The organism is Aeromonas sp. Y318-3 (assembly GCF_027706185.1).
GTDB classification, from domain to species: Bacteria; Pseudomonadota; Gammaproteobacteria; order Enterobacterales; family Aeromonadaceae; genus Aeromonas; species Aeromonas veronii.
On sequence record NZ_JAPDCN010000001.1, the window covers coordinates 1 to 54,197 of the forward strand.

Here is a 54,197-nt window from a genome sequence, read left to right on the forward strand (position 1 = left end):
GCGGGAATAGCTCAGTTGGTAGAGCACGACCTTGCCAAGGTCGGGGTCGCGAGTTCGAGTCTCGTTTCCCGCTCCAATCTCTCTTCAAATTCAGTATCTTTCCCCCCAAGCTCACGAATTCAGTTTCTCCATACAATCGCAGCCACATTCAGTTGGTAGAGCATGATCCGCGCTTGCCAAGGCTGGGGTCGCGAGTTCGAGTCTCGTTTCCCGCTCCAATCTCTCTTCGAAGTTTTCATAATCCCTTTGAATTGCCCTTCACATCGCGCTGCGATGCTTTGTCGTATCTGGCGTTTACTCAGCGTGTCTCTGCCACCTCCTGCAAACAGGAAGGGGATGTGGGCTCATGGTGCGGATTGTACGAGGCAAGCGGTTGTGACAGGTGGTGGGAGGCGAGAATTGCGGGCAAAAAAGAGGAGGGGCCTTGGCTCCTCCTGCATGATTCACTGGCGCGGGCTTAGACCAGAGTAACGTTCTCAGCCTGAGGGCCTTTTTTGCCCTGGGTCACAGTGAACTGGACTTTTTGACCTTCAGCCAGGGTTTTGAAACCGGTGCTCTGGATGGAGGAGAAGTGAACGAATACGTCCGGACCCTGGGATTGTTCAATAAAGCCAAAACCCTTGGTTTCGTTGAACCATTTTACCTGGCCGGTGCGAATGTCAGACATGTGCTAAATCCTATCAATAACAAAATGAAACTAAGCCCGTGCTGGGCTGCATTTGCCTTGCAAGCAGGGGTTGGCTCATGACTGACCACGTCTCTTTGTCCCAGTAGCACGCAGAACAATCCCTGTCTAAAGCACAAACGATTGTACGTTAGCGCCGATCCTTGTCAATTTGACCCCTTTCGTTTTTTGAACAAGCTAAAAATATTGTGAAGTCAGTAGCTTATTTGAAAATATTTGACTGAAAAAAACGGGAAGCCAGCGCCTCCCGTTTTTGTTATTCCTTGAGGGCGAACCCTTCGCCCTGCCGGTCGTAGCGGTAAACCGCCTGACCGTAGGAGCGGATCTCCACCCGCTGGATGCGGCGGGTGTCGTCCACCAGGATGAAGATAGAGCGGCCCGATTGCAGGCGGGTCAGGGGGCGATCCGGCCCCTCGATGGCGATCAGGCGGCTCAGCTCGGCACCCGGCAACTCGAATTTACGCCAGATGGAGTAGAGGGTCTCACCCGCCTGCACATCGTGTTGCAGCCAGGTGCCGTTAACCTTCTCTTCGACCGGCTTGGCTGCCGCGGGCGCACTGCCTGCCGCGCCATTACCGACAGTTAGAGCTTGAGCAGGTACGGCCAGCGGCACTTCCAGCGAGCCCGAAGGGGCTGCCTTGGGGGCGGATGGTGCTGGCTCCCAGGCCAGTACCAGCAACCAGAGCGGGATCAGGATCAGCAGACCTATGGTGTTTTTGCGGGGCAGCGGGCTGGACAGCTTGAATTTGCCTGCTTTGGCATCCTGGCGGCGTTGGCCGAGGTTGCTCATCCCTTGGCCAAAACGTTGGCGCAGGGACAGGGTCGCGGCATTGATGCGATGGAGCAGGGATCCTTGTGATTCGTCTTGGCGACGCTGCTGGGCTCGTCTGTTATGGCCTCGTGGGCGACGGTCCGGGGTGGGCACGGCATTTACCTCTCACTACATTGCCTGCCATCAGGCAAATTCGTCGCCTATGGTAAACGGACTCGCCCCCGAGGGGGAGAGTCCTGATGCGGAAAATTATCAGCTGAGACGAAATTGACCCAATAATTGCTGCAATTTGTCGGCCGCCTGACGCAATGCCTGACTGGCTTTGGCCGTTTCGGTCGCATCCTGAGCAATGTCGTTGGCCAGTGCGTTGGTTTTTGACAGGTTGCCGGAGACGGTTTCTGAGACCGAGCTCTGCTCTTCGGCGGCGGAGGCGATCTGATAGGTCATGTCGTTGATGGTGGAGATGGCCTGGTAGATGCTGCCGAGCGCCTCTTCCGCCAGATCCGCCTCGCCCACCGCCTGATGGGTCAGCTGCTGGCTCTGGGTGATGGCGTTGACTGCATTGGTGGAGCTGAGGCGGATCTTCTCGATCAGCTCCTGGGTGTTCTGCACCGCTTGCTGGGTATTGCCCGCCAGTTTGCGCACCTCGTCGGCGACTACCGCAAAGCCGCGGCCCTGTTCGCCAGCCCGGGCTGCCTCGATGGCGGCGTTGAGGGCCAGCAGGTTGGTTTGATCTGCAATACCCTGAATGACGGTGAGGATGCTGGTGATCTGGGCGCTGTCGTGAGCCAGCCCTTCCACCACATCGGCCCCTTTACCGGCTTCTGCCGCGACCTTGTGCATCGACTGGATCACCTGCTGGAAGCGCTCCTTGCCCTGATCCGCCGCGCTTTGCGCCTGTTTGGCCGAGTCGGCTGTATTGTTGGCGTGGGTGGCGACCTCCTGACTGACGTAGGACATCTCCTGTACCGCGGTCAGCATCTGCTCCATCTCCGCCTGATGATGCTGCAGATTGTTGTCGGTCTGACCGGCAATGCGATCGGTGTCACCGGCGTAGCGGTTCACCTCGCTGGCAGTCTTGAGCACATCCCCGAGCAACCCTTGCAGCTTGTCGATAAAGCGGTTGATCCCCTTGGCGAGATCCCCCAGCTCATCCACCGAGCGGGTTGCGAGACGTTTGGTGAGATCCCCTTCACCATCGGCGATGTCATCCACCAGGCTGACCATCTGACGGATGGGGCCGGTGATGCTGCGGGCAATCACCAGCATGGTGGCCAGCGCCAGTACCAGTACGATAACGGCGCCCACCAATTGCTTGGTCACCGCGGCCCGGTTCATCTCATTGAGCTGGCTCTCCAGCTGATCGGCCCCCGCCAGTACCACCTTGTAGGGCAGGGTGACGATGATGGCCCAGTTGCGGCTCATTCCCGGCACCATGATGGGGACGGAAATGCGGAATGACTCGTCCAGCTCCTGACGCTGCACTTCCGGTTTCAGGTACTGCTGCCACTGGTTGCCCAGCACCTTACTTGCGCTGCTACCGAGCAGGCTGGCATCGCCGCTGGTGCCGGTGATGACACCGGCGGCGCTGACGATCAGGGTTTCGCCCTTGCCGTCATAGATGTTGCTGTTGAGGCTCTTGGCCTGACGGCTGATGGAGTCCACCGCCAGATCCAGCGCGGCGATCCCCTTGAACTGACCATTCACCATGATGGGGGTGGTGATGGTGCTGACCAGCACCTGCTGACCGTTGATATCCACCTTGAAGGGATCGATGAGGCAAGAGCGTCCTTCCCGTTTCGGGCAGGCGTAGTAGTCGTTGGCGGGATTGCCGAATTCGTCCGGGTCGGTTTTTTCGATGGAGAGCAGCAGATCGGTACCGATTTGATCCTTGTCGCGATAGAAGTAGGGCACGAAGCGCCCCTTGCTGTCGCTACCGAGCGCGGTCTGACCGGCAAAGCTGGCATCCTGACCGTCGAAACCGTTGGGCTCGAAGCCGGCGAAGGCGCCATAAAGCTGGGGCTCCAACGCCAGTTGTGCCTTGAGCAGGTCGGTGGCCTGCTGGCGATCCAGCGGCAGTTTGCCTTGCTGTTGCAGGGCGAGGGTGCTGGCCATCTGCTGGGTGTAGGAGAGCCCTTTTTGCAGCAGTTGGGTGATGGTGGCCGCCTCGGCGCGGGCATTGGCGCTGACCTTCTGCCATGCCTCCTGCTGCAGCGCTTCACGGCTGGAGCTGATGGTGAGTTGTTGGGTCTGTTGGCCGGAGTATTGGTTGAGCAGGATCAGGATGACCAGGGCTGCGGTCATGGCGATCCCGGCCATCACTAGAATGCGATTCTGGATAGAACGGAACTGCATCGTCTCTTCCTTGTTCGTGAGAAGTGTGGTGAGCGTTATTTGGGTATCGACCGGAGGAGGCAGCTCTCCAGCATTGTGCATAGCAAATCGGAAACGGGGCTTCTGTTTTGCGATCCTCTTCAAATATCGGGCTACAGATGCAAATGGCGACAGATTTAATCCCCTACTTTAGCCCGCAATGGCGTCATGGTTTTCCCATCCGTGATTGTCGGTGCTAAAATGCGACGGTTTTTTCTAACGAATTGGCCCAAGGCCCTCTACACAAGGCTTAAAGATGAAAGTCAAAACCCGTTTTGCTCCCAGCCCGACCGGCTTTTTGCATGTCGGCGGTGCCCGTACCGCACTCTATTCCTGGTTGTTTGCAAAGAACCAGGGCGGTGAGTTCGTGCTGCGTATTGAGGATACCGACCTGGAACGTTCCACTCAGGAGGCGATCGACGCCATCATTGAGGGCATGGAATGGCTGGAGCTGAACTGGGATGAGGGCCCCTACTACCAGACCAAGCGCTTCGATCGCTACAACGGTCTGATCGACGAGATGCTGGCCGATGGCCGCGCCTACAAGTGCTACTGCTCCAAAGAGCGTCTGGAAGCGCTGCGTGAAGGCCAGATGGCCAACGGCGAGAAGCCCCGTTATGACGGCAAGTGCCGCGACCACGCCCACGATCACCCTGCCGATGCGCCGCACGTGATCCGCTTCCGCAACCCGACCGAAGGTTCCGTGGTGTTCGATGACCACGTCCGTGGCCGCATCGAGTTCGCCAACACCGAGCTAGACGATCTGATCATCCGCCGTACCGACGGCGCGCCGACCTACAACTTCTGCGTAGTGGTCGATGACTGGGATATGGAGATCACCCACGTGGTGCGTGGCGAAGACCACATCAACAACACCCCGCGCCAGATCAACATCTACAAGGCGCTGAACGCGCCGGTACCGGAGTTTGCCCACGTCTCCATGATCCTGGGTGACGACGGCGCCAAGCTCTCCAAGCGCCACGGTGCCGTTTCTGTGATGCAGTACCGCGACGACGGCTACCTGCCGGAAGCGCTGCTGAACTATCTGGTACGTCTGGGCTGGTCCCACGGCGATCAGGAGATCTTCACCCTGGACGAGATGATCAAGCTGTTCAGCCTGGATGCCATCTCCAAGTCCGCCTCTGCCTTCAACACCGACAAGCTGCTGTGGCTGAACAACCACTACATGCGCAACCTGGATCCGACCTATGTGGCCAAGCATCTGGCATGGCACATGGAATACCAGAAGATCGACACCAGCAATGGCCCGGCGCTGGCCGACGTGGTCACCTTGCTGGCCGAGCGCTGCAATACCCTGGTTGAGATGGCTGCCCAGAGTCGCTATCTGTTCGAAGATTTTGAGGCGATCGACGAAGCGGCTGCCAAGAAGCATCTGCGCGGCGTGGCTGCCGAGCCGCTGGCTCTGGCCAAGACCAAGTTGGCTGCACTGGATAGCTGGACCACCGAAGCGCTGCACGAGCTGATTGAAGCGACCGCTGCCGAGCTGGGTCAGGGCATGGGCAAGGTTGGTATGCCGCTGCGTGTGGCCGTCACCGGTCTGGGCCAATCCCCTGCCATCGACGCCGTGATGGCACTGGTCGGCAAAGAGCGCGTACTGGCGCGTATCGACCGCGCACTGGCTTACATCGAAGCCCGCATGGCTGCCGAGTAAGCCTGACGTTGCCGGTCGTCATCACCGCTCTGGGTAAATATCCCCTGCCATCGACGCCGTGATGGCGCTGGTCGGTAAAGAGCGTGTACTGGCGCGTATTGACCGCGCACTGGCTTACATCGAAGCCCGCATGGCTGCCGAGTAAGTGCTGCCGATATGGCAGGCGAGGGGATAATTCCGCTCTGCCACATACTGAATAGCAAAAATCCGAAACCACAGGTTTCGGATTTTTTTATGGCCAGCGCACAGGCCGAAAAACTTTGGATAAAAAAATGCCAGTCAGCTGACTGGCATTTTTATTGGGACAGAGTGCCGCTTAGTGGCTGTCGACCCAGACGAACTTGAGCACGAACAGCAGGGCCACCACCAGCACGCAGGGGTTGATTTCGCGCCAGCGGCCGGTACCTGCCTTCATCACGCAGTAGGAGATAAAGCCCACGGCGATCCCCTCGGTGATGGAGAAGCTGAACGGCATCATCACTGCGGTCATAAAGGCCGGTACCGCTTCGGTCAGATCTTCCCACTTCACCCGGGTCAGCTCGGAGCACATCAGCACGCCCACATAGATAAGGGCGCCAGCGGCGGCATAGGCCGGCACCATGGCGGCGACCGGAGAGAAGAAGATCGCCAGCAGGAACAGCAGGCCGACCACGATGGCGGTCAGACCGGTACGGCCGCCGACGGCGACGCCGGAGCTGCTCTCGATAAAGGCGGTAACCGAGGAGGTGCCCATGAAAGCTCCGCCGACGGAGCTGACGCTATCCACCATCAGCGCCTGTTTCATGCGCGGGAAGTGGCCCTTGTCATCGGCCAGCTTGGCGCGGTTGGTGACGCCGATCAGGGTGCCGGAGGAGTCGAACAGGTTGACCAGCATAAAGGAGAAGATGATCCCGGCGAGGCTGATATCGAGCGATCCCATCAGATCCAGCTGGCCGAACACCGGCTCGATGCTGGGGGGCATGGAGACAAAGCCCTTGAAGGTGACATCGCCAAACAGCCAGCCCAGACCCGTGGTGACCACGATGGCGATCAGCACGGCGGAGTGGACGCCGCGAGCGGAGAAGATGCAGATCAGGAAGAAACCGAGCAGACCCAGCAGGCAGGGCAGGGAGGTGAGATTGCCTACGGTCACCATAGTCGCGGGGCTGGCCACGACGATCCCGGCGTTGTGCAGGCCGAGCAGGGCGATCAGCAGACCGATACCGGCGGTGATGCCGACCCGCAGGGTGAGCGGAATGTTGCCGATCAGCCAATAACGCACCCGCAGCAGGGTGAGGATCAACAGACCCATGGCGCCCCAGAAGATGGTGCCCATGCCCACTTGCCAGGAGTAACCCATGCCGGCGACGACCACGAAGGCGAAGAAGGCGTTAAGTCCCATGGCGGGGGCCAGGGCGATCGGCAGGTTGGCCAACAGGCCCATCAGGATGCTGCCGATACCGGCGATGAGGCAGGTGGTGACGAACACGGCCTGGGTGTCCATGCCCGCCGCAGAGAGGATCTGCGGGTTGACGAACACGATGTAGACCATGGTCAGGAAGGTGGTGATACCGGCAATCACTTCGGTGCGGGCGGTAGTGCCATGGCCTTGCAGGGCAAACAGGCGCTCAAGCAATCCTTGCCCGGCGGCCTGATTGGCAGCTTGGTGTTGTTGATTCATGTTGGATTCCAATAGGTGACGTGAAATAAGCAGCAGGGGAACGGGCTATCCCATCCATGCGGGGTAAATTGCCCTGTTTCTGGCGGTTAAGTAACCAGACTCGTCCTGATACCGTGACAGCGCGCACATTTTTACACAGGCGGCGCCGTTTACAAACCCCGGATCTGCGAAGCAGATCAATGAATAGAGTAAAAATTCAAACGTTTGCTTTTTGAGCATGAAAAAAGGTTCTCAGCAGAGAACCTTTTATCGAAAATTGGGGGCTTACAGGGTTTTGAAGTAGCGCTCGACCAGCTGGGCCAGTACCGAGTCGAGCCGGTCTTGCACTTCACCCAGTTCACGGCCGAAGCGGCGCAGAAACAGGCTTGCCTGCTCTTCGGTCAGCTTGCGCCCCTCGATAAAGAACTCCTGCTCCGGTAGTTGCTTGTCGTAGCGGGGGATCAGCACCCAGCTCACCAGTTCGGGCTCCACGGCGGCAAAAATCTTGGCGGCAGCGGCACAGAAGGTCTCTATGTGCTCCTTGCCATCCGGCCCGAGGCAACCCGGTTCAACCCGGATCTGGATGGTGAGTTTTTTCTCTATGGGGGTCGTCATCGTGCTACATCCATGCAAAGGCATCCGTCTAGGATTGTAAGTCAAAAGGCAAGAGAAAGGGGAGCCGAAGCTCCCCTCAACACGCAGTCAGCCTTACTTGGCGATACGCTTGTACTTGGCGCGATGGGGCTGGATGGCCTCGGCGCCGTAGGTCTTCTTCTTCCACTCTTCGTATTCGGTAAAGTTACCTTCGAAGAACTCGATCTTGCCCTCATCCTGATAGTCGAGGATGTGAGTGGCGATACGGTCGAGGAACCAGCGGTCGTGGGAGATGACCATGGCACAACCCGGGAACTCCAGCAGGGCGTTCTCGAGGGCGCGCAGGGTTTCGATATCCAGATCGTTGGTCGGTTCATCCAGCAGCAGCACGTTGCCGCCGGTCTGCAGCAGCTTGGCCAGATGCAGACGACCACGTTCACCACCGGAGAGCTCGCCAACCCGCTTCTGCTGGTCGGAACCCTTGAAGTTGAAGCGGCCGATATAGGCGCGGCTCGGGAACTCGTAGTTGCCGATGCGCAGGATATCCTGACCGTCAGCGACCTCTTCGAATACCGTCTTCTTGTCATCCATGCTGTCGCGGAACTGATCGACAGAGGCCAGCACCACGGTTTCACCCAGGGTAATGGCGCCGGAATCCGGCTGCTCCTGACCCGACATCATGCGGAACAGGGTCGACTTACCGGCACCGTTCGGGCCGATGATGCCGACGATGGCACCCTTCGGAATGGCAAACGACAGATCGTCGATCAGCACCCGATCACCATAGGATTTGCGCAGGTTGGCCACTTCCACCACCTTGTCGCCGAGGCGGGGTCCGGGCGGAATGAACAGCTCGTTGGTCTCGTTGCGCTTCTGGTAGTCGTTGGTGTTGAGCTCTTCGAAGCGAGCCATACGGGCCTTGGACTTGGCCTGACGCCCTTTCGGGTTTTGACGAACCCACTCCAGCTCTTTCTCGATGGACTTGCGACGGGCCGCTTCGGAACTTGCTTCCTGCGCCAGACGTGCGTCCTTCTGCTCCAGCCAGGAGGAGTAGTTGCCTTCCCACGGGATACCTTCGCCGCGGTCCAGCTCCAGGATCCAGCCTGCCACGTTGTCGAGGAAGTAACGGTCGTGGGTGATGGCCACTACAGTGCCTTCGTAGTCGTGCAGGAAGCGCTCCAGCCAGGCCACGGATTCCGCATCCAGGTGGTTGGTCGGTTCGTCCAGCAGCAGCATGTCCGGCTTTTCCAGCAGCAGACGGCAGAGTGCCACACGGCGGCGCTCACCACCGGAGAGGTGCTTGATCTTGGCATCCCAGGCCGGCAGGCGCAGGGCATCGGCCGCACGCTCCAGCTGGTTTTCCATGTTGTGACCACCCTGAGCCTGGATGATCGCTTCCAGCTCGCCCTGTTCGCGGGCCAGCTTGTCAAAATCCGCATCCGGATCGGCGTAAGCGGCATAGACCTCGTCGAGACGGGCCATGGCGCGCTTCACGTCGCCAACCGCCTCTTCGACCGCTTCGCGCACGGTCTGCTCCGGATCCAGTTTCGGCTCCTGCGGCAGGTAGCCGATCTTGATGCCGGGTTGCGGGCGGGCTTCCCCTTCGATCTCGGTATCGATGCCCGCCATGATGCGCAGCAGGGTGGATTTACCGGCACCGTTGAGACCCAGTACGCCGATCTTGGCGCCCGGGAAGAAGCTCAAGGAGATGTTCTTGAGAATATGACGCTTGGGCGGCACTACCTTGCCGACCCGGTTCATGGTGTAAATAAATTGAGCCATTGGCTAATTCTCTTTAATTTACAGGTTGTTATTGTGTTGCTGTGAAATCTTGGGGCTGTATTGGGGCCAAATCAGAAAAGCTGGCCCCAAGCCTGCCCCAAACCCTGTCCGCTTCGTCGCGGTCTTGCTCGGGGATCCATTTGCCATAGACTGTTCGCACCATGGTGCTGTCCTCGTGCCCCAGGTATGACGCAACCCATTCAGGGTTGGCGCCCGCGGTTAGCATCCAGCAAGCAAATGTATGGCGCATATGGTATTGGGTTCGGCGGCGAATGCCAGCCCTCTTTATCAACCTGTCCCATTTGTCGCCCAAGGTGAAGGCTGTGTAGCAGATACTGAGCCCGGGCGTCTTGCTGGTGACGTCTGGACTAAATACAAACGTGACCTTCTCGTCGACCTGCCGGCGGTCCCTCAACGTCTTCTTGATGTAATGGGACTGGCGCATGGCTGTCATTGGCCGCATGCGCTTCAGCGCCTCGATTGCAGGGGGCAGGAGTACAATGGTTCGCTCATGTCCGGTCTTCGGTACCTTGAAGTTGCGGGCCTGGGTGATGTTGCGGCGGATTTGGAGCTCCCCGCGCTCCAGGTCAACATCCTCCCATGCTAGGGAGCAGAGCTCCCCAGTACGCATGCCTGTCCAGCATGCGAGCTGGATCCACATCGCATCCATATCGTGCCGAGCTGCTTCCTGCAGGCGCCGGAACTCATCTTGATCAAAAGGGTCTGGTTTATCCCGGATCACTTCCACCTTGGTCAGCACTGAAGAAAGGTCCTGGTGGGTGTAGCCGTTCTGCTTGGCGAAGTTGAACAGCCCAGCGGCGACCATCATGTAGTAGTTGACCGATCTCGGAGCCAAGGGCTTGCTGGTTCTGTTCCGCGGCTCGGTCATCAGGTACCGGCGCCATTGTTGCAGGTCTTCGGTCCGGAAGGTGCTGACGATCCGGGTGTGGTCCAGGTCGGCGGCCATCATCCCCAGAATGGAGCGATAGCGACCACGGGCGTTATCGCCGATGTCCACATCCTTGATCTTCAGGTAGTGCTCCACTAGGTCACCTAGCGAAATGTCACGGCTTGCAGTCGTGCCAGCGAACCGGTGGGCATTCTTGCTGTCTGGGAAGTGCTTGGCGTAGTCGAACACCCCGATGGCAATCTCGTGCAGGATGGCCTCCCGTTTTCGGGAGGCATGCTTGATGTTGGCTTTGGTGGCCGGCATGTTGAGCGTTTCCCGGCATCGCTTGCCGTGGAAGCGGAAGTCGATGCGAAGGCTCTTGCCGTGTAGTTCGACACCTGGTGTTACCGCAACGATGTCGATCAGTTCTTGGTTCCGGTCAGCCAATCCTCATATCTCCGCCAGTGATAGACATACTTCCCATCCGGGGCCAACTTGTAGTGGACCCCCTCTATAAGCTGGCCCTTCTTCCGCTTCTCGCTGATGGCCTTCTCAGTGTACCCGAACATCTCCCCCAAAACTCGAGGCAGAACCCAACTGGGGCGTTCCATCACAACCACTTTCTGATGCATATTCATGTCTCCTTTACGCCTCACTGCGAGAAGAGCGGCCCCATGGGGCCACTGTCTTTCGTTGGCCTAGAACGGCAGATCGTCGTCATAATCGATGGGTGGTTCGGTGTAGGCCGGCGACTGCGCCGGTTGTTGGGTTGGCCTTGGCTGACCGCTTGCTCCCTGCTGTTTCCCTCCTCCATTCCCTCCCAACATCTGCATCACACCGGTGAAGCTGTCGACCAGCACCTCGGTGGTGTAGCGTTCCTGTCCGCTCTGATCCTGCCATTTGCGAGTCCGCAGTTTTCCCTCCACGTAGACCTGGGAGCCCTTCTTCAGGTGCTTCCCTGCCACCTCAGCCAGCATTCCCATGAACACGACACGATGCCACTCGGTGCGCTCCTTGGCCTCGCCGGTCTGCTTGTCACGCCATGTTTCTGAGGTAGCCAGGGTGATGCTGGTGACAGCTTTCCCGCCGGGTATGTAGCGCACTTCCGGATCCTGGCCCAGGTTGCCGATCAGGATGACTTTGTTGATGCCTTTCATTCATTACCCCGCGACACTTGTCCTTCTGCCAGCTGCATCTGTTCGGCATCCCGGATACAGTCATGAAGTGAGTGATGGGGGACGAACCAGTCTGGCTTTTGCCACTCATCCAGATACCCCTTGCTGCCACCAGATAGCGCATCGATGTAGGTCCGTACATCCCGCACCTGGTTGTATTTCCATGGAACCGGCAGGCTGAAGTCCTCGAACAGGGAGACCAGAATCGGCGGATCAAAGTCGGTGCCGCGGGCAAAGGGCTGTGCTCCCTTCATGAAATCGGAGAGCAGGATCAGCGCCTCCCGCACCGGGGTATTGCTGCCGTTGATGATACCGTCACGGGCCTCTTTACCCTGCTTGTTCCACCAAGCCACCGTCCCCGGGTCAACGGTGCGACCCGCCAGCAACTGCTCGGTCACATTCAGCTTGAGGTGCAGGACGTTCTCGCCCTCGGTGGAGAGGCGGCCATTGTCGATGGTGATCCCCACCTCGGCATCGTGCTTGTTGAAGCGGACGGCAGAGAGAGTGAGCACCACCGCCTTCTTGTCCATGGCCAGGGTTTCGGTATCGAATACCACGGTGTCGCCCTGATACCGCTCGGCTTTATCGTTCATGTCGTGATTTCCTCTGGACGGTCAGCTGTTCGTGATGGTTGCAAGCAGGGCATGGATTGCGTTGATTGATACCGCCTTGTCCGCATCAGGAGCAGGAAGGGATCGCATAACCCCCTCCATCTGGCGCAACTCGGCCTCGGTGTTAACACCGATCAAGCCAGCCAGCGCCGAGCGCAGCAAGGCAATGTCAGCCTCGGCCTTTCGCAGCGGATGCGCCTTGCACACTTTGATGTGATCGGTCAGGACTTGGCTGCCATGTGCCGGGGTATCCTGCGGATATTCGTGGCCACAATACACACAGGTGAGAATTCTTTCGTTCATGTCGTGTTTTCCTCTAACCATTCTGTTCGCTTGATGCGACCGCCCAGCGATAGCCGCCGTGGGTCGCCTGGGAGTTATTCAGGCAGCGGGTGATGCCGACTCGAATAAAACCGCCAACACGCTCGGCATCGGTGATGCTGGCGAACCTGACGGTTTGCTCTTTATCGTTGGTGCCGATCACCGGGGTCTTGTGCCACCGCGGTGGCTGAACCTGGTCAACATAGAGACGGCGAGCATGCCGTCCCTTGCCGTTGTCGTCGGTAATGCGGCCATGCTCTACCCGGGTGGTGAAGCGTGGCTCACGCTGGATCTGGCTGATCAGTACGCTGGCCTTGATCGCGGTGATAGAGAAGGCCGTCGCCACCTCTCCACACAGGGCGCCCTCTTCCCTGGCGTGAATCCATTCGGCCACGTCTTGGACGATGCTCATGCCATCACCTCATTCACTCGGGTAATGGCGTTGATCATCACGCTCTTTTGCGTGACGGGGCTGAGGGTCGGCTCGTTATGCAGGGCGTTCAGTAAGGCGATGACGGCCTCCTGGCGGTGCAGGTCGAGCATGGTGAAGGCTTCTGTGAAGTTGTATCCCTCAACCTGCTTCAGAGTGGAGACAGCCTTACGCAGCAGCACCTTGGTTTCCTCGTCCAAAGTGGTGTATTCGTCCATGAGCTGCTCGTCGCTGACCGAGATGGCGATCGCTACCTCCCGGGCGGTGTAGTGCTCCTTGGCGCCGTAGAGCACGGTCAGCACGGCGACAAAGCACGACCACTCGGCGCCGCCCAAATTGAGCTCGTTGTTCTGGTAGTCGAAGGCCCATTCCTCGAGCAGCTTGGTGCTGGCTTCCTCGGTTGGGTGGTGGGCATCCAGCAGCTCGAGCTGCCGCTCTGCATGGCTTGGCTCTGGGCTGGTGGCTTCGGCACTCTGCGCCAACAGCTCGGCGGCCTTGGCGGTAGCCAGTTCCAGAAGATCGCCTGGGGCCGTCAGGTTGTCGATGATCCAGGCGGCCAGCTCGGCGGTCCTGGCCGGGGTCAGGATGTTCGCATCGTCGATCTGGTAGATAACCCCCTTCACTGCTGGGTGGCGTTGCCAGTGGGGCAGGGCGGGGGAACGACTCTCTTCTGCGACAAAGCCCTGATGGATAGGCTTGCCGGCCAGCAGGTTGGCGACGGCCAGATCGAGCCGATAGAAGATCTCGGAGAGTGGATAAGGTTCGTCCAGCCAGCCTTGCACATAACCCCTGACCGTATCCTGTTGCTCTTCGCCGAGATCAACGCACTCAATCTGCTTGGCCATGATGCTGCTGGCATCGGCATAGCCCAGTTCGGCAGCCGCAGCGGCGCTGGCCTCGTTATCGTCGGCTGCTGGTGGCTCCCCAGCGGCCGGTTCTGTTTCGGCGGGTTGCTCCTGGGTGACCACGGGGGCCAGCCTGGGGGCAGCGCTTCGGATAACGTGATCGGCGGCCAGGGTGAGCTCTACCGCTTGGCGGTGGATCATGTCGAGGATGATGCTGCCGGTGGTGATGAGGTCGTCACGGCGCAGGCGTGCCTCGGGGCGGCGCTCGCCCTGCCAACCGGCGTCGAAGATCACCACGGCTGAGGCAAAGCCGCTAGAGCTGGGTTTGTCCTTTTTGGGGTCGCGGGGCACGTACCAGCTCGGCACCTCAAAGCCGATACGGCCGCTGATGAACTGGATGAAGTCGGCATCTTCTGGCCACCAGGTTTCGCTGGTGGCGGCCTTGATGAGCAACATGATCTTGGCGCCCAGCGCCCGTTGCTCGCGGCAGTAGTTGAGGATGGCCTCCATCCCGGTGATGGGGTTCCCCTCGCTATCCGTGCAGGGGCGCGAGTAGGGCGGGTTGGCGTAGGCTGCGCCCCCCAGCCGGCGCAGGTCGGCGGCCAGATCCTGAGTGAGGGCGTTGTCTTCGGCGTCGTAGTAGTTGGGCACCAGGTGGTTGCAGTCGTCGGCGAACATGTCGAGCACCACCGGCCCCAGGGTGGGGGCGAACTGGTGGAACAGGCCCCAGGCCAGCGCCTTGGGGGTCTGCCATTGGTCGCCAATCTGCTTGAGCTCGTGGTCAGGCTGGGCCTGCAGTTCGGCCAGCGCTTGGGCGTAGTGGTTCATGCTACCTCCCGCTCTGTGGGTTTCATGAACACGAGCCAGTGTGTGAGCCCATGGCGGCCACTTGGGTGACCGAACAAGGGCTTGACGTCAGTGAGCGCCAATACCTCCCCAACTTTCACCTGAGTCTCATTCCACTTAAAGACAAGCACTCCGTCAGGAGCCAGGACGCGGAAGCATTCAGAGAAGCCACGACGCAGGTCATCACGCCAGTCAGGACCGAGCTTGCCGTATTTGGCTGCGAGCCAGCTATTCGGTCCTGCTCGTTCCAGATGTGGTGGGTCGAATGCAATCAGTTTGAATGCGCCATCTGGGTAAGGCAGCGCCCGAAAGTCCATTTGCACATCAGGTTCTATGCGAAGCGTTCTCGTACCGTTCTGGTTGCCGTGGGAACGGTCCGTGACGGAAATCACCTCGCGGCGCAGATCGCCAAAAACCACGTCAGGGTGCTGACGATCAAACCACATCATTCGGCTGCCACAACATGGGTCCAAAACACGTTTCTCGAGATGCAAGGTGGTGTGGCTCATGCTGCGGTCTCCGGGCTGGTGGGGTACCAGGCAAAGCCGTCTTCGGCTTGGCGGATGACCTTGCCGCACTTCATGGCGAGGTGGAACTCGGCAGTGGCGCCCTGGCTATCGCGCCAGCCGGGCAGCATGATCACCTCGTCGGCGATCTTGACCATTTCGATGCAGATGCCCATGTATTGCTGCTGGGTGAGGCCGTCCGGCAGGATTGCCGGGTTGAGTACGACGTGGCCTTTTTGCTGTTGATTGAGAGCTTCGTCGTTGAAGGCAGGGCGGTTGTATTCCGGCAGGCCAGACATTGGCCCTGCGATGTAGACGATTTTGCGTTGTTGGTTCGACATGGTTCATCCCGTTTACTGGTGTAACTGGGATAAAGATATGCGCTATACGCAAATGCGTCAAGCGCATATTTGCGAATGTAAAAAAGCCCACCTTGCTGGTGGGCTTAGCTGATCATTGGCTAACTGCAAAGCACCATCATGATTGAGCCCAGTGCGGCATCTGAGCCAGAAAATAACGCGGACGACCGTTACCAACTTGCGTTTTGGTGACGTCGATCTGCACGGCTTGGTGCAAATGGCTATTGATGGCGTCCACGTCTTGCACCCGTGGGGAGACTTTGCCACGGACAATCTGCCCATCGCCGACGAGTCTGAATTCAAAGCTGCGGCTGTTTGGCAACACGCCGACGAATTCGCCCTGTAACTGTTCCACGCTTTCGTGCAGGTTGTCTGCTTCCAGTCGCGCCAGACTACGGCTGACCTGCCCCACATCGGTAAAGCGGACACCCTGACCACCATATTGCAATGCACAGACAGCACCATTGTCTGCCAGCACTCTCAAGAAGTTACGCACCTTATCCAACGCACGCGGATCGGTCTCCGAGGCAATATCTGCAAGAGCATCGTCATCGCCCAAGGTGCTTTGCAGCAATGCCTGTGTACGCTCCAGCGCGATGGCTACTGGACTCGCATTCTCTAGCCCTAGCACCAGTTGCTCTGCGCTATGCTCTTCCAGTTCAAACCCGAATGAACCCACGGCGGTACTAGTGATCAGCAACTGGTTCTGATCCCGGTTGGGTATGCGGCCCATGGCTGCCAAGGGGGTGGTGAGCGAGGCGGCTATGGATGCTACCGCATCGGTAAAGCTGCTCACGGCCTTCATGCCAAAGTCGGCGAAGATACCATGGCTGCGGATCACGGGGACGCCGTCAAACGTCAGTTTGGCGCGGGCAAGCACTCGTTCATCTGCGGGCAGTGCCGCGAGCTGTGCCTCGACTGTGTGCAAGCGGGCTTCTTGACTCATTCGGGTCAGGCGTGCCGTGGTCGGCGTGTCAGCCAGCATCCGTTGCAGGAAAGTGCGCTCAGCCAGCAGGTGCTGGCGATCTTCGTTGTTCATGGCTGCACCTCCGGAGTATTGAGTTGGTTTAGTCTGGCACGAGCATCCGCATCGTAGGCGGGGTTCAGGTCGATTTGCAAATACCCTTTCCAAGCCTGATTGCGACGGTGTGACCACATGCTGTACCAGTATGCGCTTTGCTGGACGATGGCTTCGAGCGGCAAGAAATTGAGTTCGACGATATAACTATCCACCAGAAAGCTGGCCTTCGCGGTATCGTGATCCAGTATCTCAAGTTGTGCATCAGACGGGGCAAAGTCATCAGGGGTATGCAAGAAGGTCACCACGTCGATGTCTCTTGGTGGACGGCGCTCCAGGGTTTCCACCTGTTCTGTGAAGCTGCCATCCAGCCACTGAAAACCGTTGACCAGTCCCATGCCATGCAAGGCTGCGCGATAGTCCAGAAAGCCCAGCAGCACCTGGCGGCGCTCGGGCGATGTGGCAAAACGCATGATGACGTCCAGTAGCGCAACGTTATAAGGAGAGCGCTCGGGACTGATTGGGTTAGCCTGATTAATGGGGGGTAATAGGCCCACGGTGTTCCATTCAGGAATGGAAACAATTGTCATGCCATAACTCCTTACTCTACCCCGGCATATGCGGGTAGAAATACGATGTTGGTGATCTTCCAGCCAAACAACCCCTGCCTGCGAAGGATCCAGTCCTCTATATTGACACCGTCGTATTCGACATTGATCACAAATTTATCAAGGGACTCGTAGGACAGTGATGCATCAGCGAATGCCTTTCGGTTTGAAGAGGTAGCGTTACCCGAGCTTTGAATTGAACTCTGCCTAGGCTCCAGAGCAGGTTTTTCGCTGGATATCAATTCAACTATCCGAGCCGGTGTCACGTAGGCATCGACCATCTGTTCCACCATCCTACCGCCAAGCGCTGCACCTGCTTTTGCAAATGGGTTATTTTTCATTTCTTCATTTTCGGCCATATCTTTTTCCAGCATGGCAGTTATCTGGCCTTTGTAGCTCTGGCGGAGGCTAGGAAAATCAATATATTCAGACAGTGTGGTCGCGTCATTATTCTCTGCGGCAGATTTAATTTGATAAACGGTTATATAGGGTGCTGCGAACATGTATGCGGCAAAGAGCCCTGCTGCGACCCCAAGTGCTAATTTACCTTTGCTCATAATTTTTTGCCTCACTACCGCCGTTTTCTGCGCCTGCGGTGTTCCACCATGGTGCCGATGATCTGGATATGCTGGCGATCGGAGCGCATGGTGGGGTAGTCGTCATTGAGAGGTGCCAGCTCGAAAATCTCCTGGCCATCTTCGCCGTAACCCCGGGGGCGGTACTTCTTGAAGGTGGCTTCTTCTTCGCCGTTCTTGGCAACCACGAAGTCACCAGGGTGAAGCGGTTCGTCCGGGTCGATCAGTACCAGATCCCCCTCGGTGAATTCCGGCTCCATGGAGTTACCCCGGATCACGATGGCAAAGGCACGGTCACCAAGATCGAGATCGGTGGTGATATAGGCCATGTTGCCGTCGCACTCGCGGATCTCGTTGGGAGCTGTCCATACCCCTGCCTGCACATAGCTGATCACCGGTATCCGGTGGATGTCAGGCTGGGCCATTTCCATGTTTTGGTGGGGAGAAGCGGGCGAGTCATCAGAAAAAAGCTCTGAAACAGGCACGCTCAGTGCGTCCGCGATCTTGGATAGTAACTGTGGACTGAAGCCCTGCAGGTCACGTTCCAATCGAGAAATATTGCCAACATCACTGTCCACCTGAGTGGCCAGTTCGTTGATCGTCATTTTGCGCGCTTTACGCAGCGCTCTGATCTTTGCTCCAACTTTCATTTGTCCATGATGGCAATTTATATGCGGTGTGCGCAAAGCGTGACACGCATATGTTTCTGTGCTTGAATATGCGTGTAGCGCATATAAGGGGGCGTTCATGCTTACACCTCTTCGAAAGCTGCGAGAGCAGCAGAAGGTAACGATCAATCAGCTGAGTCAGGCGGTAGGGATTGACGTTGGAAACCTGAGCCGCATTGAGCGGGGCCTTCAAAAGGCATCGTTAGAGCGAGCCCAACGGATTGCTGATTTTTTCTCTCAAGAAATCAGCGTTATGGAAATCATCTACCCAGAGCATCGCCAGTGATTGCCGCTCGGCCTGCTCTACGGAAACCATCATGACAGAAGCCAAAAAAACAACCACGAGAGTCAAGCGGGATTACTCCCACGCATCTGACCCTATTGACGCCGCTTATCAGCTGAGCCGCCGGTACAACATCACCGATCTGGCCCGCCTGATGGGCTCCAAGCGCCCGACCACCCTGAACAACAAGTTCAATCCTGCTTGCGAAGACCACCACCTGACCCTGTCCGAGGCGATGGCGGTGACCGAGCTGACCGGTGACAACGCCATCCTGCAGGCCTGGGCGCTGTCCCGCGGCCATACGTTGGTGGCCCTGCCGGATAGCACGGTGACCGAAGAGGAGCTGGCCGACCAGGTGATGCTGGTGGGTGAGGTGGTTGCGGCAGTGTTTGGTGAGTTGCGTGAGGCAAGGCAAGACGGGGTGATTGACCCCATTGAGCGGAAGGCTATCACGGCGGCAGTGCACCGGGCCATCAAGGAGCTGCTGAGCCTGGAAGAGTCGGTAGCCAGTCAGGTGCGCCCGTTCCCGGGGCCACATGCACAAGGAGAGAAGTGATGAAGGAAGCACAAAAAAAGTGGGCCGGCGCTGCGGTAACAGCCCGACCCGAGGTCCATTTTCGCGGAGAAAAGAACGTGGAGAAGCGTACCCAACAATCGCCGAGGGCGCAAGGCAGTCGCCGCTCGTGCATCCCGCCCATGTTGCCGAAGCTGGTGGTGGGCACCCGGGGGGCCTTTCTGGTCTACAGCGGGTTGCGCATCCCGGCCACGGCCGAGCAGGTGCAACGCCACCTGGCCTGTTTGCAGCAACACCTGCAGGAGGTGGCTCATGCATCCTGAGCTGTTTATCGAGCGCAACGTGGCGCAGCTCCTGACGGCGGGGGGATACACCCCGGATGTGGTGCACACCGCAACCCAGGCGGCCCTGCGGCATTTTCGCACCACGCCGTGCTTTGCCAAGGGGCAGGCCTTTGCCAAGTGTCTGGCGGAGGGAAAGAAGATGGCCAAGTTGCTGCAACGCAAGCTGCGCCAGCAGGAGAAGGACGCCAAGAAGGCGGCCAAACCGACGCGAGTGAAGAAGGTGAGCCATGGGTGAGGTAGTCAGACTGGCGGCCCCGGTGGCCGCCCCTGTTTCGCGAGGATGCAATGTGGCCGACAACCGTCGCAGTGGGTTTGTCCTGCTGTACAAGAGCCTGAAGGAGGTGCCGTTTTACCGCGATCCGGTGCGCAAGGCGCTGTGGCTGCACCTGCTGCTGGAGGCGGCGCACGAGCGCTGCGAGGTGAGCTTCAACGGCAATCGCCTGTTGATCCAGCGTGGCCAGGTCGTAGGCTCTGCCCGTTCCCTTGGGGAGGCCTGTGGCATCTCCGAAGACAGTGCCCGCCGATCCCTGGATGCTTTCGAGCAGGAGGGGATGATCAGCCGCTCCAGCAAGCAGGGTACCCGTGGTTATACCCTGGTCACCCTGCTCAATTACGACCCTTACCAGCGCGGAGTTTCAGAACACATTGGCGCGGAGTTTCGCGCGGAGTTGCAACCCGCATCAAAGCAGGGGACGGAGGGGGTATCGCAATCTGATGGCGCGGAGTTAGGCGCGGAGTATCACGCCGAAGATCTAAACAAGATAAACAATAAAACAAACAAAGATCTTAAAGACTCTTCGTCGCAACTCGCTGACGCGACTTTCGACCAACAGGGGGAGGGAACTGCCATCGAGGGGGTTGCCGATCCCGAACCCAAGGCCCGGGTGATTCCCGAGGCTGCCATCCAAACCCCGAGCGGCAAGGCGTGGGGAACCGGTGATGACCTGATGACCGCGCAGTGGATGTTCCGGCGGGTGCAGTTGATCACCCCGACCGCCATTGAGCCGAACTGGGCGCAGTGGGCTAACGTGATCCGGCTGATGCGCGAGCTGGACCAGCGCAGCCACCGCGATATCTGCGAGCTGTATGACTGGGTGAGCCGGGATGCGTTCTGGTGTGCCAACGTGCTGTCGCCGCAGAAGCTGCGCCAGAAGTGGGACCAGCTGCAGGCCAAGCGCGGTAATCCATCTGGCGGCCACCAGCGCCGCCTGTCCAATCTGGCGCAAGCCCAACAGCAGGCCCAGGCCCTGCGAGCCGCGGGGGTCGATTATGACGACAACACTCCCCTCTAACGTGACCAGCCTGCCCGTGAATCAGGCCACTTTGCAGGTGAGCACCGGCATGTCGATGTTCCTGGCCGACGAGCTGCTGCCGTTGATGGCCGGATGCTGGCCCGCCAGTGCCAGCCAGTTGGATGCCAATGCTCGCGGCGTGGCCATGGCCTGGGGTGTTCAACTGCGCGGGTTCACCGCCCAGCAGATCCGCGAGGCGGTGTTGGAACTGGCCGATGACGCCGGTCGTCAGTTCGCCCCACGCCCGGCCGAGGTCAAGGCCACCATCCTGCAGCGCAATCCGGTACCGAAGTCTGCCCCTGTGGGCCGCCAGGTCTCTTTGCGAGCCTGCGAGATGCAGGTGGAGGCCCGTGTCTATGTGCGTGATCGCGAGGTGACCGATGAGGCGGTGCAGGCCGAGCTGCAGCAACTGTTGACTGAGCTGCACAACCAGGGAGTGACGATTACGGGGAGGGTTGCCTGATGAACAGCTATTTCAACGGGGACGCCGAGCGCGATGTGCGTGAGGCACAGTTCTGCCGGGTCGCCATCTATTCGCCGGTGCGGGGCTGGGTGGGGGAGCGGGTACAGTTGGAGGTGTCGAACTCAGCGAAGACCCTGGGCCAGACCGATGCCGCCACTGGCGCCGGGCATTACCTGGTGATGGGGGGGCGCGGAGCAAGCGCAGGCGGAAGCGGCGCGGATCCGGGGCAGTGCGGTGGCGCTGGTGAGGGTAGGGGCATGATGCACTACTACGCCCAGCACACCCCGACCCGGAATCTGGATGCTCCGCTGCTGGGCATCGAGGAGCTGGAGAAGACCAGGCAGGCCGGGCTTTGTATCACGTTCGGCATGTTCATTTGGCATGAAGGCGGTTTTGACGAGTGGACCAGGGAAGTCGGCCTGGTCGTCGGTATGGCCCTGCGCAAGGCGAGTCGCCGGCCCAGGGAAGGGAGGGAGATGGGATGAACAAATTGATGGTGGTGCTGGTGACCTATGCCCTGATGGCACTGGTGTTTGTGGGAGTGGCCCTGGCGGTGGCCAGCAGCATGAGCAAGGGGGCGGTGTGATGGAGCTGATGACTCGGGGTTCTGCCCTGTTGACGATGACCAGCGTGGAGCTCGCGGAGCTGACGGGCAAGGAGCACAAGAATGTGCTGGCCGATATTCGCCGGATGCTGGTGGAAATTCAATCGGCTGAAAAGTCAGCCGAGTACCGGGACAGCCTTGGCCGTGCCCAGCCCTGCTTGTTGCTGGATAAGGAGGAGACCCTTTGTCTGGTGGCCGGTTACAGCGCCCAGTTGCGGATCCGGATTATTCGCCGCTGGCAGGAGCTGGAGCAGCAAGCCCACCAGCCCGCGATGATGATCCCCCAGACCCTGCCGGAGGCACTGCGCCTTGCTGCCGAGCTGGCCGAGCAGAAGATGGCGCTGGAACAGAAGGTGGCGATGGATGCCCCGGCGGTGGAGTTCGCCAAGCAGATCGCCAGTGTGGAGAAGGGGATCACCTTGTCGGCGTTCGCCAAGACGGTGGGCCTTGGCCCCAATACCCTGTTCACCCTGCTGAGGGAACGCAAGATCTTGATGAGTTGCCGCGGGGAGCGCTGGAACCTGCCGATGCAGGAGTATGTGGACCGCGGGCTGTTCGCGACCCGGGAGAGCTCGTTTGACAGCAACGGCGAGCGGCGCATCAGCTTCACCCCCCTGATCACCGGCAAGGGCCAGCAGTGGCTGGTGGAGCGACTGATCCGTGACGGCATCCTGCGTGGGGTGGCGGCATGAGTCACAACCTGGCCCTGTTGCCATCGGCTGAACGGCAGCGCATCGAGTTGATCAAGCAGGCGCACCTGCTGGTGTGGCGCCGTCGCCGCAACGAGATCGGGCGTGAGGTCGTGGTGGCCGCCATTGATGAGGTGGATGAAGAGCACCGTGAGTGGTTTCGCCAACAGTTGAACGCGATCAGGGGGCAAGCGTGAGCGCAGGTAACGCCGTGTTTGTCGAAGCGCTGGGGCTGGCCCTGGTGCCGCTGGGTGACAGCCTGCCAGCGGTGAGGCGCCAATTGGCTGGCAAGCCGGTGCGCTTGGTGCGCGATCAGGGATCCGACCTGCTGGCCCAGTTCCCTGAGCTGGTGTCGGCCCTGGCCTGCGCTGCGGTGGTCGATGCTGCCGGCGGGGAGCTGCTGACCGCCAATGCCACGGCTTGCGTGATAGCCGATGGCTGCATCGGGGAAACCGTCACCGCAGAAGTGGAGGGGGTGCATCTGCCTTTGTGCTGGCATCACGACAACGAGCACCGCAATGGACAGTTACCGATCCGCCTCGCTGATGTGGCCGGATGGCTGGCGCAGCTTGTGCTGCAGCGGGTTGCTGGCTGGTGTGGGGTGGCCGCTGCTGACCTGACTGCCCGGGATCTGTGCTGGTGGGCGACCGTCTATAAGGTGCTGCCTTCATTGCCGGATCCGCTGCTGCGCTCTGCCTGTCGCCTGGCACCCATCGAACCGGATCGGAAGTGGTCGCCCCGTGGTAACCGGGAGACCGATGCTCGCTATCGTGATCATCGCCTTGAGGTGGCAGAGCGCGATCCGCTGGCTGATCTGCGGGCTCGCATCAATGCCAAACCAGCTATTCGTCAGATCGACCCAGAACCCGCGGCCCTCCACCTGGGCAGGCCCAAGCGCCAGCGCTGGGAGTGTGCAGCCTACCTGGCCTTTGTCCGGCAGTTGCCCTGTGTGGTGACTGGCCAGCGCGAGGGCATCGAGGCGCACCATGTCGTAGGTCACGGTATGAGCGTGATGGGCAGCAAGGCGCATGATCTGATGGTGTTCCCACTCGCCCACCAGCCACACATGGAGTTGCACCGGATCGGGTGGAAGGCCTGGGAGGCCCAGCACGGTTCGCAGTTGGAGCACGTGATCAACACATTGGAGCTGGCATGCTCCCTGGGAGTGTTCAATGCCAAAAGCTGATTCATGGACAGTGACCCTGCCATGGCCCCCTTCAACCAACCGGATCTGGCGCAATGTGGCCGTGAGCGGCAAGCCCAGAACCTTGCTGAGCCAGGAGGGGAGGGTTTATCGCAAGGCCGCGGCCGATGCCTGCCTGGCTGCCAAGTTAGCCGGCAAGCAGATTCCCGACCGGCTGGCCCTGCGGCTATTGGTGCAGGCCCCTGACCGGCGAGCCCGGGATCTGGATAACACGGTGAAGGCGGTGCAAGACGCCCTGACCCACGCCGGGGTGTGGCTGGACGATAGCCAGATCGACCGGTTGCTGGTGGAGCGCGGGCCGGTAGTGAAAGGGGGAATGGTGTCGGTAACGGTGGAGGTGATGAGTGCGCTTTGAATATGCAATTACCGTAGGGGATCCGCGTTCTGTGATGCTGCAGGCCTATCAGGCCCAGTCAACGGGGCGTTCTCATCTGACAAAGAGTGATGTGATGACGGCATTGGGAATGGTTCAGAAGCACAATGGTGCCGGCATGGCGCTGGTGATGGCGCGTTACTGCAAAGACCTAGGGGATGCCAAGAAGGCCCTGCTAGCTGTGCAAGCCGAGTGCACCAAGATTGCCCCCCGCTATGTGGGGGCCAACAAGGAACGTGGCCATGGCATGGCCTTGCGCCGGGTGGCCGAGCTGGCCCTGGAACACTACTGCCGCACTGCTGACACTCCTGGGGCTTCCTGTCACCCGCAGTTCTGCCGGGGGCGGGGAGTGATCCGCGACCTGGAACTGAGCCGCCTGCACGGCAAGGCGATTGATAAGGTGTGCCCACGCTGTGGTGGTACCGGGCTACGCCCCATCCCGGGTACTCAGATCAGACGCGCCATTGAACCGTTGGCTGGTGGACTGACCCGTGGGCAATGGGAGCTGGGCTGGTATCCGCTCTATCTGGCCGTGCTGGATTGGTGCCACCAGCAGGAGTCAGCGGCGCAGACGCGCTATTGGTATACGACGCGGTAAGTCACTTGCCCCTAGAACCCCGCTTCGGCGGGGTTGTTGCTTGTGCAGGTGAGGGTGGCTTGACGGCCACCTGCAATTTTGTGTAGGCTGATTGCCAACGATGGAAGACTGCACCCGAAAGGTTGCGGTTTTTTTTGTTTCTTGCTCTCAAACCTCGGCTTAGCCGGGGTTTTTTCGTTTCTGGGGTGGATTCATGAATCAAGGCCATGAGCAGATCGCTACCACTGTGGTCGGTGAAACTGCGAAATCTGCCCCTCCTGTAGCGGTGGTGAGTATGTCGTGGGCTGGTGTCTCTTTGAATGACTGGGTGCTGATCGCGACGCTTGTATGGCTTTCGGTTCAGATCGGCTGGTTTATCTGGTCGAACATCATCAAGCCACGCGCCAAGCAGGTGGGGTAGGCATGACAAAAGTACGAATTGCCATAGCGGCGCTCACTCTCAGTGCTGCCGGCTTTGTGGGGATCCTGAATCGGGAGGGGTTTGAGCCGATGGCTTACCCCGACCCCGTACACGGTACCAAGCTCCCCACTATCGGCTTTGGGAGCACCGAAGGGGTCAAGATGGGTGACACCATCACGCCCGTCGCCGCGGTGAACAGGAGCCTTCGGGAGGTGCGGGTGTTCGAGAATGCCCTCAAGGCCTGCATCAAGGTGCCACTCCACCAGTATGAGTTCGACGCCTATGTCGAGCTCTCCCACAACATCGGTCCCGGCGCCTTCTGCCGATCCACCATCGTGAAGCGCCTGAACGCTGGCGACAACCCCGGGGCCTGCGAGGCGATCCTGCTATTCAAGCGTTCCGGCAACCAGGACTGCTCGGTACCGGGGAACCGGGTATGCCCCGGGCTCTGGAAAGACCGGCTGCGCCTCAATGCGAAGTGCAAGGGGGTGTGATGGGAGTGACTCAGCAGAGCAAGGTGCTGCCGTTCCTGGCCGGTGCCTTGGTGATAGCCGCCCTGGCCGGCGGCGGTGTGGCGCTCTATCGCTCCGGTCATGCTGCTGGGGAGGAGGGGGAGCGCAAGACCTGGCAGGCAAAGTGGAATGAAGAGGCTGCCCGCCTTGCCACAGCCAGAACTAAGGCTGAGCTGAAGGCTCGGGAGGAAGAGCAGCGCCGGCAGGCTGAAATTGATGAGGTGAGAGACCATGCACAAGAAGAAATCGCCCAAGCGCAGGCTGATGCCGCTGCTGCTGACCTTGAGTCTGGCCGGCTGCGCGAGCAAGCCCGCCGCCTGGCAGCCCGAGCAAGTCAGTGCGCCAGCAATCCCGGGGCTGCCCAAGGAGGCCCGGCAGCCGGACATCCTGCCATGGTGCTCGCCGACCTGCTCAGCCGGGCTGACGAGAGAGCGGGTGAGCTGGCAGCAGCGTATGACCGAGCTCGAGCGTCAGGACTAGCCTGTGAAAGAGCCTATCTCTCATTGACTCAACCCCGTTAACCCAACTATTGGCCGCAATGTCTATTTTGATGTGCGCTCGGTTGTGGATTACCGATGTGCGTGAGTGCATCAAGCAATGAGTAATGCCATGTTAACCGGTGCCATCCTGTTGCTTTCGTTTTGCCTTAACGTTTATGCGCTGCTCCAACTGCGTAAAGCAGGGAGGGCGCTGAAAGAGAGCAATGCCGCTCTCCTCGCATTCACGCGCCATCTGCAATCAGAGTCTGACCGCAAGGTTGTTATTCAGCAGATAACTGGTGATGCAATCCCTTGGCCTCCCAAAAGGAATACGCATTGATTTACCTTGCCGCCCAATGCTAGCGCCATGCAGCGATGCCAATAGCAGCAGCGGGCGGCCCTTATTGTGGAGTGACCATGCCGCTAAGACGGATGAAGCCATGCCGCCATCCCGGCGGTTGCAGTGCTCTGACCAATGACAAGTCCGGCTTGTGCGAGGCTCACCGCGTTTCTGGGTGGGAGCGATATCAGGCTGGGTTGTCCAGGCATCAGCGCGGGTATGGTTCGGCATGGGATAAGCTGCGGGAAACTATCTTGCAGCGTGATGGATACCTTTGCCTTACCTGCTTGGGCGAGGGGATATACACCCCCGCGAACATTGTTGACCATGTGGTGCCAAAGGCGCACGGCGGCACGGATGACCCGAGCAACTTGGCGTCCATTTGTACCGCTCACCACAAGGTTAAGACCGCGAACGAGCGGCTGAACCGGCGGTGAACTGGCGTGAAACTGAACGCCAACCCAGAAAACAGCCCTCCCCAGGCACCCTTTCGGCGAGATCCTCAAGAGATCCAAAAAGGCCGCCGAGATCCAGTCGCGGCGCGGGTCAGGCGGGGAGGGGGTGGTCAAATCCCTACCGTCTCAAGCCCCTTAGTACCGCCGCCTAGAGTTTTTTACGCGAGCGAGAAATAAGGAAAATTTCCTGAAATGGGGGCCTCTTGGTGTGACTAACGTGACATTCGTCATCGCTGTCACGGTTTAATGATTGGAGTATTAAACATGACAAGAGCCGCTGGGGGTGGCCGCAAGTCTGGCGGCGATCTGCCTGCTGCGCCATCCAATCAAGTCATCAAGCGGGCGCCGCCTGCTCCCCCTGAGTTGCATTATGCCGAGGCGCGTTTGCTTTGGCGTAGCACGGTCAAGATTCTGATCGGTCGCCAGCAGCTTACCGAAGATCACCTGCCGCTGGTGCTGGCTTACTGCAACTCGTTTGGTCTGTATCTCACGGCCGAGAAGATGGTGCTGGATGACGGCATCACCTCGGCCACCGCCGAGGGCATCAAGAAACATCCCGCCGTTGCTGTCCGTCAGGATGCGCTCTCCTCCATGGTCAGGATCGGCTCACTGCTCGGACTTGACCCTACCAGCTATCGCCGCCTGATGGGCGGAGGTGGCGGGACTGGCCCTGATGGCAGAAATGAGTTCGAGGATTTCTGATGGCCAAGAACCCGAACGTCAACGCCGCGAACAAGTACGCCCGTGACGTGGTATCGGGTCGGGTCATCGCCTGCAAGTACGTTCAGCAGGCGTGTCAGCGCCACCTGAATGATCTGGAGAAGTCCAAAGAAAAGGACTACCCCTACCGATTCGATGCCGCCAGGGCAGAGCGGGCCTGCAAGTTTTTGCAACTGCTGCCGCACACAAAGGGCAAATGGCGGCGCCTGCCGCTGGACAAGCGCCGGATAACGCTAGAGCCCTGGCAACTGTTCTTTCATGCGTGCGTTTACGGCTGGGTTCGCAAGAAGGACGGGCTGCGCCGGTTCCGGCGGGCGGCCCTATTCGTGCCGCGCAAGAATGGCAAGTCCATCGTGGCGGCGGGCAATGGCATCTACATGTTTGCGGCGGACGATGAGCCCGGCGCGGAGGTGTACTGCGGTGCCACCACGGAAAAGCAGGCGTGGGAAGTGTTCAAGCCCGCGATGCAGATCGCCGCCCAGCTGCCCAACCTGCGCCGCAAGTTTGGCATTCAGGTTTGCGCCAAGAAGATGCTTCGTCAGGATGGCTCGGTGTTTGAGCCGGTGATCGGCAATCCGGGTGATGGCTCAAGCCCGCACCTGGCGATAGTCGATGAGTACCACGAACATGACAGCCCTGAACTATATGACACCATGGAGACCGGCCAGGGGGCGCGAGAGCAGCCCATGATGCTGGTGATCAGCACGGCAGGGGTTAACCCTGCTGGCCCCTGCAAACAGTTCTGGGATGAGTGCGTCAAGATGCTCAGTGGTGCAGAACCGGATGAGGAGCTGTTCGCGCTGATCTACACCATCGACGATGATGACGACATCTTTGACCCGGCCAGTCTGCGCAAGGCCAACCCCAACTATGGGATCTCGGTGTTTGAGGACTACCTGCTTGCTCAGCTGATGCGGGCCAAGCGCAATGCGCGGCACCTGACCAAGTACCTGATCAAGCACCTCAACAAATGGACCACCGCCAGCTCCACCTTCTTCAACTACGACCATTGGCGCAGTGCGGCCGATGCCACCTTGAAGATAGAGGACTTTATCGGTTGCCCTTGCTGGTTCGCTCTCGACCTGGCCAGCAAGCTGGACGTCTGCTCACTGGCGATCTGTTTTGCTCGCTATGAGGCTGATGGACTGCTGCATTACTACCTGTTCACCCGCCACTGGTTGCCGGAGGACACCACCAACGACCCCGATAACCGCAACGCGGCGAAGTACCAGGAGTGGATCTCGACGGTGTGGCCAAATGCTGGCGGGATGGCACTGACGCCCACGGATGGTGCGGAAATTGATTTCGGCGAAATAGGGGCAGAGGTGGCCACCCTGGCCAGCACCTATGCCCCCCGCGAGATCCCGCACGACCCATGGAACAGTGCCCAGCTTGCCCAGCAGTTGGCTGCGGCTGGCTGGATGCCGGTGGCGATCCCCCAGACAACGGCGCACCTGTCACCGCCGATGAAAGAAATGGAGTCCGCGCTGGCGGCTGGCCGTCTGCACCATGACGATAACCCGGTGATGAACTGGATGATTGGCAACGTGACGGCGCGTGAGGATGCCAACGAGAACGTGTTCCCTCGCAAGGAGGGCAAAGACAACAAAATCGACGGCGCAATGGCGGCCATCATGGCTATCGGCCGCGCCATGCTTAACAAGGGCGCATTCAGCAGCCCCTACTCGGAAGATGATTATGACCCAACGGACGCGGTACTTGATTGATGCGGCCCTGCTGCTCGGCGTCCTGCTGATGAGCGGTGGCACCTACCTGATGTATGGCTTAGGCCCTGCCCTGCTGCTGGCTGGCGGTCTGCTGGTCGGTCTGGTTTTGCTGACTGTCTTGGTACTGGTAAAGCTCAAGCAACAAGGGGGCCGCGATGTTCAGTCTGCTGTTCGGGGCTGAGGCCCGCAGTGAAACCATCAGCTCATCTGATCCCGGTCTCGCTGAATGGTTTGGCCTGGGGGCCGCGACAGAGAGCGGCGTCTCGGTGACGCCTGCCAGCTCCATGAGGCTGGCAGCGGTGTATTCCTGTATTCACCGGCTGGCCAGCGCGATGGCCCAGATGCCCATCCATGTACTGCGCAAGGAAGGGGGGAATGTTGTCCCTGGCAATGACCACCCTGCCCATTACCTGCTGTCTGCCTCGCCCAATATGTTCCAGAGCAGCTATGACTGGCGGGAGCAGTCGCAGCAAACGGTGTTGGCACATGGCAACGCCGTGACGCGGCTAATCAGGGATCGCCGAACGGGGCAGCTGACCGAGTTGGTGCTGTTTGAACCAGAGCATATCGGCAAGCCGCAGCGCGGCCAGTCCGGTTGGTACTACCCAGCATACGATGATCAGGAGCATCGCTGGTTTGCCCTGCCCATCTATGACGCAGTGCACATCAAGGGCTTTGGTGCCGACAAGCTGTGGGGCGCCAGCCCTATCCGCTATCACGCCGAGACCATCGGCCTGGGGCTGGCCACCAAGAAATATGGGAGCCAGTTCTTTGGCGGCGGCGGTCGCCCATCCGGCATCCTGATCGACAAGACGCCGAACATGGCGGCAGAACAAGGCAAGCAACATCGCGCCAACCTGAAAAGCTCATGGCGTGAAGGGGGTATCGGCAAGGGCAGCGGGCGCACCGCCTTGCTGACCGGTGATCTGGATTACAAGGCGATCACCATCCCGCCGGAAGAGGCACAGTTTCTCGAAACGCAGAAGATGAACCGCAGCGAGGTAGCGGGGATCTACAACGTGCCTAGCTACATGATCAACGACCTGGACAGGGCCACCTTCTCCAACATCAGCGAGCAGGCGATCCACTTCGTCAGGCAATGCTTGATGCCATGGATTGTGCGCTGGGAGCAGGAGATCAACCGCAAGGTGTTCACCGAGGCCGAGCTGCGGGCCGGTTACTACGTCAAGTTCAACCTGGCCGGCCTGCTGCGCGGCACCGCCAAAGAGCGGGCCGAGTTCTACCACTACGCCATCACCGATGGCTGGATGAACCGCAATGAGGTGCGCGTGCTGGAAGATATGAACCGGGTCGATGGGCTCGACAACTTCCTGATCTCGGTCAACGCCGCCAGCCAGCAGGACAACAAACAACAAGAAGATGAGGTGACCAATGCCGAATGATAGCGAACGCCGCTTCTTTCGCTGTGAAGTCCGAGCCGATCCCGCCGCTGACGGGCAAGGCCAGAAGATTATCGGTTATGGGGCGGTGTTTAACCGCCTGAGTGAAAACCTCGGCGGCTTTCGTGAGATCATCAAGCCTGGCGCCTTCGATGGGGTGATGCAGGACGATGTGCGCGGGCTGTTCAACCATGACCGGAATTTTGTGCTGGGTCGCACCAAGAGCGGCACCTTGCGCCTGTCTATTGATGATGAGGGGCTGCGCTACGAGATAGATGCACCTGAAACCCAGATGGTGAAAGATCTGGTGTTGGCCCCCATGCTGCGCGGTGACATCGACGCCAGCTCATTCCAGTTCAAAGTGGCCCACGATGGCGAGCGCTGGTTTTACGATGACGATGGGTTGCTGACGCGAGAGATCACCAAGTTCGCCCGCCTCTACGATGTGGGGCCGGTGGCCTTCCCTGCCTACCCTGACGCAACTGCTGCCTCCCGCTCCATGCAGGAGTTCAAGAATAAAGAGAGCCGCGCCCAGGAAGACGAGGCCCGCGAGCGGCGCGAACGACACTTACAACTGATTGGCGCCTGATGGTGCTGTAAAACCTGACCCGCTTCGGCGGGTTTTTTATTGCCATAACGGAGCGTATGCCCATGAAATTGCACGAACTGAAGCAGAAGCGCGGCACCATCGCCGGTCAGATGCGCAAGCTGAACGATGAACACAGCGAGAAGCGTTGGGATGACGCCGCCTCCAAGCAGTGGGGGGACATGATCCAGGAGCTGGACGAACTGGACGCCCAGATCGCCCGCGAAGAGCGCCTGCTCAGCCTGGACTCTGACAAGGTCAACGACGAGCCCGAGCGCCGTTCTGGCATTGACCTCAATACCAGTGTCGCCGAAGCCCGCCAGATGAAGGTGCTGGAAACCGTGTTGCGCGGTGGCTATCAGGCGCTCTCCAGCGAAGAACGTTCGCTGTTCAAGGAGATGCGCGCCCAGGCCACCAACGTGGATACCAAGGGCGGCTTTACCGTCCCCACCGAATTCCGCAACCGCGTTGTGGAAACCATGAAAGCCTCCGGCGGTGTGGCCAATATCTCCACCGTGTTCGAAACCGATGGCGGTCAGCCCATTACCTGGGTGACCACTGATGGCACTGCGGATGAAGGCGTCATGATCGGTGAAGCCGAAGAGGGTGGCGATAAGGACATTGAGTTTGGCCAGGTTGCCATCGGTGCCAAGAAGATGACCTCCAAGACCATCAAGATCAGTGACGAGTTGCTGCAAGATAGCGGCGTGGATGTCATTGGCCTGATTGCCCGCCGCATCGGATCTCGCCTCGGCCGAGGTGAAGCAAAGCAACTGCTGAACGGCGACGGCCAGGGCAACAACATCAAGGGTCTGACCATGCAGCTGACCGGTGGTGTGACTTCTGCGGTGGCGGGTTCCATTACCCACGGTGATCTGCTCAAGCTCAAACATTCGGTGGATCCGGCCTATCGTGCAGGCAACACCCGCTGGGTGTTCAACGACAACACCCTGCTCGGCTTCAAGGAACTCAAGGACGGTAATGGCCGCCCGCTGTGGCTGCCGGATGTGGCCGGTGTTGCCCCGGCGACCATTGACGGCGATCAGTACCAGATCGACCAGGGTATGCCGGATGTGGCTGCTGGTAAGAAAGCGGTGCTCTATGGCGATTTCAGCTACTTCCAGATCCGCCGCGTCAAAGGGATGGCCCTGCGCCGTCTGGACGAGAAGTATGCCGAGGCCGGTCTGGTTGGCTTCCTGATGTTCCACCGCTTCGATGCGCTGTTGGAAGATACCGCAGCCGTCAAGGCGCTGACCCTCAAGGCTGCTTAATCAACTACGCTGGGGGCCATGCCCCCGGCTGGATGGAGAGAACCCATGCACGTAATTTTGCTCACCGCGCTGTGCGGTGAAAAGCGGGGCAACGTAGGCGATAAACTGCCGGTGGCCAGCCAGGAAGAGGCGGACGAGTTGGTCCGGCTCGGGATCGCTCGTTATGACACCGAGGCCGAACTCAAACGCCAGTTGGCAGAGCTTCAGGCCCGCGAGCAACAGCGGCAAGAAGCTGATGCCCTGGCGGCGGCACAAGCCCTGGCCGCAGAGGATGAAGCCGCCGAAGAGGCAGAACGGAAGGCCGCCGAAGAGGCAGAGCAGAAGGCGGCCAAGCAGGTAAAGGCGAAAGCTGACAAGGCGTAATCAGATGGCACTGCTCAACATCAGTCTGTTGAAAAAACAGCTTCGCCTCGATGCAGGCATGAGTGATGAAGACGAGCTGCTGGAGCTGTATCTGGGGGCTGCCGAAGTGGCGGCCTCCAACTACATGGGGCGCACGCTCTACGCCAGCGATGAGGACATCCCCGATACCGATCACTATGGCATCAGCGTAAAGAACCCGGCCGTTACTCTGGCGATCCTGATGTCGGCGGCGCAGTTCTACGAGAACCGCGAGCCCATCATCACAGGCACTATCGTGGCAGAGCTGCCGCTGGCCTATTCCCATGCGATTGGCCCATACCGGATCTTGTTCCCCGAGCTGTCACCGGATCCGTGATGGCTGGATCAGGGGGCTGATCGGATATACCCTACCGGGATTGATACGGGAGGGACAATGGCGCTTATCGAGTGTGGCGAATGTACCGGCAAGGTGTCTGACAAGGCGGCCAGTTGCCCGCATTGTGGGTCGCCGGTCATGCAGTTGGCTGATGTGGTGGACACCGGTGATCGGCTGACGACCACGCAGCAGACATCCAAGCAGCTTAAGGAGCAGGTGCTGTGGGCTTATCTGTTGATGGCCATGGGCTTGGCAATGACAGTTTTTACACCGCTTTGGCTCAATGCCAAGGGGAGTGACTGGACACTTTCAAGTCTGGGTTATGGTGGGGCTGTGCTGCTGCTCGGTGTGGCGTGGCAGATAGTCAACAAGGTTAGGATATGGTGGCACCACAGTTGACCGGTCACCAAAACAAACCCCGCTTCGGCGGGGTTTTTTATGGAGGTGTCTATGGCAGCCGGTGAGTACCGAGATCAGATCCGCATTCTGACCAAGGCGTCAGGGCAAGATGCGGCTGGCCAGCCGCTGGCGCAGTGGCAAGAGTCGAGTCCTATCTGGGCAGATGTCCGGATGATTGGTGGCCGTGAGCAGTTGAGGGCTGGCAAAGAGGTCGCTGCAGGACAGTACACCATCAAGCTGAGATACCGCTCCGGCGTGACCGCCGCCAACCGGGTTTTCCTGGTGCGCGATGATCTCGCCGTCAATATCAAACTTGTTCAGCCAGATGCCAAGCGCAGCACGCTGATCCTCTTCTGTGAGGTTGACCAATGATCAGCACCATCGACCTGGACGGGTTTTCTGATCTGGAGCAGCAGCTGGCGTCCCTCGATCTGGTCACCCAGAAGAAGGTCTTGCGTGAGGTGATGCGAGAATCAGCCCAGCCGGTGCTGGCCCGTACTCGGTCACTCTATGAGCAGAAGTGGAACCACGACACCGGCCTGTTGGGTGAGTCCATCAAGCTGCGCGTCTCCATTCCCAGAAACCCCCGGTTTGCTGATGTCGTTGCCTCTGTCGGTGTGTTCAAGTCCTACAAGGTACAACAGGCGGCAGGTAAATACGTGGAGGCGCCGGTCTATGCGTACTGGCTGGAGCATGGCACCCGCGAGCACAGTCTTGCCAGTGGGGCCAGCCTCAAAAGCCACAAGGATACCGAGCGGGCCAACAAGCGGGCACATCTGCGCCGCAGTCGCCCTGGGCAAGAGAGCTTGATCCACCCCGGCATCCCTGCTGGCCCATTCTTGCGCCCCGGTCTCGATGAGAACGTGGAGAAGGTGCTGGACGTGCAGAAAGATCACCTTGGCGCAGCCATCGACAAGGCAATCAGATGATAAAGCGAGCCGCTATTTTTGAGCTGATAAAGGCCGCCAGCCAGGTGCCTGTATATCCCGACTTCATCCCGCAAGAAGTGTCTATTCCTGCAATCGCCTACAGCCTGGTCAGCTCTCCTGACGGCCTGCGACCACTTGAGGGTGGAGTGAGTCTCCAACAGCATTTTTGGCAGTTGGAGATATTGGCCGCCACTCGCCTGGAGGGGGATGCCATCGGCGAGCGTCTGCGCCAGCTTGATGGCAGGCAAACAGACGACTTCCAATACATCGCTGTGTCCGAGCCGCGAGACTCACCCAGTTCGCTGGACACGACAACCAAGCAATCCATCGTCGAAATTCAAACCACCAACAGAAGGAACCGCGCATGACTGCCGCAACCCGCTTTCAGTACACCCCCCAGGATGCCGTGCTGGCCGCTGGGACTCAGACCAAGTTCAAGACCAAGGACGATGCCGATTTCACCCCCCTTCCTGGGATGCTTGCCATTGGCCAAGTCGGCGAGAAAAACCCCGTGCTGGACCAAACTACGCTGGAAGACACGGCCAAGCGCTCCATGGCAGGGATGTTCGATGGCCCCGAGAAAGAGTTCAAGTGCATGTCTTACCCGACCGATGCGGGCCAGCAGTTGTTTATTGCGGCGGCTCAGGCCACCAAGACAGTCATCGTTCAACATATTTGGCCGGACAATGTGACGGCGGAATACGAGGTGGTGTTGCTGGGTTATTTGCGCAATGAAACCCAGGGTGACAAGGCCATTGATTTCGTGGTGCCGTGCAAACAGAACGGCAAGACCAAGTGGGGCAAGGTGGGGGTAGGTGCATAATGGCCGCAAAGAAAAAACCATCGGTGACAGCGGCGCTGTTGCTCAACAAGTTATCGCTTCGTCAGGAACGCGTGCCTGTTCCAGAGCTGGGCGAAGAAGCCGAAATCATCGTGCGTGAAATGTCGGTGTCCAAGCTGCTGGAGTACCAGATCACCAACTTCAACCAGGTAACTGGCCAGCCGCTGGCAGATAACCCATACCAATGGATGATGTCGCTGCTGGTCTGCTGCATGGTGGACGAAGATGGCAACCCGATCGCTACCCAAGAACAGGTGCCAGCCTTGCTGGAAAGCCTGCCTCTGTCGGTACTCGACCGACTGGTGCCGGTAGCGAAGCGCCTCAACCGGATGGACGAGCTGGCGCTGGCCGCTGAAAAAAACGATAAGGGTCAGCCAGACCAAGCAGCTGGTGATCAGGTTAGCGATCGATCTGCATAAGACGATTACCGAAATCGAGGCGCTGCCCGTTTCGGAACTGACCACCTGGCTGGCCCATTACTCGCTCGAATATGAGCGCCTGCACCCTCCCCTCCCTGATCCAGAAAAAATCACCCCGGAAGAGTCTCAGTTGTCGCTGAGAGCCGTCCTGCTTTAACCACATCAGAGGATAACCTATGGCCGTATTGCGCAGCCTGGTCACTACGCTCGGCCTGAATGCGGCCCAGTTCCGGGAGGAGCTGGCCCGTTCCCGCAAAGACTTCACCACCTTTGGTGGTCATGTCGTCAACACCGGAAAAGTGGTGGCCGGAGGTGTTCGGACGCTGGTCACCGAGGTGTTTTCACTGCGCAGCGCCCTGATCGCCCTGGGCTCAGGCGCGGCGCTCGCCGGTATCAAGGCGGCGTATGACAGCATTGACAAGACGGCCAACCTTGGCCGAAACATAGGCATTGCCGCACAGCAGTGGCACGCCTACGCCCAGGCAGCGGAATGGGCTGGCACCAACGGGGAGCGCCTGTCGGATGTCGTCAAGGACTTGAACGTTCGGATCTCCGATGCGGCCAAGACCGGCGGCGGGCCCTTGGTGGACTTCTTCAAGCAGATTGGACAGTCGGCCCAGGACTGGGCGGCAATGTCGCCCGATCAGCAACTGCGCTCCTTCTCCGCCGAGCTGCAAAAGATGAGCGCAGCCGATGCCCGTTTTTGGCTCGATGAGCTGAATGATGCAGCGGCAGAGCTGTTCGATACCCTCTACACCAACAAAGGCGAGCTGTTCCGTTTTGCCGACGAGATCGACGGCATGGGCATGGCGTTATCCGGCGGCCAGTTCGCTGCCGTGCGTGAAGCCCGTCTCGAGATCCAGCGCCTGATGTCCGTCATGGGAGCGCTGTGGGAGCAGGTCAAGGCCAGCATGGCCCCAGCCATCTCCGAAGGCTCGCGCCTGATGCGTCAGTGGATTGTCGATGCTGCCGATGCCAAAGGCGGTTTCGCTGAGCTTGGCAAGGGGATGGCGCTCTATGTGATCGAAGGGGTGCGGTCTGCCTCTCTCGCTCTGGAGCAGTTCATCCGAACCATCGACACCACGCTTGAGAAAGCTTCCCTGGTATTTAACATCGGCGCCGACCAGGAAACCCGAAACGGCTACCTGAAAGCTGCTGCCGCCTACTCTGCTGCCCGAATGGATTACAACGAGGCGCTGAGAGATTACCAGGATGCGGGCGAGCCTGATGCCATGCTAGGGCAGCTCGATGCGCTGGGAACCGCTATGCAGCTCGCCAAAGGCGATATGGAAGCGTTCTTGTCCCAGTCCAGCGCTGACGGCTGGGCCTCATATTTCCAGAACTTGGACACCCTGAAAAAGTCTATCCAGTCCGCCGTGACCAGTGGCGGTGATAGCCTGCCTCCTTTGCCTGCCCCTGGTGGGGAGGGGCGCGGCGTAGCCGTGATCCCCGGTGCCATGAAAGCGCCGAAAGCCCCGAAGAAGCCCAAAGCCGTCAACTATGCGGCGGTGGATTCATTCAGGGTTGAAAACAAGGCCATTGCCGCCGAGCTGGACAAGCGTCAGCAACTGCTGGCCAACAGCAACCAAGCGATGGAAGGGATCGACAGGGATTTCTACGACGCCCGCAACGTGGCCCGTATCGAGCAGTATGGTGCCTCTGTCATCGAGGAGCAGAGCCGTTGGCAACAAGCCCAGCAGCGCCTGCAGCAGCAGTATTCGCAAGCCTATGATGCGGCGTCCGCTAACCACGACCTGCAATTCCAGCTCCAGATGGAGTACCACGCAAGCCGGGAAATGCTGGAGCAGGATCACCAGTCCCGCTTGCTGCAGATCGAAAACGACCGGGTCAACAAACAGCGGGAATACCAGTCGGCAGTATCTGCCGAGCTGCTGAGTTTTACCCAGCAGTCCATGAGCATTACCACCTCTGCCTTGCAGCAGGCTGGCATGGAGCACAGCGGCATCTATAAAGCCCTGTTTGCCATGCAAAAGGCTGCCGCCATCCCCTCCATCATCGTGTCAACGGAAGAGGCCGCCGCCAAGGCATTGGCCGCCTTCCCGCCTCCTTACTCCATTGGTCTGTCCAACAGCGTCAGGATGATGGGCTATGCGTCGGCGGGCATGGTGGCCGGTCAGGCGATTGCCGGTTTGTTTGATAAGGGCGGGCACATTCCGGCCAACCAGTTCGGCATTGTGTCAGAGCTGGGGGATGAGTTTGTGAATGGCACCTTGATAAAAGGCCCCGCCAATGTGACCAGTCGCCGCGACTCGGAAGCGATTCTGGCGCGGGCAGCGGGCAAGGGCGGTGATGGTAGTGACGGGGTCACCATTATCCAGCATATCGCTGTATCAGGTGCGGGGGATGCTGCTCTATCCGCCGCGATGGAGCAGGCGGCCCGGCGCGGTGCCCAGCAGGGAGCCCAGCAGGGTTACCAGATGGTGGTGCAGGATGTGGCGGGCCGTGGCCAGATCCGGCGAATGCTCAATGTGTGAGGTGCTTAATTGGCAGATGTAATCGATTGGCCTACGGACATCATCCCCAACGAAATGTCGATAGGGCTGGAGGGACTGACCAGAGACTTTGAATCCATGTCTGGGTCAACCCAGACCTTGGCAATACCTGGTGCCAAGGTAACCGCCCAATTGACGTTCAGAAACCTGCCTGCGCCGGTGGCAAAGCGGTTGAAGGCGCTCGTTTTCTCACTGGAGGGGACATCCGGCAGGGTCAGGATATGGGATTTTTCATCCCAACTGGTTGGCAATCCGCAGCCCGTGCTTGGTCATCCTGTTGTGACTGAAGCTATCTCAATGAAAAAGCAGTTCACATCCCGAGGGTGGACACCCAGCAGGCGGGTGTTAAGCCTTGGTGATTGGGTGCAGGTTGGTGATGAATTGAAAATGGTGCTGGCTGATGTCTATTCGGATGCAGCTGGTACAGCGCTTGTGCGTATCTCTCCGATGGTTCGTCAAAACTACCCGTCAGGCACCCCGCTGGTTGTCGCTCGGCCTTGTGGCGTATTCAAGCTACAGGACAACAAGCAAGGGGTATTCCACCATTCCCCTGGTGTGTTTACGGATGTCACCCTGTCCCTGATTGAGGCGTTTTACCCATGATCATGACCGGCCTTGATCCCGCCATTGTTGCCGCATTGAACCGGCCCAATGTGACGGCGTTCTATGCCACCAAGATAGATCTCCCGAGCGGCATAACCCGTCTGCACACCGGTCTTGGGGAGGCCGTGATCGGGGGTGAGGTCTATTACGGCATAGGTGCCATGGGGCAGATCAGCCCCCAGAAAGAACAGCTCACTACGTCCCCGACACAACTCAACATGACCCTGACCGGACTTGATAACTCCCTGTTGGCTGAGGTGATGAAAGAGCGCCTGGTTGGGCGCTTGGTCTGGTTGTTCCTGGTTGTGCTGGACGACACCGGAGCCTTGGTGGCCGCCGCCTTGCAGTATAAGGGGCGGATCGCGTCAACGCCGGTGAAGGTGGGCAGAACCAACGCGGTACAACTGACGATCTCCAACATCTTTGAGGACTGGAAAAAGGGGCTCTCCATGCGTTGCACCGATGAGAGTCACCGCCGCCTCTTCCCTAACGATGCGTTTTTCAGGCTCCAGACCTGGATGGCCAACTGCACCATCTTCTGGGGCTCCGCGAAAGATGGGCCTGACTCGACCTATAAGGATTGACCATGCGCTATCAAGACTGGCAGCAGCGGATCATTGCTGCTATCGAGGCCGCCTCCGGGCGGCCTTTTCTTTGGGGCTCGGCTGACTGTTGTTTGTTTGTCGCCGATTGCTGTGTCGCGGCTTGTGGCAAAGACCCAGCCGCCGATTACCGCAACCGCTACACCACGGAAATTGGCGCCAAGCGGGTGCTGGCCAAGCTGCACGGCTCCATCCCTGCCGTGCTGGATGCCCACTTTGAACGGGTGATCCCTGAAATGGCCCAGCGCGGGGATGCCGTGGTTTTCGAAAGTGACCTTGGCCAGACGGCTGGCGTGATGTGGGCCGGTCAAGTGTGGGCTATGACGGATCAGGGGGCCGCCCCTGTGCCTGGTGTTGTTCCCCTGATAGCCTGGAGAGTTGAATAAATGCCCCCTGTCATTGTTCCTGTGTTGGTGGGTGTGGCGGCTGGCTCCGGCGCGTTCTTTGCTGCCGGTGTTGCGCTGACTACCGCCTACGCCATCGGAGCCATGGCCTCCATGGCTGCCATGATGCTAACCACCAAGACCCCCTCCTTTTCTGATTTTCGTGGGGCCAGTGAGCGCAGCCAGGTGCTGCGAGCGGCCTCCTCTTCCAAGGTGGCCGTCTATGGTCGCGTGATCTCGTCTGGCCTGCTCTCCAATGCCAAGGAGCAGGTGGGGGATCAGACTGAGGGGGAGCTGATTTATCTGGCCCTCACTATCGCGGGGCACAAGATAAACCGGGTGGGCCGTCTCTGGCTGGGTGACGACCTGATCGAGACGTTCGGTGATCTGGCCAGTTACGAGCTGCACAATGATCGCCAGACCTGTGACCCCTACATGTTGGCGAACTGCCCGAACTGGCGAGAGGACATGATCGGGCAAGGGATCGCCTGGGTGCGTCTGACGCTCAAGTTCAACGCCGAGAAGTTCCCCTCCGGCCTGCCGAATATCAAGATGGAAAAGTTTGGCGCTGAGGTATGGGATCCCCGCGATGGCCAGGTCAAGTTTACCGACAATGCCGCGCTGGTCATTTTGGACTATTACCGCCGCTGGCTGGGGGTGCCGGATGATGAGCTGCGGCTCAATGAGTTCATCGTGGCCGCCAATATCTGCGACGAGTTGATCACCCTCCAGGACGGCACCAAAGAAAAGCGCTACGCGATCAACGGTGAGTTCGACCTGAGTGAGGCCCCCGCCAAGATCCTGGAAGACATGCACATGTCCTGCGCGGGTCAACCGACCTATGTCAGCGGCATGCACGGCATTGTCGTCGGAGCCTACTATGGCCCCGCCAGTGAGGACTTGTTTGATCATCAGTTGCAAGGTGACATTGATCTGTTGCCTGAGCCTCCGGCCAGCGACCGCATCAACACAGTGGTGGGGACTTTCATTGACGGAGAGACGTTCCAGAAGATGGACTTCCCCGCCGTCAAGGTGGCCCAGTGGGTTGAGGAAGATGATGGCCAGGAGCTGACCGAAGATCTTGATTTCCGGTTTGTCACCTCCCCCTGGCAGGCCCAGCGCCTGGCTAATATTTTGCTGCGCCAGCGTCGTACCTCCCGCACCATCACCTGTTCGGTCAATCTGTCAGGTTGGCAGTACCGCCCAGGCTCTTACCTTCGCCTCTACATTCCCGCCCTGGGGATCAATGGCGTGGAGTTCAGAGTGGTTGATTGGTCATTCGATCTGATGGATGGCGTCCAGCTGACCTTGCGTGAGGAGTCGGTGGGGGTGTGGGCCGATGCCATTGGCTTGCCGATGGAGCGCCCTGACATTACCGATTTGCCAGTGGGCGGCATGGCAATGCCTGACCAGCTCCGGTATGAAGTCGAAACCGTAGGGGAGATCGTTCAGGGCGTGCTGTCCTGGCGCAACGTCGGCACCATTGCGTACAACCAGGTGATCATACAGCGGCTGACTCCTGGCAAGCCGCCGGTTACCGTCATGACGGCGCAAAGCCCTGGTGAATCTTGCCGAATCAACGGCCTGCCTGCTGGTAACTATGTGGCGATGGTGCGAGCGGTAGCCTTGACTGGCGCCCACTCCCCGGTCGCATCCGTCTCGTTCACCATAGAAGTGCCCGCTATCCCTGTTGGGGTGGAGGTCGAGGCGGGCAACTGGTCCCTGGCATTCCGCCCGGTGTTCACCGGCGGCCAGTCCTACGGCACCTTGTGTGAATGGTGGTGGAGCAAAGTGCAGCTGCCCCTGTCCGAAGTGCAGGGCAAGGCCACCAATGCGGGCTTGGGCGCGTTCATGACGTTTCAGGGATTGCAGCCTGACACCACCTATTACGTGTGGCTGCGGGCCGTCAACGCCTATGGCAAATCCGGCCTGTTTGCCGCCAGCGGGAAAACCTCCTACGACGCCGCCTCCATTCTCGACATCCTGGATGATCAGATCGGTGGCGAGCACCTGCGCGAGGAGCTGCGCAAACCCATCGAGCAGATCCCGGACATCGCCGGCAAGTTGGCACTGGTCGAGCGCGAGTTCACCGATCTGAGCGAAACCATCGCGCCGATTGCTGAACGGGTGCCGGTCATTGATCAGCAGATGACGGGCTTGGGTGACGCCCTGGCGGCGCTCGATGATCGGTCAAAGCAGACCGAAAACCTGCTGCGCGATGAGCAGAACCACCTGGGTCAGATGGGGATAGATACCGTCCTGCAGCAAGACAAGCTGCACGGCAAGATTGACCAGGTGCAAAGTGAGATGGGCGATCTGCGCGATGCCATCTTCACGGTTAACCCTGGCACCGGCGAGATTGAAATGGATGTGGTGCGGGCGCTTCGTGATGAGACCCAGGCCAGCTTTACCGAGGTCAACCAGAAACTGGACGCCGCCACCGGCACCTTGGCCACCAAGGCCGATCATGCTGTGGTGGATGCCCAGGGCGAACGGCTTACCGAGGCCGAGCAGGTACTGGATGGCATCAATGCCAAGCTCACCCAGACGGTCACCAAATCGGAGTTCACCAGCGAACAGCAGCGCCTGACCGAGGTCAGCAGCTCTCTGGATGCCGCCCTGGGGCAGATCCAGCAGAAGGCTGCCCAGTCCACCGTGACCGAGCAGGGCGAACGGCTCGCGGCGGCAGAGCAACGGATCACCGTCAACAGCGATGCCCAGTCGGCCCTGGCCGAGCGCGTATCCGGCCTCAAGGCCGAGCTGGAGGCAGATGACCAGACCCTGCTGGCCAACATCACCGAAGTGGCGCGGGTCAGTACCGAGGCTGACCAGGTGTTAGCTGAGCGGGTCAGCGGGGTCGAGGTTCGCACCGGCACCGCCGAGGGCAAGATCCGGGCGCTGGAGCAGATTGTCGAGAGTGACGGCGGGGTCACCGCTGGCCGCTTTGACGAGATCACCGCCACCCTGGACCTGACGGCCAAGGCTGCTGACCAAGCCGCCGAGGCCGCCATTGCCAACGTCCTCGCGGGCGATAAGGGGGAGCAGCGTCACCGCCAGGCCGAGGCATCCATTCGCCGTGACCAGCAGGTGCAGCTTGATCTTCATCAGGCTCTGGCGAGCGAGGTCACCGACCTCAGTGCCAAGTTCGAAGGGGAGAAGGCCGCCACCACTGCCCGTCTGACCGAGGTTCGGGAGGTGATCGCCGGGGTGGAGCAGTCTACCGCCCGGGAGATCAGCCAACTCAAGAGCGATTATCAGGCGGCAGACAGCGAGACCAGCGCCGCCCTGGAGGAGAGCAATCGCACCCTGAGCGCAGCCGATCAGGCCATGGCTGAGCGTATGACCCAACTGCAAGCCACCCTGGAGGGGGATGACCAGACGCTCAACGCCGCTATCCTGGAAACCCAGCGCACCCAGGCGCAGGGGGATCAGGCGCTCGCTGAGCAAATCGGTCAGCTCAAGACCTCCACCGGTGAGCAAGCCGCCCAGCTTACCAGCCTGGGTAAGGTGGTCAGTGATGGCCAGCAGGCCACCGGCGAGGCGCTGCAACAGCTCACCACCAAGACGGATAACACCCAATCCGCCGTTGGCACCCTCTCCGAGGCCGTAGCAGAACAGGGCAAGGTGTTGGCAGCCAAGCAAGATGACCTCTCGGCAGAGGTCGATCTGACGGCCCTGGCCAGCATCGGCAATACACTGTCGGATGAGCGGGGGGAGGAGAGGGCCCGCAAGGCTCGCGCCGAGATCACCCGTCGGCAAGAGACCCAGGCCGACGAACACCAGGCGCTGGCCCGCGAGGTGACCCAGTTCCGTGCCGAGTTCGAAGGGGAGCAGGCGGCAACGTCCGCCGCGCTCACCGGGGTGCGGGAGGTGATCGCCGGGGTGGAGCAGTCCACCGCCCGGGAGTTAAGCCAGCTCAAGACCGATTACCAGGCGGCAGACAGCAGGACCAGTGCCGCCCTGGAAGAGAGCAACCGCACCCTGAGCGCAGCCGATCAGGCCATGGCTGAGCGTATGACCCAACTGCAAGCCACCCTGGAGGGGGATGATCAGACGCTCAACGCCGCTATCCTGGAAACCCAGCGCACCCAGGCGCAGGGGGATCAGGCGCTGTCTGAGCAACTGACCCAGCTTTCCGCCAAGGTGGAGACAGGTGACAAGGCGCTCGATGCGGCCATCAAGCAGACCCAGCAAGCCCAGGCGCAGGGGGATCAGGCGCTGGCCGAGCAACTGTCTCAGCTTCAAGCCAAGGTGACCAGTGGTGACACCACCCTGGGGTCGGCCATTCAGCAGAATCAGCAGGCCCAGGTGGCGGGGGACAAAGCCAACGCCGACGCCATCACCAAGGTGCAAGCCAGCCTCAACCAAACCACGGCAGCCGTGGAAACGGCGGCCAAGGCTGTTGCTGACCTGAAAGGCAACGTGGAGGCGGGCTGGTACACCAAGGCCCAAATCGCTGGAGAAGGGGGCGGCTTTGGCCTATCGGTCAAGCTGAATGAAGATGGCACTGTGCTGAGCACCTTCGTGATCGATGCGGATGTGTTCGCCGTGATGTCGAGGGCGGGCGGTGCGACGACAAAGCGCCACCCGTTCGTCATCAAAAACGGCACCGTCTACATGAACCACGCCATGATGGACACGGCAGAGATCGGCAATGTGATCGCTAAGTATATCAAGGTCACCAACCTGTCAGCCGTCACCATCGAGAACAGCCAGTTCAAAGGGGGAAATGCTGGGTTCGGGCCTGGCGGCCCTTACAGCGGCTGGGGCGAGGGGTGGCACACCATCATTTATTCCGATGGCACCATCCGCACAAACCGTCTCTATGCCGCTGAGGGGTCGTTTACCGGTGAAGTGAATGCCAATCGGGGCACTTTCAACAACGTAGTTATGCGAGAGAACTGCCAGATCCTTGGTAAGTTGAGCGCTAACCAAATAACGGGGGATATCGTCAGAACCTATGCGCTTAATTTGGCAGCGGAGGTTCATATCGCAGCGATGCCTTTTACTCGCAGATGTACCTTTATTCTCACTGTATCCAGTGGTTCATCAACCACTACCGCCCGCGTCTATATTAACGGTGTAGAAATGGGGGCTTTAACAGCAAGAGATTATGGAATTGGTCAAGGTTCAACGATGAACAAAAACTTTGATTTCACACTATCTGCAAATACGGAATACACGATCAAATACGATCGCGATAACAAAAACTATCAGTACGCATCTAGCTCGTGTCTAGCCATAGTGTGTATGGCGTAATTACGTAGTTTAAAAATATTCTTAATCGGATGTTCATGTATAAACCCGGCCTTGCGCCGGGTTTTCTTTTGAAGGAACCTTGCAATGGCAGGACTTTGGCCGCGCACCGGCAATGTGACAGTGACGAATGGCAGCAAGATCGTCACCGGTTTTGGCACCAAATGGAAAACTGGCACCCTTCCCATTCAGAAGGGGCACACCTTCTATGGCCCGGACAACTTCGCCTATGAAGTGGATACCGTGGTCAGCGATGAAAGCCTCACCCTGGTAGAAGCGTATCGAGGCGGCACCCTGGCTAACCAGGGCTACCGGATCGACATCACCCGCACCTCGACCATCAGCCAGTTTGCCGCCGACTTGGCGTCCCTGGTCGCCAAATACCGCGCCTGGTTCGACGGCATGATGACCTGGCTGACCGGCTCGGGGGATGTCGCCATCCTCAACCCGGACACCGGCGCCAACGTCACCATCCCCAGTTGGAAGAAGGTGGCCAGCGAGGGGGAGGGGCAGACGGCCCGCGCCAAGGTCGAAGCCGACCGGGCAAAGACCGAAGCGGATCGCGCCCTCACCGAGGCTGACCGGGCAGCGGGGATCGTGGCGCTGGCAGCGCTTCCCATGCCGGATGTGTGGGCGCCGCTCAGTGACAGTCTGCGCCTCATCACCGGCTATGGGCGGGATGTGCTGGTCGGGTCGGATGTGGTGGCGCGGATGGTGAATTTCAGCCGGAGCACAACAGCGTCATACAAAGGAAAGGATGGGCAGCAAAAATCAGCAGCCGTGAATGAACCGCGCTTTGAGCGAGAGGGGCTGCTGAATGAGTTGCAGAGCACAAATCTAATACAAACGCCAGGCACACTAACGACACAGACAATTCAAGTTTCAGCTGGGACGCACACATTGTCGTTTTTTGGTGTCGGGTCTGTCACCTTGTCTGGAGCTGCGACTGGCACTCTTGCTGGTGTGGGGGCGAGTGACAGGGTGGCTATGACATTTACTGCTACAGCGGGTGCGCTTACGTTAACCGTTGCAGGGGTGTGCTCAAACGGGCAGATTGAAGCACTTCCTTTTGCTACGTCATATATGCAGCCATCAGGCGCCGCAGTGACACGAGCTCCTGATGCCGCGTACCTGCCAGCCGCTGGCAATCGATTCGCTTTCCAAGGGTTTACTGTTGCGTTTGAGTGGGACTTGCTGGGAGTCAGCGACCGGATAGCAGATAACCGATTGATAGACCTCGATAACGACGCATCATCAAACCGCCACTATGTCGGAGTTTCTCAAGAGCGTCGGCTAGTGGCGATGTTCGGAACAAACAAAATTGTTTCACAATCAGCTGTGATGTCAGGCCTCTGCGTGCTTGTAGTGAACGGCCCCAGTTTTTCTCTGTACAACAACGGCTCGAAGATTGGGACTGCAACGGTTACAGGAAGAGCTGAGACTGCAAATGCCAGGTTGTATCTACTTTGTAACAACACGGGGCTGTTTCAAAGTTCTGGCCACATGCGAAATCTGCGCATCTGGCACAGAGCGTTATCTGAAGCACAAATAAAGGCTATCGCATGAACGACTTTATCGACCTCAACCTAAAGGCAGCCGATATGGCCGCCATGACCAAGGCGCTTATCTCTGCCGGATTTATCAAGGACGGCGAGACCGGTACCCTCTATCACCCTGCCGCCTCGCTGCAACTGTTGCCGCCTGGCATGGTGACGCGCCTGACTGGCGATGTGCAGGTTGTCGATGGGGTGGAGGTGGTAGTGCGCGAGCCCGTCCCTGGCTATCACGCCAACGTCAGAACCCAAGACCCTGCAATGGCCGCCGCCCTGGCGCCGGTGACGGTCGTTGTTGAAACCCCGCAATACGTCTGGGCATAGGGGACACCATGATCGTTCGTCTTGAGCCGATTACGGCTATCGTCGTCGCCGTGCTGCTGGGCTGGGCGTGGAATACAGCGACCGCTCCGGGGCCTGTCTGTCAGGTGCAGGAGCAGCACCAGGGTAAAACCGTCTTGGTGCCACGCCCCTGCGCCGATGTGCTGCCAAAGTAATTGAACCCGCCCCGGCCATGTGCCGGGGCTCTGAGGCTCGAATCGCGATCTGGAACTATGGGCGCCACAACAATCGCCATGATTACCTCCAGAAATGATGCTCCAGTTTGGGGCCATCTTGGGGCCAAAAAATGCAAGAATGATGTGTTTGGGGCTAAAATGGGGCCACGAAAAGAGCTGGGGAAAGCCAAGATTAGCTGCTGATAACTAATTGTAAGCCTCTGAATTTGCCAGCTTTGTGTGGCTCTTTGTAGCTCATGCTGGCTCGCGGGCGGCTTCAATGGTTCATCGTGTAAATAAATTGAGCCATTGGCTAATTCTCTTCCTTTTCAGCAGGTTAATGTCTTGGCATTAACAGACTGATGTCGTGGTGGGGCCAGGTCGACACAGGTCAACCGGGTTCCAAAAAACCCGTCGATTGTAAACCAACGGACGAGGGGGGGCAAAGGCGGCACCCGGCTATGTCCCCCCTTTGCCAACGAGGTCACGCCTTGCTGCATCAGCTGTGCAATTTGGGCATGATGTGGGCTGCCATTTTGTTCCGGAGTCCTCATGAACCCATCTCCTCAAGCCCCCCTGCTTGCCACCTTTTTGTGTGCCATGGGATTGGACGCTGCCCTGAGCGAAGCCCTCTGTCAGCGTTTGCCACGGCAGACGCTGCGCGCCGGTCAGGTGCTGTTGGCGCAAGGGGCCGAACAGGAGGCTGCCTTCTATATCGAAACGGGCATCTCTCGTGCCTGCCATTACACCCGGGACGGGCAGGAGCGCTGCAAGGAGTTCTACTTCGAAGGGGAGCTCTGCCTGCTCTATGACAGCTGGCTCACGGGGGCGCCCGCCCGCTACCAGCTGGAGGCGCTGACGGAGTTGCAAGTTGTGCGGGTTCCGATCGCCCTGCTGGAAGAGCCCGTTTGGCAGCCGGTTTGCATGGCCCTGCTGCGACAGCAGCTCGGTTACAAGGAGCGCAAGGAGGCGTTTTTGCTGCTCCACTCTCCCGAGGAGCGTTATCGGGAGCTCTGCCACACCTTCCCTCACTGGCCTGCGCGGCTCACTCAGGTGCAGCTCGCCAACTATATCGGTATCAGCCCGGTCACCCTGTCACGGATCCGCAGGCGCATTAACACGGGTTAATGCCGCTCTCCGACCATCCCCTCATGCTGCGCCATCCAAATGACGGATGAGGTGTGGATGATGTCGCTGTTTCTGTGGTCGCAGCTGGTAGTGAGCCTGGCCTTGTTGCTCGATCTGTTGTCGTTTCAGTTGCGGGATCGCCGTAGGATCCTGGCCTGTCTGGCCCTCTCCTGCGCGCTCAATGCCGGTCACTTTACCCTGCTCGGGCAGTGGTCGGCCGCCAGCCTGTTGCTGCTGGCCAGTATGCGCTTTGTTGTGAGTATCTGGCTGGTTCGCCGCATCTTGATGTGGTTTTTCATGGGGTTGGCCTGTGCAGCGGCGCTGGCGACCTATCAGGGCCTGCTCTCATGGATCGGGCTGCTGGCGAGCTTTCTGCAAACCCGTGCCGCGTTTTGCCCGGATGATCGCCTGTTGAGGCGCTGGATGCTGCTCGGTACCCTCTGCTGGGTGGGTAACAACTTGCTGGTGGGCTCACCGGTCGCCGTGCTGATGGAGGGGCTGTTTCTGATCAGCAATCTGGTGGGTTACTACCGCCACTATGGCTTCGATTATTGGGGGCGTGGCCGCCACAGTGAGCGTAGAAAGATAAGTGTGCCGCCTTCCGATCGGGCGACCTTCTGATTTTCCGCTCAGGGCTGCTTGTGGCCAGCGAAGTAAAGCACCCGTTTCACGTACTCCTGTGTTTCGTCATAGGGTGGGATGCCGCCATAGCGTTCCACCGCTTTTTCCCCGGCATTGTAGGCCGCCGAGATCCGCACCCAGTCGCCATCGAAGCGGCGATCCAGCCACTTGAGATAACTGACGCCGCCCTTGATGTTCTGAGCAGGATCAAAGGGTTGAGTGACACCAAAACGCTGCTGGGTTTCGGGGATGAGTTGCATCAGCCCCTGAGCATTCTTGGGTGAAACGGCGCGGCTGTTGAGATTGGATTCGGCGATGGCAATCGCCAGTACCAGCCGTGCATCGACCTGATGGCGCTTGGCTGCGTGGCGCAGCATGGTGGCCAGCTTCTGTTTGCCCGGTGACTGGCGCGCCAGATAGGCCTCGACATTGAACGGTGTGCTGGGCAGGGCGAAATAACTCCCTTGTCCGCCGCGCATGCCGACACCGCACTGATCGCCCATGGGGGCATTGCCGACCCGCGGGTTGTAGTAGCGGCTGGCCTGCTGGTTGCCAAGGCGCATCGCCATGGCGAGATAGCTGTTGGCCATTTTCGCGCTGCGCACCGAGGCGGGGCCGGTGGCGAGCAGACGCCCGATCCGGAAGTAACCTTCGGGATTGCCGGTGCTGGCGGCTACGCAATAGAGGGCTATCGCCTTTTGCAGATTGCCGTGTTGCTGGGCCACTTGACCCTGCTTGATCGCCGTTAGCGCCTTGGGGGCCTGTCTGAAATCCCTGCCTTGTGCCATCGCCCGCGGCGTACCTGCCAGTAACAACGACAAAAAAAGCAGCAAAAACAGTCCGTTTTCGCTGATGTGCCTCATGGGTTATCTCCTGTTTGAGTACAGAAGATATAGAGGAACATGGCTGCTATCGCCACGAACCCAGTGGATCCTGTTGTTATAGCGTGGAGATTTCAGAGAGCAAAACGGTATGGAACTAACGGCATCTCGACCGTTTCACACCATTTTTCATCCGGTTAAAAGTCGTGGTGATACTCCTGCTCATCCACTACGGCGGGAGGAAGCGCGCGATAGAAGCTGCCAATTTCGCTGACAACCCAGAGCGAAAGCAGGGCCAGCAGGCTGAGCAGGGGAAGCAGAGAGTGGCTCTGGGTCAGGGCATAGGCCGCAATGGCGGCACCGATCAAAAGCAGGGTTCGGATCATGAGGTGGCTCCTTGTCGTCATGGGGTGTTGCGTGGCCACGGACAGAGCGCCTGGGGTCGGGAGTTGTTCCCGGGTGGCACGAAGCGCACTGAGTATATCGCGTCATGCCGCTGCCGATCCGTGGTGTCATCACACTTTCCATAGTCATGGGTTTCGTATCGAGTTGGGCCCCGCCAGATGCGGGGCCAGTAATGGTTTGACGGTCAGAAGAAACCGCCGTTGTTATCGTCACTGTCGGCCCAGCCGCCACTCAGGTTATCGTCGTCGAGAAAACTGCTGCCAGCATCGGGAGGTGAATCCCAGCCGTCCCAGCGAACCGGTTCCGCATCGACCGGATTGGCGATGGGGGCAGGCTCTATGATGTCGATGATCTCCTCGGGCCGATTGCTGTGAAACAGCCCGCCGATCATATCGGCCAACATGACGCCACCGGCCACACCGGCGGCGGTTTGCAGGGCGCCGCCCAAAAAGGAGCTGGTACGGGATGCTGGCTGGGCAGGCGCGGATGCCGGTGGCGGCGTAAAGCGCGGAGGCGGGCTGCTTTCGCTACCAAACAGGCCGGAGAGAAAACTGCCACCACTTGGGGTGCTCTGGCTGGCTTCCAGCTCCTTGATCCGCTCGTTGAGGCGAGTAAGGGCAGCATGCTGAAGCAGCAGCGCCTGGGCCATGTAGTAGGGGGCATCGGGCTGCTGGGCCAGATGCTGGCGGATCAGCTGATCCGCTTGTTGGTCTCGCTTGCTATCCCTGGCTTGCGCTTGCTTGAGGCGGTCGAACAGTCCATCGATCAGACCCTGTTCCTGTGATTGCATCTCAAATCCTCGCTATGGTGCGCAGACAATGCGTTCAGCCATCCTAAAACCCGCGGGGCATCAGTGGTATCTGATTAACTCATCAATGACCGAGGGGCTACCCGCGCTCGTCAGCGGGCGGGCCGGTAGTAGTCGAGATACCAGCGGACAAACTCGGCAACCCCCTGCTTGAGGGGCGTGGCGGGGCGCAGGCCGGTGAGGGTGTGCAGCGGTTCGCTGTCAGCCCAGGTGGCGTGCATGTCACCTGCCTGCATCGGCAGCATCCGCTTGATGGCGGGCTTGCCGATGGAATCCTCCAGCGCCTCGATAAAATCGAGCAGCCGCACCGGCTGGCCGTTGCCGATATTGAGGATGCGGTAGGGAGCGGCGCTCTCGGCCGCTCTCTGCTCGCTGGCGTGCCAATCGGAATTGGGGCGGGGCGGCTGATCGGCGACGGCGAGGATCCCAGCGACGATGTCGTCTATGTAGGTGAAGTCGCGGCTGAGATCGCCGTGGTTGTACACGTCGATGGGCTCCCCCGCCAGAATGGCGCGGGTGAACTTGATGATGGCCATGTCGGGCCGACCCCAGGGGCCGTAGACGGTAAAGAAGCGCAACCCTGTGGTGGGCAGGCCATAGAGCGCCGAGTAGGCGTGGGCCATCAGCTCGCCGCTCTTCTTGGTGGCGGCGTAGAGGGAGACCGGGTGATCCACCTGCTGTGCGGTGGAGTAGGGCATCTGATCCCCCATGCCATAGACCGAGCTGGAGGAGGCGTAGATGAGGTGCTGAATCCCGTGGTGACGACACCCCTCCAGCACCGTCAGCATACCGGTGAGGTTGCTGTCGGCATAGGCGAACGGATTGTCGATGGAGTAGCGCACCCCCGCTTGCGCACCCAGATGGATCACCCGTTCGAAACGGTTGCTGGCAAACAGGGTCGCCATCGCCTCGCGATCCGCCAGATCCAGCCGCTCGAAGTGAAAATGGGGGAAACTGGCCAGTTGGGCCAGCCGCGCCTCTTTCAGACTCACCTCGTAGTAGTCGTTGAGGTTGTCGATCCCCACCACCTGATGACCTGCGGCGCACAGCTGGCTGGCCACGTGAAAGCCGATAAAACCGGCGACGCCGGTGACCAGATAGATCATGGTTGAGTCTCCGGGTTGCAGCTGGTGTTGGCAGGCGGCTTTTTGGCGGGAAGATGTGGTCGCCCGATGGCGTGATAGTCAAACCCGAGTTCGCTGAGCTGGCGCGGGTCATAGAGGTTGCGGCCATCGATGATGACAGGCTGGTTGAGCAGTGCTTTCAACTGTTGGAAATCGGGGGCGCGAAACGCCTGCCATTCGGTACAGATCAGCAGGGCATCAGCCCCTTCCAGCGCAGATTCCTGAGTGGGGCAGAGCAGCAGATCCGGCCGCTGGCCGTAGATCTGGCGGGCGCGCTCCATCGCCTTGGGATCAAAGGCCTGCACCCGGCCACCGGCAGCCCAGATGGCGGCCAGCAGCGGGCGGCTCGGCGCATCGCGCATGTCGTCGGTGCCGGGTTTGAACGCCAGCCCCCACAGGGCGAAGGTGCGGCCGCGCAGATCCGGGCCGAAGCGGGTCAGCAGGGTTTGCGCCATCTTCTGTTGCTGGCGCTGGTTGACCTGCTCGACCGCCGCTAAAAGCGGGGCGTCGCAGCCGACACTCGCCGCGGTATGGCGCAACGATTTGATATCCTTGGGGAAGCAGGAGCCTCCGTAGCCGCAGCCCGGGTAGATAAAGTGGTAACCGATGCGGGGATCGGCTCCCATCCCCTGACGCACCGCCTCGATATCGGCCCCCAGCTGCTCGGCGAGGGCCGCCATCTCGTTCATAAAGGAGATCTTGGTGGCCAGCATGGCGTTGGCGGCGTATTTGGTGAGCTCGGCGCTGCGCAGATCCATCACCACGATCCGGTCGTGATTGCGGTTGAAGGGGGCGTAGAGGGCGCGCAACTGCTCAAGTGCCCGCTCGCTGTCACAGCCGATGATGATGCGATCTGGCCGCATGCAGTCGTTGACCGCCGCCCCCTCCTTGAGAAACTCGGGGTTGGCCGCCACCTCGCAGGTGAGGGTCTGCCCACGTTCGGCCAACTGTAGCTCAATATGTTCCCTTACTTGCTGCGCCGTGCCGACCGGTACTGTGCTCTTGGTCACCACCAGCTTGGGGCGGCTCATCAGTCGGCCTATGGTGTCGGCCACCGCCAGCACATGTTGCAGATCGGCCGAGCCATCCTCGTCAGCCGGGGTGCCGACGGCGATCAGCAGCAGATCGGCGTGTGCCACGGCAATGGCGGGATCGACCGTGAAGCTCAGGCGGCCGCTGGCAAGATGGCTCTCGACCAGCGGGGCCAGCCCCGGCTCATAGAAGGGGATCTGCCCCAGCCTGAGGGCGGCGATCCGCTCGTCATCCACATCCACGCAGCAGACCTGATGGCCCACCTCGGCCAGAACGGCGGCCTGCACCAGCCCGACATAGCCTGTGCCAAAAATGGTGACCTTCATGAAAAGTGCCTCGTGCTGTGAATGGAGTGATGGCGCGCTTAAACCGCGGCATGCTGCATCTTGGTGCAGCGAGTGTCAATGCCAGATGACAGGCACCAGAATGGGGCGTTCAGCCTGACTGTTGTGATCCTTTTCACAAAAAATAGACTGGACCCCATAACGAAGCCCTGTGGACAGGGCTCGCAGCCCGCCCGCAACGGCAGGCGACAGACACTCTCTCTTTACTTCGCTTGGATACAGGTTATGGACAACACCTCGATTCGCACTGCCCATCCCATTTATGAGGATGTGCTGGCCCTGCTGACGGCGGCCGGCTTTGTTTCTCTCGGCATCTTTCTGTTTCATCAGGTTGGCCTGCTCACTGGCGGCACCGCCGGGCTGGCGCTGCTGCTGCAAAAGGTGACTGGCATCAGCTTCGGCCTGCTGTTTTTCGGCATCAACCTGCCCTTCTATGCGCTGGCATGGCTGCGGATGGGGCCCCGTTTTACCTTCAACACCTTTGTCTCGGTGGCGGCAGTCTCCTACATGACCGATCACCTCAACGGTGTATTGCAGATCGGCAAGATAGAGCCCCTCTATGCGGCGCTGATCGGCGGC

67 protein-coding genes and 1 tRNA gene (1 of these 68 running past the window's edge) are annotated in these 54,197 nt (G+C 59.6%); 44 read left to right on the plus strand and 24 right to left on the minus strand.

The features are described from left to right. Nucleotides 1-76, plus strand: a tRNA-Gly gene (locus OKB77_RS00005). 381 nt (nt 77-457) lie between these two features. Here OKB77_RS00005 and OKB77_RS00010 read toward each other — a convergent pair. From OKB77_RS00010 to OKB77_RS00020, 3 genes are all read right to left on the minus strand, one after another. Continuing rightward, nucleotides 458-667, minus strand: a complete 210-nt coding sequence (locus OKB77_RS00010) for a cold-shock protein (protein ID WP_005338972.1) — start codon at nt 665-667, stop codon at nt 458-460. 274 nt (nt 668-941) lie between these two features. Further along, entirely contained in the window at nt 942-1,610 is a 669-nt protein-coding gene (locus OKB77_RS00015; RefSeq protein ID WP_103250429.1) for a LysM-like peptidoglycan-binding domain-containing protein, read from the minus strand. Between the two features lie 99 nt (nt 1,611-1,709). Beyond that, nucleotides 1,710-3,812, minus strand: coding sequence for a methyl-accepting chemotaxis protein (locus OKB77_RS00020; RefSeq protein ID WP_265776140.1), 2,103 nt, complete (start codon nt 3,810-3,812; stop codon nt 1,710-1,712). A gap of 274 nt (nt 3,813-4,086) precedes the next feature. Between OKB77_RS00020 and gltX the strand changes: the two genes are divergently transcribed. Further along, the gene (gene gltX, locus OKB77_RS00025) at nt 4,087-5,502 is read left to right on the plus strand and encodes a glutamate--tRNA ligase (RefSeq protein ID WP_265776139.1); all 1,416 of its coding nucleotides are present in this window, start codon (nt 4,087-4,089) and stop codon (nt 5,500-5,502) included. Between the two features lie 316 nt (nt 5,503-5,818). Here gltX and OKB77_RS00030 read toward each other — a convergent pair whose 3' ends face one another. The 16 genes from OKB77_RS00030 to OKB77_RS00105 form a co-directional block, all read right to left on the minus strand. Then, complete coding sequence (locus OKB77_RS00030) at nt 5,819-7,162, minus strand: NCS2 family permease (protein WP_005343409.1); 1,344 nt, start codon at nt 7,160-7,162, stop codon at nt 5,819-5,821. A gap of 264 nt (nt 7,163-7,426) precedes the next feature. Further along, nucleotides 7,427-7,756: a hypothetical protein gene (locus OKB77_RS00035; protein WP_005343410.1), complete on the minus strand. Its 330-nt coding sequence runs from the start codon at nt 7,754-7,756 to the stop codon at nt 7,427-7,429. Between the two features lie 93 nt (nt 7,757-7,849). Further along, the gene (gene ettA / locus OKB77_RS00040; protein WP_033114096.1) at nt 7,850-9,517 is read right to left on the minus strand and encodes an energy-dependent translational throttle protein EttA; all 1,668 of its coding nucleotides are present in this window, start codon (nt 9,515-9,517) and stop codon (nt 7,850-7,852) included. A 28-nt stretch (nt 9,518-9,545) separates the two neighbouring features. After that, nucleotides 9,546-10,853, minus strand: a complete 1,308-nt coding sequence (locus OKB77_RS00045; RefSeq protein ID WP_128341967.1) for an Arm DNA-binding domain-containing protein — start codon at nt 10,851-10,853, stop codon at nt 9,546-9,548. Continuing rightward, complete coding sequence (gene xisR / locus OKB77_RS00050) at nt 10,829-11,038, minus strand: excisionase family protein (protein ID WP_033130544.1); 210 nt, start codon at nt 11,036-11,038, stop codon at nt 10,829-10,831. The genes OKB77_RS00045 and xisR overlap by 25 nt, the downstream gene beginning before the upstream one ends. 66 nt (nt 11,039-11,104) lie before the next feature. Further along, the gene (gene ssb, locus OKB77_RS00055) at nt 11,105-11,563 is read right to left on the minus strand and encodes a single-stranded DNA-binding protein (protein ID WP_270816745.1); all 459 of its coding nucleotides are present in this window, start codon (nt 11,561-11,563) and stop codon (nt 11,105-11,107) included. Next, a complete protein-coding gene (locus OKB77_RS00060) occupies nt 11,560-12,174 on the minus strand; it encodes a 3'-5' exonuclease (protein ID WP_103857820.1) in 615 nt (204 codons plus the stop codon). The genes ssb and OKB77_RS00060 overlap by 4 nt, the downstream gene beginning before the upstream one ends. Before the next feature lie 21 nt (nt 12,175-12,195). Continuing rightward, entirely contained in the window at nt 12,196-12,495 is a 300-nt protein-coding gene (locus OKB77_RS00065) for a hypothetical protein (RefSeq protein WP_041205538.1), read from the minus strand. A gap of 13 nt (nt 12,496-12,508) precedes the next feature. Beyond that, on the minus strand, nt 12,509-12,925 hold the full coding sequence (locus OKB77_RS00070; protein ID WP_103857821.1) for a hypothetical protein: 417 nt from the start codon (nt 12,923-12,925) through the stop codon (nt 12,509-12,511). Next, nucleotides 12,922-14,616: a phage N-6-adenine-methyltransferase gene (locus tag OKB77_RS00075; RefSeq protein ID WP_270816746.1), complete on the minus strand. Its 1,695-nt coding sequence runs from the start codon at nt 14,614-14,616 to the stop codon at nt 12,922-12,924. The genes OKB77_RS00070 and OKB77_RS00075 overlap by 4 nt, the downstream gene beginning before the upstream one ends. After that, nucleotides 14,613-15,143 (minus strand): class I SAM-dependent methyltransferase, encoded by a 531-nt coding sequence (locus tag OKB77_RS00080; protein ID WP_270816749.1) that lies wholly within the window; start codon nt 15,141-15,143, stop codon nt 14,613-14,615. Before OKB77_RS00080 ends, OKB77_RS00075 begins: the two co-directional genes overlap by 4 nt. Then, entirely contained in the window at nt 15,140-15,481 is a 342-nt protein-coding gene (locus OKB77_RS00085) for a DUF4406 domain-containing protein (protein WP_270816750.1), read from the minus strand. The genes OKB77_RS00080 and OKB77_RS00085 overlap by 4 nt, the downstream gene beginning before the upstream one ends. A gap of 136 nt (nt 15,482-15,617) precedes the next feature. Continuing rightward, nucleotides 15,618-16,538: a hypothetical protein gene (locus OKB77_RS00090; RefSeq protein WP_042047493.1), complete on the minus strand. Its 921-nt coding sequence runs from the start codon at nt 16,536-16,538 to the stop codon at nt 15,618-15,620. Beyond that, complete coding sequence (locus OKB77_RS00095; protein WP_042047492.1) at nt 16,535-17,107, minus strand: DUF6932 family protein; 573 nt, start codon at nt 17,105-17,107, stop codon at nt 16,535-16,537. Before OKB77_RS00095 ends, OKB77_RS00090 begins: the two co-directional genes overlap by 4 nt. Nucleotides 17,108-17,118: 11 nt before the next feature. Further along, nucleotides 17,119-17,682 carry a DUF2939 domain-containing protein gene (locus OKB77_RS00100; protein WP_236758614.1) on the minus strand — a complete coding sequence of 188 codons (564 nt, stop codon included), beginning with the start codon at nt 17,680-17,682 and terminating at the stop codon, nt 17,119-17,121. A gap of 14 nt (nt 17,683-17,696) precedes the next feature. Continuing rightward, nucleotides 17,697-18,350 (minus strand): helix-turn-helix domain-containing protein, encoded by a 654-nt coding sequence (locus OKB77_RS00105; RefSeq protein ID WP_270816752.1) that lies wholly within the window; start codon nt 18,348-18,350, stop codon nt 17,697-17,699. Between the two features lie 97 nt (nt 18,351-18,447). Here OKB77_RS00105 and OKB77_RS00110 point away from each other — a divergent pair, with 97 nt between their 5' ends. The 41 genes from OKB77_RS00110 (at nt 18,448) to OKB77_RS00310 (ending at nt 49,084) form a co-directional block, all read left to right on the plus strand. Beyond that, nucleotides 18,448-18,654, plus strand: a complete 207-nt coding sequence (locus OKB77_RS00110; protein ID WP_182951238.1) for a helix-turn-helix domain-containing protein — start codon at nt 18,448-18,450, stop codon at nt 18,652-18,654. Nucleotides 18,655-18,685: 31 nt separating this feature from the next. Beyond that, nucleotides 18,686-19,207 (plus strand): phage regulatory CII family protein, encoded by a 522-nt coding sequence (locus tag OKB77_RS00115; protein ID WP_270816753.1) that lies wholly within the window; start codon nt 18,686-18,688, stop codon nt 19,205-19,207. Further along, nucleotides 19,207-19,488, plus strand: a complete 282-nt coding sequence (locus OKB77_RS00120) for a hypothetical protein (protein ID WP_242897884.1) — start codon at nt 19,207-19,209, stop codon at nt 19,486-19,488. Before OKB77_RS00115 ends, OKB77_RS00120 begins: the two co-directional genes overlap by 1 nt. Further along, nucleotides 19,478-19,744: a hypothetical protein gene (locus tag OKB77_RS00125; protein WP_244812965.1), complete on the plus strand. Its 267-nt coding sequence runs from the start codon at nt 19,478-19,480 to the stop codon at nt 19,742-19,744. The genes OKB77_RS00120 and OKB77_RS00125 overlap by 11 nt, the downstream gene beginning before the upstream one ends. Next, entirely contained in the window at nt 19,737-20,801 is a 1,065-nt protein-coding gene (locus tag OKB77_RS00130) for a hypothetical protein (protein ID WP_270816754.1), read from the plus strand. The genes OKB77_RS00125 and OKB77_RS00130 overlap by 8 nt, the downstream gene beginning before the upstream one ends. Beyond that, nucleotides 20,779-21,264 (plus strand): hypothetical protein, encoded by a 486-nt coding sequence (locus OKB77_RS00135; RefSeq protein ID WP_182957080.1) that lies wholly within the window; start codon nt 20,779-20,781, stop codon nt 21,262-21,264. The genes OKB77_RS00130 and OKB77_RS00135 overlap by 23 nt, the downstream gene beginning before the upstream one ends. Before the next feature lie 35 nt (nt 21,265-21,299). Next, nucleotides 21,300-21,749, plus strand: coding sequence for a hypothetical protein (locus OKB77_RS00140; protein WP_270816755.1), 450 nt, complete (start codon nt 21,300-21,302; stop codon nt 21,747-21,749). A 100-nt stretch (nt 21,750-21,849) separates the two neighbouring features. After that, nucleotides 21,850-22,560, plus strand: coding sequence for a phage regulatory protein/antirepressor Ant (locus OKB77_RS00145; protein ID WP_270816756.1), 711 nt, complete (start codon nt 21,850-21,852; stop codon nt 22,558-22,560). Then, nucleotides 22,557-22,754: a DUF3283 family protein gene (locus OKB77_RS00150; protein WP_005324004.1), complete on the plus strand. Its 198-nt coding sequence runs from the start codon at nt 22,557-22,559 to the stop codon at nt 22,752-22,754. Before OKB77_RS00145 ends, OKB77_RS00150 begins: the two co-directional genes overlap by 4 nt. Next, nucleotides 22,751-23,743, plus strand: a complete 993-nt coding sequence (locus OKB77_RS00155) for a DUF968 domain-containing protein (RefSeq protein WP_270816757.1) — start codon at nt 22,751-22,753, stop codon at nt 23,741-23,743. Before OKB77_RS00150 ends, OKB77_RS00155 begins: the two co-directional genes overlap by 4 nt. Continuing rightward, entirely contained in the window at nt 23,730-24,116 is a 387-nt protein-coding gene (locus OKB77_RS00160; protein ID WP_232098042.1) for a RusA family crossover junction endodeoxyribonuclease, read from the plus strand. Before OKB77_RS00155 ends, OKB77_RS00160 begins: the two co-directional genes overlap by 14 nt. A gap of 94 nt (nt 24,117-24,210) precedes the next feature. After that, nucleotides 24,211-24,732 (plus strand): antitermination protein Q, encoded by a 522-nt coding sequence (locus OKB77_RS00165; RefSeq protein WP_223918230.1) that lies wholly within the window; start codon nt 24,211-24,213, stop codon nt 24,730-24,732. A gap of 193 nt (nt 24,733-24,925) precedes the next feature. Further along, complete coding sequence (locus OKB77_RS00170) at nt 24,926-25,132, plus strand: hypothetical protein (protein ID WP_033132437.1); 207 nt, start codon at nt 24,926-24,928, stop codon at nt 25,130-25,132. 2 nt (nt 25,133-25,134) lie between these two features. Continuing rightward, a complete protein-coding gene (locus OKB77_RS00175) occupies nt 25,135-25,626 on the plus strand; it encodes a lysozyme (RefSeq protein WP_270816759.1) in 492 nt (163 codons plus the stop codon). Then, on the plus strand, nt 25,626-26,165 hold the full coding sequence (locus OKB77_RS00180; protein WP_042047481.1) for a DUF2514 family protein: 540 nt from the start codon (nt 25,626-25,628) through the stop codon (nt 26,163-26,165). Before OKB77_RS00175 ends, OKB77_RS00180 begins: the two co-directional genes overlap by 1 nt. A gap of 88 nt (nt 26,166-26,253) precedes the next feature. Then, on the plus strand, nt 26,254-26,463 hold the full coding sequence (locus tag OKB77_RS00185; RefSeq protein ID WP_270816760.1) for a hypothetical protein: 210 nt from the start codon (nt 26,254-26,256) through the stop codon (nt 26,461-26,463). Between the two features lie 92 nt (nt 26,464-26,555). Beyond that, nucleotides 26,556-26,900: an HNH endonuclease gene (locus tag OKB77_RS00190; RefSeq protein ID WP_232300640.1), complete on the plus strand. Its 345-nt coding sequence runs from the start codon at nt 26,556-26,558 to the stop codon at nt 26,898-26,900. Nucleotides 26,901-27,182: 282 nt separating this feature from the next. Beyond that, entirely contained in the window at nt 27,183-27,620 is a 438-nt protein-coding gene (locus tag OKB77_RS00195; RefSeq protein WP_270816761.1) for a phage terminase small subunit P27 family, read from the plus strand. After that, nucleotides 27,620-29,365, plus strand: a complete 1,746-nt coding sequence (locus tag OKB77_RS00200) for a terminase large subunit (RefSeq protein WP_270816762.1) — start codon at nt 27,620-27,622, stop codon at nt 29,363-29,365. The genes OKB77_RS00195 and OKB77_RS00200 overlap by 1 nt, the downstream gene beginning before the upstream one ends. After that, nucleotides 29,358-29,546: a hypothetical protein gene (locus OKB77_RS00205; protein WP_270816763.1), complete on the plus strand. Its 189-nt coding sequence runs from the start codon at nt 29,358-29,360 to the stop codon at nt 29,544-29,546. The genes OKB77_RS00200 and OKB77_RS00205 overlap by 8 nt, the downstream gene beginning before the upstream one ends. Next, nucleotides 29,521-30,768: a phage portal protein gene (locus OKB77_RS00210; protein WP_270816765.1), complete on the plus strand. Its 1,248-nt coding sequence runs from the start codon at nt 29,521-29,523 to the stop codon at nt 30,766-30,768. The genes OKB77_RS00205 and OKB77_RS00210 overlap by 26 nt, the downstream gene beginning before the upstream one ends. Continuing rightward, nucleotides 30,758-31,354: an HK97 family phage prohead protease gene (locus OKB77_RS00215; RefSeq protein WP_270816766.1), complete on the plus strand. Its 597-nt coding sequence runs from the start codon at nt 30,758-30,760 to the stop codon at nt 31,352-31,354. The genes OKB77_RS00210 and OKB77_RS00215 overlap by 11 nt, the downstream gene beginning before the upstream one ends. 62 nt (nt 31,355-31,416) lie before the next feature. Next, entirely contained in the window at nt 31,417-32,622 is a 1,206-nt protein-coding gene (locus tag OKB77_RS00220; RefSeq protein ID WP_270816767.1) for a phage major capsid protein, read from the plus strand. A gap of 45 nt (nt 32,623-32,667) precedes the next feature. After that, nucleotides 32,668-32,985: a hypothetical protein gene (locus OKB77_RS00225; RefSeq protein ID WP_270816768.1), complete on the plus strand. Its 318-nt coding sequence runs from the start codon at nt 32,668-32,670 to the stop codon at nt 32,983-32,985. Nucleotides 32,986-32,989: 4 nt separating this feature from the next. Further along, a complete protein-coding gene (locus OKB77_RS00230; protein WP_270816769.1) occupies nt 32,990-33,340 on the plus strand; it encodes a head-tail connector protein in 351 nt (116 codons plus the stop codon). 57 nt (nt 33,341-33,397) lie between these two features. Then, nucleotides 33,398-33,739 carry a hypothetical protein gene (locus OKB77_RS00235; protein ID WP_181023049.1) on the plus strand — a complete coding sequence of 114 codons (342 nt, stop codon included), beginning with the start codon at nt 33,398-33,400 and terminating at the stop codon, nt 33,737-33,739. Between the two features lie 51 nt (nt 33,740-33,790). Further along, nucleotides 33,791-34,111: a phage head closure protein gene (locus OKB77_RS00240; protein WP_270816771.1), complete on the plus strand. Its 321-nt coding sequence runs from the start codon at nt 33,791-33,793 to the stop codon at nt 34,109-34,111. Next, nucleotides 34,108-34,668 (plus strand): hypothetical protein, encoded by a 561-nt coding sequence (locus OKB77_RS00245; RefSeq protein WP_270816772.1) that lies wholly within the window; start codon nt 34,108-34,110, stop codon nt 34,666-34,668. Before OKB77_RS00240 ends, OKB77_RS00245 begins: the two co-directional genes overlap by 4 nt. After that, on the plus strand, nt 34,665-35,036 hold the full coding sequence (locus OKB77_RS00250; RefSeq protein WP_103857849.1) for a hypothetical protein: 372 nt from the start codon (nt 34,665-34,667) through the stop codon (nt 35,034-35,036). The genes OKB77_RS00245 and OKB77_RS00250 overlap by 4 nt, the downstream gene beginning before the upstream one ends. Next, nucleotides 35,033-35,491, plus strand: coding sequence for a hypothetical protein (locus OKB77_RS00255; protein WP_103857850.1), 459 nt, complete (start codon nt 35,033-35,035; stop codon nt 35,489-35,491). The genes OKB77_RS00250 and OKB77_RS00255 overlap by 4 nt, the downstream gene beginning before the upstream one ends. Further along, nucleotides 35,491-35,928: a hypothetical protein gene (locus OKB77_RS00260; protein WP_103857851.1), complete on the plus strand. Its 438-nt coding sequence runs from the start codon at nt 35,491-35,493 to the stop codon at nt 35,926-35,928. Before OKB77_RS00255 ends, OKB77_RS00260 begins: the two co-directional genes overlap by 1 nt. A 176-nt stretch (nt 35,929-36,104) precedes the next feature. Beyond that, complete coding sequence (locus OKB77_RS00265) at nt 36,105-38,423, plus strand: hypothetical protein (protein ID WP_270816774.1); 2,319 nt, start codon at nt 36,105-36,107, stop codon at nt 38,421-38,423. Between the two features lie 9 nt (nt 38,424-38,432). Beyond that, on the plus strand, nt 38,433-39,044 hold the full coding sequence (locus OKB77_RS00270; protein WP_103857854.1) for a hypothetical protein: 612 nt from the start codon (nt 38,433-38,435) through the stop codon (nt 39,042-39,044). After that, a complete protein-coding gene (locus OKB77_RS00275; RefSeq protein WP_270816775.1) occupies nt 39,041-39,628 on the plus strand; it encodes a hypothetical protein in 588 nt (195 codons plus the stop codon). Before OKB77_RS00270 ends, OKB77_RS00275 begins: the two co-directional genes overlap by 4 nt. A gap of 2 nt (nt 39,629-39,630) precedes the next feature. Continuing rightward, nucleotides 39,631-40,032, plus strand: a complete 402-nt coding sequence (locus tag OKB77_RS00280) for a DUF6950 family protein (protein ID WP_270816776.1) — start codon at nt 39,631-39,633, stop codon at nt 40,030-40,032. Next, nucleotides 40,033-45,288 carry a phage tail tip protein J-related protein gene (locus OKB77_RS00285; RefSeq protein WP_270816777.1) on the plus strand — a complete coding sequence of 1,752 codons (5,256 nt, stop codon included), beginning with the start codon at nt 40,033-40,035 and terminating at the stop codon, nt 45,286-45,288. 84 nt (nt 45,289-45,372) lie between these two features. Next, nucleotides 45,373-46,851 (plus strand): LamG-like jellyroll fold domain-containing protein, encoded by a 1,479-nt coding sequence (locus OKB77_RS00290; protein ID WP_270816778.1) that lies wholly within the window; start codon nt 45,373-45,375, stop codon nt 46,849-46,851. Further along, on the plus strand, nt 46,848-47,162 hold the full coding sequence (locus OKB77_RS00295; protein WP_270816779.1) for a hypothetical protein: 315 nt from the start codon (nt 46,848-46,850) through the stop codon (nt 47,160-47,162). Before OKB77_RS00290 ends, OKB77_RS00295 begins: the two co-directional genes overlap by 4 nt. Before the next feature lie 8 nt (nt 47,163-47,170). Further along, entirely contained in the window at nt 47,171-47,335 is a 165-nt protein-coding gene (locus tag OKB77_RS00300) for a hypothetical protein (RefSeq protein ID WP_164884649.1), read from the plus strand. A 552-nt stretch (nt 47,336-47,887) separates the two neighbouring features. After that, nucleotides 47,888-48,463, plus strand: coding sequence for a Crp/Fnr family transcriptional regulator (locus tag OKB77_RS00305; protein WP_150390316.1), 576 nt, complete (start codon nt 47,888-47,890; stop codon nt 48,461-48,463). 57 nt (nt 48,464-48,520) lie between these two features. Then, nucleotides 48,521-49,084, plus strand: coding sequence for a YgjV family protein (locus tag OKB77_RS00310; protein ID WP_064338695.1), 564 nt, complete (start codon nt 48,521-48,523; stop codon nt 49,082-49,084). 8 nt (nt 49,085-49,092) lie between these two features. Here OKB77_RS00310 and OKB77_RS00315 read toward each other — a convergent pair whose 3' ends face one another. From OKB77_RS00315 to OKB77_RS00335, 5 genes are all read right to left on the minus strand, one after another. Beyond that, nucleotides 49,093-49,947 carry a lytic transglycosylase domain-containing protein gene (locus OKB77_RS00315; RefSeq protein WP_064338694.1) on the minus strand — a complete coding sequence of 285 codons (855 nt, stop codon included), beginning with the start codon at nt 49,945-49,947 and terminating at the stop codon, nt 49,093-49,095. A gap of 155 nt (nt 49,948-50,102) precedes the next feature. Further along, on the minus strand, nt 50,103-50,291 hold the full coding sequence (locus tag OKB77_RS00320; protein ID WP_064338693.1) for a hypothetical protein: 189 nt from the start codon (nt 50,289-50,291) through the stop codon (nt 50,103-50,105). Between the two features lie 203 nt (nt 50,292-50,494). After that, nucleotides 50,495-51,100, minus strand: coding sequence for a DUF2076 domain-containing protein (locus OKB77_RS00325; RefSeq protein ID WP_064338692.1), 606 nt, complete (start codon nt 51,098-51,100; stop codon nt 50,495-50,497). A gap of 110 nt (nt 51,101-51,210) precedes the next feature. Next, on the minus strand, nt 51,211-52,224 hold the full coding sequence (locus tag OKB77_RS00330) for an NAD-dependent epimerase (RefSeq protein WP_088870054.1): 1,014 nt from the start codon (nt 52,222-52,224) through the stop codon (nt 51,211-51,213). Further along, nucleotides 52,221-53,600 (minus strand): UDP-glucose dehydrogenase family protein, encoded by a 1,380-nt coding sequence (locus OKB77_RS00335; RefSeq protein ID WP_088870053.1) that lies wholly within the window; start codon nt 53,598-53,600, stop codon nt 52,221-52,223. Before OKB77_RS00335 ends, OKB77_RS00330 begins: the two co-directional genes overlap by 4 nt. A 243-nt stretch (nt 53,601-53,843) precedes the next feature. On the opposite strand from OKB77_RS00335, the gene OKB77_RS00340 reads away from it, so the two are divergent. Continuing rightward, nucleotides 53,844-54,197, plus strand: the 5' portion of a protein-coding gene (locus tag OKB77_RS00340; RefSeq protein WP_005349421.1) for a YitT family protein. It continues 258 nt past the right edge of the window; 354 of the gene's 612 nt are visible here — the first part of the coding sequence; its start codon is at nt 53,844-53,846; the stop codon falls past the right edge of the window.

Bases quoted from the DNA above. Each gene is read 5' to 3' on its own strand.
- OKB77_RS00230 (WP_270816769.1), top strand. From the start codon at position 32,990: ATGGCACTGCTCAACATCAGTCTGTTGAAAAAACAGCTTCGCCTCGAT.
- OKB77_RS00235 (WP_181023049.1), top strand. From the start codon at position 33,398: ATGGCGCTTATCGAGTGTGGCGAATGTACCGGCAAGGTGTCTGACAAG.
- OKB77_RS00255 (WP_103857850.1), top strand. From the start codon at position 35,033: ATGACTGCCGCAACCCGCTTTCAGTACACCCCCCAGGATGCCGTGCTG.
- OKB77_RS00245 (WP_270816772.1), top strand. From the start codon at position 34,108: ATGATCAGCACCATCGACCTGGACGGGTTTTCTGATCTGGAGCAGCAG.
- OKB77_RS00200 (WP_270816762.1), top strand. From the start codon at position 27,620: ATGGCCAAGAACCCGAACGTCAACGCCGCGAACAAGTACGCCCGTGAC.
- OKB77_RS00135 (WP_182957080.1), top strand. From the start codon at position 20,779: ATGACGACAACACTCCCCTCTAACGTGACCAGCCTGCCCGTGAATCAG.
- OKB77_RS00105 (WP_270816752.1), bottom strand. From the start codon at position 18,350: ATGAAAGTTGGAGCAAAGATCAGAGCGCTGCGTAAAGCGCGCAAAATG.
- OKB77_RS00285 (WP_270816777.1), top strand. From the start codon at position 40,033: ATGCCCCCTGTCATTGTTCCTGTGTTGGTGGGTGTGGCGGCTGGCTCC.
- OKB77_RS00075 (WP_270816746.1), bottom strand. From the start codon at position 14,616: ATGAACCACTACGCCCAAGCGCTGGCCGAACTGCAGGCCCAGCCTGAC.
- OKB77_RS00095 (WP_042047492.1), bottom strand. From the start codon at position 17,107: ATGACAATTGTTTCCATTCCTGAATGGAACACCGTGGGCCTATTACCC.
- OKB77_RS00060 (WP_103857820.1), bottom strand. From the start codon at position 12,174: ATGAACGATAAAGCCGAGCGGTATCAGGGCGACACCGTGGTATTCGAT.
- OKB77_RS00020 (WP_265776140.1), bottom strand. From the start codon at position 3,812: ATGCAGTTCCGTTCTATCCAGAATCGCATTCTAGTGATGGCCGGGATC.
- OKB77_RS00065 (WP_041205538.1), bottom strand. From the start codon at position 12,495: ATGAACGAAAGAATTCTCACCTGTGTGTATTGTGGCCACGAATATCCG.
- OKB77_RS00130 (WP_270816754.1), top strand. From the start codon at position 19,737: ATGGGTGAGGTAGTCAGACTGGCGGCCCCGGTGGCCGCCCCTGTTTCG.
- OKB77_RS00215 (WP_270816766.1), top strand. From the start codon at position 30,758: ATGCCGAATGATAGCGAACGCCGCTTCTTTCGCTGTGAAGTCCGAGCC.
- OKB77_RS00030 (WP_005343409.1), bottom strand. From the start codon at position 7,162: ATGAATCAACAACACCAAGCTGCCAATCAGGCCGCCGGGCAAGGATTG.
- OKB77_RS00250 (WP_103857849.1), top strand. From the start codon at position 34,665: ATGATAAAGCGAGCCGCTATTTTTGAGCTGATAAAGGCCGCCAGCCAG.
- OKB77_RS00195 (WP_270816761.1), top strand. From the start codon at position 27,183: ATGACAAGAGCCGCTGGGGGTGGCCGCAAGTCTGGCGGCGATCTGCCT.
- OKB77_RS00315 (WP_064338694.1), bottom strand. From the start codon at position 49,947: ATGAGGCACATCAGCGAAAACGGACTGTTTTTGCTGCTTTTTTTGTCG.
- xisR (WP_033130544.1), bottom strand. From the start codon at position 11,038: ATGCATCAGAAAGTGGTTGTGATGGAACGCCCCAGTTGGGTTCTGCCT.
- ssb (WP_270816745.1), bottom strand. From the start codon at position 11,563: ATGAAAGGCATCAACAAAGTCATCCTGATCGGCAACCTGGGCCAGGAT.
- OKB77_RS00085 (WP_270816750.1), bottom strand. From the start codon at position 15,481: ATGTCGAACCAACAACGCAAAATCGTCTACATCGCAGGGCCAATGTCT.
- OKB77_RS00225 (WP_270816768.1), top strand. From the start codon at position 32,668: ATGCACGTAATTTTGCTCACCGCGCTGTGCGGTGAAAAGCGGGGCAAC.
- OKB77_RS00110 (WP_182951238.1), top strand. From the start codon at position 18,448: ATGCTTACACCTCTTCGAAAGCTGCGAGAGCAGCAGAAGGTAACGATC.
- OKB77_RS00280 (WP_270816776.1), top strand. From the start codon at position 39,631: ATGCGCTATCAAGACTGGCAGCAGCGGATCATTGCTGCTATCGAGGCC.
- OKB77_RS00325 (WP_064338692.1), bottom strand. From the start codon at position 51,100: ATGCAATCACAGGAACAGGGTCTGATCGATGGACTGTTCGACCGCCTC.
- OKB77_RS00160 (WP_232098042.1), top strand. From the start codon at position 23,730: ATGCCAAAAGCTGATTCATGGACAGTGACCCTGCCATGGCCCCCTTCA.
- OKB77_RS00035 (WP_005343410.1), bottom strand. From the start codon at position 7,756: ATGACGACCCCCATAGAGAAAAAACTCACCATCCAGATCCGGGTTGAA.
- OKB77_RS00290 (WP_270816778.1), top strand. From the start codon at position 45,373: ATGGCAGGACTTTGGCCGCGCACCGGCAATGTGACAGTGACGAATGGC.
- OKB77_RS00265 (WP_270816774.1), top strand. From the start codon at position 36,105: ATGGCCGTATTGCGCAGCCTGGTCACTACGCTCGGCCTGAATGCGGCC.
- OKB77_RS00090 (WP_042047493.1), bottom strand. From the start codon at position 16,538: ATGAACAACGAAGATCGCCAGCACCTGCTGGCTGAGCGCACTTTCCTG.
- OKB77_RS00080 (WP_270816749.1), bottom strand. From the start codon at position 15,143: ATGAGCCACACCACCTTGCATCTCGAGAAACGTGTTTTGGACCCATGT.
- OKB77_RS00100 (WP_236758614.1), bottom strand. From the start codon at position 17,682: ATGAGCAAAGGTAAATTAGCACTTGGGGTCGCAGCAGGGCTCTTTGCC.
- OKB77_RS00335 (WP_088870053.1), bottom strand. From the start codon at position 53,600: ATGAAGGTCACCATTTTTGGCACAGGCTATGTCGGGCTGGTGCAGGCC.
- OKB77_RS00295 (WP_270816779.1), top strand. From the start codon at position 46,848: ATGAACGACTTTATCGACCTCAACCTAAAGGCAGCCGATATGGCCGCC.
- OKB77_RS00220 (WP_270816767.1), top strand. From the start codon at position 31,417: ATGAAATTGCACGAACTGAAGCAGAAGCGCGGCACCATCGCCGGTCAG.
- OKB77_RS00260 (WP_103857851.1), top strand. From the start codon at position 35,491: ATGGCCGCAAAGAAAAAACCATCGGTGACAGCGGCGCTGTTGCTCAAC.
- ettA (WP_033114096.1), bottom strand. From the start codon at position 9,517: ATGGCTCAATTTATTTACACCATGAACCGGGTCGGCAAGGTAGTGCCG.
- OKB77_RS00310 (WP_064338695.1), top strand. From the start codon at position 48,521: ATGATGTCGCTGTTTCTGTGGTCGCAGCTGGTAGTGAGCCTGGCCTTG.
- OKB77_RS00125 (WP_244812965.1), top strand. From the start codon at position 19,478: ATGCATCCTGAGCTGTTTATCGAGCGCAACGTGGCGCAGCTCCTGACG.
- OKB77_RS00305 (WP_150390316.1), top strand. From the start codon at position 47,888: ATGAACCCATCTCCTCAAGCCCCCCTGCTTGCCACCTTTTTGTGTGCC.
- OKB77_RS00210 (WP_270816765.1), top strand. From the start codon at position 29,521: ATGTTCAGTCTGCTGTTCGGGGCTGAGGCCCGCAGTGAAACCATCAGC.
- OKB77_RS00185 (WP_270816760.1), top strand. From the start codon at position 26,254: ATGTTAACCGGTGCCATCCTGTTGCTTTCGTTTTGCCTTAACGTTTAT.
- OKB77_RS00300 (WP_164884649.1), top strand. From the start codon at position 47,171: ATGATCGTTCGTCTTGAGCCGATTACGGCTATCGTCGTCGCCGTGCTG.
- OKB77_RS00115 (WP_270816753.1), top strand. From the start codon at position 18,686: ATGACAGAAGCCAAAAAAACAACCACGAGAGTCAAGCGGGATTACTCC.
- OKB77_RS00175 (WP_270816759.1), top strand. From the start codon at position 25,135: ATGACAAAAGTACGAATTGCCATAGCGGCGCTCACTCTCAGTGCTGCC.
- OKB77_RS00145 (WP_270816756.1), top strand. From the start codon at position 21,850: ATGGAGCTGATGACTCGGGGTTCTGCCCTGTTGACGATGACCAGCGTG.
- OKB77_RS00010 (WP_005338972.1), bottom strand. From the start codon at position 667: ATGTCTGACATTCGCACCGGCCAGGTAAAATGGTTCAACGAAACCAAG.
- OKB77_RS00275 (WP_270816775.1), top strand. From the start codon at position 39,041: ATGATCATGACCGGCCTTGATCCCGCCATTGTTGCCGCATTGAACCGG.
- OKB77_RS00120 (WP_242897884.1), top strand. From the start codon at position 19,207: ATGAAGGAAGCACAAAAAAAGTGGGCCGGCGCTGCGGTAACAGCCCGA.
- OKB77_RS00070 (WP_103857821.1), bottom strand. From the start codon at position 12,925: ATGAGCATCGTCCAAGACGTGGCCGAATGGATTCACGCCAGGGAAGAG.
- OKB77_RS00180 (WP_042047481.1), top strand. From the start codon at position 25,626: ATGGGAGTGACTCAGCAGAGCAAGGTGCTGCCGTTCCTGGCCGGTGCC.
- OKB77_RS00320 (WP_064338693.1), bottom strand. From the start codon at position 50,291: ATGATCCGAACCCTGCTTTTGATCGGTGCCGCCATTGCGGCCTATGCC.
- OKB77_RS00240 (WP_270816771.1), top strand. From the start codon at position 33,791: ATGGCAGCCGGTGAGTACCGAGATCAGATCCGCATTCTGACCAAGGCG.
- OKB77_RS00330 (WP_088870054.1), bottom strand. From the start codon at position 52,224: ATGATCTATCTGGTCACCGGCGTCGCCGGTTTTATCGGCTTTCACGTG.
- gltX (WP_265776139.1), top strand. From the start codon at position 4,087: ATGAAAGTCAAAACCCGTTTTGCTCCCAGCCCGACCGGCTTTTTGCAT.
- OKB77_RS00150 (WP_005324004.1), top strand. From the start codon at position 22,557: ATGAGTCACAACCTGGCCCTGTTGCCATCGGCTGAACGGCAGCGCATC.
- OKB77_RS00165 (WP_223918230.1), top strand. From the start codon at position 24,211: ATGACGGCATTGGGAATGGTTCAGAAGCACAATGGTGCCGGCATGGCG.
- OKB77_RS00190 (WP_232300640.1), top strand. From the start codon at position 26,556: ATGAAGCCATGCCGCCATCCCGGCGGTTGCAGTGCTCTGACCAATGAC.
- OKB77_RS00170 (WP_033132437.1), top strand. From the start codon at position 24,926: ATGAATCAAGGCCATGAGCAGATCGCTACCACTGTGGTCGGTGAAACT.